Source organism: Pseudomonas sp. GW821-FHT11D10 (assembly GCF_058808435.1).
Genome location: NZ_JBXARR010000004.1, coordinates 535684 through 592748 on the forward strand (window position 1 = coordinate 535684; position 57065 = coordinate 592748).

50 protein-coding genes (2 of these 50 only partly in view) are annotated in these 57065 nt (G+C 60.7%); 19 read left to right on the forward strand and 31 right to left on the reverse strand.

Annotation, left to right across the window (positions count from 1 at the left end; all coding sequences use genetic code 11):
* Both rssB and AC1RT4_RS16140 read right to left on the reverse strand, forming a co-directional pair.
* A protein-coding gene (gene rssB / locus AC1RT4_RS16135; RefSeq protein ID WP_493086270.1) for a two-component system response regulator RssB crosses the window boundary here: on the reverse strand, positions 1-22 show its 5' portion. Its footprint begins 1160 nt before the window's first position; only the first 22 of its 1182 coding nucleotides appear in the window; its start codon is at positions 20-22; the stop codon falls past the left edge of the window.
* A gap of 322 nt (positions 23-344) precedes the next feature.
* Positions 345-1034: an MlaA family lipoprotein gene (locus tag AC1RT4_RS16140; protein ID WP_011335174.1), complete on the reverse strand. Its 690-nt coding sequence runs from the start codon at positions 1032-1034 to the stop codon at positions 345-347.
* Positions 1035-1219: 185 nt separating this feature from the next.
* Between AC1RT4_RS16140 and pcrP the strand changes: the two genes are divergently transcribed.
* Complete coding sequence (gene pcrP, locus AC1RT4_RS16145) at positions 1220-1840, forward strand: HAD superfamily inactivated hydrolase PcrP (RefSeq protein ID WP_127799026.1); 621 nt, start codon at positions 1220-1222, stop codon at positions 1838-1840.
* 108 nt (positions 1841-1948) lie between these two features.
* Positions 1949-2212 (forward strand): DUF4404 family protein, encoded by a 264-nt coding sequence (locus AC1RT4_RS16150; RefSeq protein ID WP_007951611.1) that lies wholly within the window; start codon positions 1949-1951, stop codon positions 2210-2212.
* A 63-nt stretch (positions 2213-2275) separates the two neighbouring features.
* Here the strand turns inward: AC1RT4_RS16150 and queF are convergent, their stop codons facing one another.
* Together queF and copI are read right to left on the reverse strand one after the other, a co-directional pair.
* The gene (gene queF / locus AC1RT4_RS16155) at positions 2276-3106 is read right to left on the reverse strand and encodes an NADPH-dependent 7-cyano-7-deazaguanine reductase QueF (RefSeq protein ID WP_493086273.1); all 831 of its coding nucleotides are present in this window, start codon (positions 3104-3106) and stop codon (positions 2276-2278) included.
* 61 nt (positions 3107-3167) lie between these two features.
* Positions 3168-3701, reverse strand: a complete 534-nt coding sequence (copI, locus tag AC1RT4_RS16160) for a copper-resistant cuproprotein CopI (RefSeq protein WP_493086275.1) — start codon at positions 3699-3701, stop codon at positions 3168-3170.
* A 154-nt stretch (positions 3702-3855) separates the two neighbouring features.
* On the opposite strand from copI, the gene AC1RT4_RS16165 reads away from it, so the two are divergent.
* Together AC1RT4_RS16165 and AC1RT4_RS16170 are read left to right on the forward strand one after the other, a co-directional pair.
* Positions 3856-4536 (forward strand): heavy metal response regulator transcription factor, encoded by a 681-nt coding sequence (locus AC1RT4_RS16165; RefSeq protein ID WP_011335179.1) that lies wholly within the window; start codon positions 3856-3858, stop codon positions 4534-4536.
* Positions 4536-5876 (forward strand): heavy metal sensor histidine kinase, encoded by a 1341-nt coding sequence (locus tag AC1RT4_RS16170; RefSeq protein WP_493086277.1) that lies wholly within the window; start codon positions 4536-4538, stop codon positions 5874-5876. The genes AC1RT4_RS16165 and AC1RT4_RS16170 overlap by 1 nt, the downstream gene beginning before the upstream one ends.
* A gap of 30 nt (positions 5877-5906) precedes the next feature.
* Here the strand turns inward: AC1RT4_RS16170 and AC1RT4_RS16175 are convergent, their stop codons facing one another.
* The 3 genes from AC1RT4_RS16175 to AC1RT4_RS16185 form a co-directional block, all read right to left on the reverse strand.
* Positions 5907-7151 (reverse strand): lipoprotein-releasing ABC transporter permease subunit, encoded by a 1245-nt coding sequence (locus AC1RT4_RS16175; protein WP_011335181.1) that lies wholly within the window; start codon positions 7149-7151, stop codon positions 5907-5909.
* A gap of 63 nt (positions 7152-7214) precedes the next feature.
* Positions 7215-7898, reverse strand: a complete 684-nt coding sequence (lolD, locus tag AC1RT4_RS16180) for a lipoprotein-releasing ABC transporter ATP-binding protein LolD (protein WP_162831788.1) — start codon at positions 7896-7898, stop codon at positions 7215-7217.
* Positions 7899-7905: 7 nt separating this feature from the next.
* Positions 7906-9156, reverse strand: a complete 1251-nt coding sequence (locus AC1RT4_RS16185; protein ID WP_011335182.1) for a lipoprotein-releasing ABC transporter permease subunit — start codon at positions 9154-9156, stop codon at positions 7906-7908.
* Between the two features lie 94 nt (positions 9157-9250).
* Here AC1RT4_RS16185 and AC1RT4_RS16190 point away from each other — a divergent pair, with 94 nt between their 5' ends.
* The gene (locus tag AC1RT4_RS16190) at positions 9251-9832 is read left to right on the forward strand and encodes a PilZ domain-containing protein (protein ID WP_207983433.1); all 582 of its coding nucleotides are present in this window, start codon (positions 9251-9253) and stop codon (positions 9830-9832) included.
* A gap of 14 nt (positions 9833-9846) precedes the next feature.
* A complete protein-coding gene (locus AC1RT4_RS16195) occupies positions 9847-10569 on the forward strand; it encodes a glycerophosphodiester phosphodiesterase (protein ID WP_007953017.1) in 723 nt (240 codons plus the stop codon).
* Positions 10570-10611: 42 nt separating this feature from the next.
* Here the strand turns inward: AC1RT4_RS16195 and sthA are convergent, their stop codons facing one another.
* Positions 10612-12006, reverse strand: coding sequence for a Si-specific NAD(P)(+) transhydrogenase (gene sthA / locus AC1RT4_RS16200; RefSeq protein ID WP_007953019.1), 1395 nt, complete (start codon positions 12004-12006; stop codon positions 10612-10614).
* Between the two features lie 197 nt (positions 12007-12203).
* Positions 12204-13253, reverse strand: coding sequence for an FAD:protein FMN transferase (locus tag AC1RT4_RS16205; RefSeq protein ID WP_493086281.1), 1050 nt, complete (start codon positions 13251-13253; stop codon positions 12204-12206).
* A gap of 53 nt (positions 13254-13306) precedes the next feature.
* On the opposite strand from AC1RT4_RS16205, the gene AC1RT4_RS16210 reads away from it, so the two are divergent.
* Positions 13307-14599, forward strand: a complete 1293-nt coding sequence (locus AC1RT4_RS16210) for an MFS transporter (RefSeq protein WP_493086283.1) — start codon at positions 13307-13309, stop codon at positions 14597-14599.
* 65 nt (positions 14600-14664) lie between these two features.
* On the opposite strand, the gene AC1RT4_RS16215 is transcribed toward AC1RT4_RS16210, so the two are convergent.
* Positions 14665-16128 carry a glyceraldehyde-3-phosphate dehydrogenase gene (locus tag AC1RT4_RS16215; RefSeq protein ID WP_007953026.1) on the reverse strand — a complete coding sequence of 488 codons (1464 nt, stop codon included), beginning with the start codon at positions 16126-16128 and terminating at the stop codon, positions 14665-14667.
* A gap of 354 nt (positions 16129-16482) precedes the next feature.
* On the opposite strand from AC1RT4_RS16215, the gene mfd reads away from it, so the two are divergent.
* Genes mfd through AC1RT4_RS16230 form a run of 3 tightly spaced genes read left to right on the forward strand, consistent with a single transcriptional unit; the run spans position 16483 to position 23211 of the window.
* Positions 16483-19932 carry a transcription-repair coupling factor gene (gene mfd / locus AC1RT4_RS16220; RefSeq protein ID WP_493086286.1) on the forward strand — a complete coding sequence of 1150 codons (3450 nt, stop codon included), beginning with the start codon at positions 16483-16485 and terminating at the stop codon, positions 19930-19932.
* A gap of 10 nt (positions 19933-19942) precedes the next feature.
* Entirely contained in the window at positions 19943-20509 is a 567-nt protein-coding gene (locus AC1RT4_RS16225) for a CsiV family protein (RefSeq protein WP_007953029.1), read from the forward strand.
* Between the two features lie 11 nt (positions 20510-20520).
* On the forward strand, positions 20521-23211 hold the full coding sequence (locus AC1RT4_RS16230; RefSeq protein ID WP_493086288.1) for an SNF2-related protein: 2691 nt from the start codon (positions 20521-20523) through the stop codon (positions 23209-23211).
* Between the two features lie 114 nt (positions 23212-23325).
* Here AC1RT4_RS16230 and AC1RT4_RS16235 read toward each other — a convergent pair whose 3' ends face one another.
* From AC1RT4_RS16235 to AC1RT4_RS16245, 3 genes are all read right to left on the reverse strand, one after another.
* On the reverse strand, positions 23326-24063 hold the full coding sequence (locus AC1RT4_RS16235; RefSeq protein WP_007953033.1) for an S-methyl-5'-thioinosine phosphorylase: 738 nt from the start codon (positions 24061-24063) through the stop codon (positions 23326-23328).
* A 12-nt stretch (positions 24064-24075) separates the two neighbouring features.
* Complete coding sequence (gene nagZ, locus AC1RT4_RS16240; protein ID WP_493086290.1) at positions 24076-25086, reverse strand: beta-N-acetylhexosaminidase; 1011 nt, start codon at positions 25084-25086, stop codon at positions 24076-24078.
* Positions 25087-25244: 158 nt separating this feature from the next.
* Complete coding sequence (locus AC1RT4_RS16245; protein ID WP_007953037.1) at positions 25245-25952, reverse strand: TetR/AcrR family transcriptional regulator; 708 nt, start codon at positions 25950-25952, stop codon at positions 25245-25247.
* A 230-nt stretch (positions 25953-26182) separates the two neighbouring features.
* Here AC1RT4_RS16245 and lexA point away from each other — a divergent pair, with 230 nt between their 5' ends.
* Complete coding sequence (gene lexA, locus AC1RT4_RS16250) at positions 26183-26791, forward strand: transcriptional repressor LexA (RefSeq protein ID WP_007953044.1); 609 nt, start codon at positions 26183-26185, stop codon at positions 26789-26791.
* Positions 26792-26801: 10 nt separating this feature from the next.
* Positions 26802-27275 (forward strand): SOS-induced cell division inhibitor SulA, encoded by a 474-nt coding sequence (gene sulA, locus AC1RT4_RS16255; RefSeq protein ID WP_493086293.1) that lies wholly within the window; start codon positions 26802-26804, stop codon positions 27273-27275.
* An 86-nt stretch (positions 27276-27361) separates the two neighbouring features.
* Here the strand turns inward: sulA and AC1RT4_RS16260 are convergent, their stop codons facing one another.
* From AC1RT4_RS16260 to AC1RT4_RS16290, 7 genes are all read right to left on the reverse strand, one after another.
* A complete protein-coding gene (locus tag AC1RT4_RS16260; RefSeq protein WP_007953047.1) occupies positions 27362-27595 on the reverse strand; it encodes a hypothetical protein in 234 nt (77 codons plus the stop codon).
* 106 nt (positions 27596-27701) lie between these two features.
* Entirely contained in the window at positions 27702-28226 is a 525-nt protein-coding gene (locus AC1RT4_RS16265) for a DUF6586 family protein (protein ID WP_493086295.1), read from the reverse strand.
* A 171-nt stretch (positions 28227-28397) separates the two neighbouring features.
* Complete coding sequence (gene topA, locus AC1RT4_RS16270) at positions 28398-31028, reverse strand: type I DNA topoisomerase (RefSeq protein WP_007953057.1); 2631 nt, start codon at positions 31026-31028, stop codon at positions 28398-28400.
* A 114-nt stretch (positions 31029-31142) separates the two neighbouring features.
* A complete protein-coding gene (locus AC1RT4_RS16275; protein ID WP_007953059.1) occupies positions 31143-31379 on the reverse strand; it encodes a DUF1653 domain-containing protein in 237 nt (78 codons plus the stop codon).
* A gap of 100 nt (positions 31380-31479) precedes the next feature.
* A complete protein-coding gene (gene fadA / locus AC1RT4_RS16280; RefSeq protein ID WP_493086297.1) occupies positions 31480-32655 on the reverse strand; it encodes an acetyl-CoA C-acyltransferase FadA in 1176 nt (391 codons plus the stop codon).
* 29 nt (positions 32656-32684) lie between these two features.
* Complete coding sequence (gene fadB / locus AC1RT4_RS16285; RefSeq protein ID WP_493086299.1) at positions 32685-34832, reverse strand: fatty acid oxidation complex subunit alpha FadB; 2148 nt, start codon at positions 34830-34832, stop codon at positions 32685-32687.
* Between the two features lie 540 nt (positions 34833-35372).
* The gene (locus AC1RT4_RS16290; RefSeq protein ID WP_493086301.1) at positions 35373-35810 is read right to left on the reverse strand and encodes a hypothetical protein; all 438 of its coding nucleotides are present in this window, start codon (positions 35808-35810) and stop codon (positions 35373-35375) included.
* Positions 35811-35913: 103 nt separating this feature from the next.
* Between AC1RT4_RS16290 and AC1RT4_RS16295 the strand changes: the two genes are divergently transcribed.
* The gene (locus AC1RT4_RS16295; RefSeq protein ID WP_007953063.1) at positions 35914-36351 is read left to right on the forward strand and encodes a universal stress protein; all 438 of its coding nucleotides are present in this window, start codon (positions 35914-35916) and stop codon (positions 36349-36351) included.
* 76 nt (positions 36352-36427) lie between these two features.
* Here AC1RT4_RS16295 and AC1RT4_RS16300 read toward each other — a convergent pair whose 3' ends face one another.
* Positions 36428-38350 carry an ATP-binding cassette domain-containing protein gene (locus tag AC1RT4_RS16300; protein WP_011335198.1) on the reverse strand — a complete coding sequence of 641 codons (1923 nt, stop codon included), beginning with the start codon at positions 38348-38350 and terminating at the stop codon, positions 36428-36430.
* 215 nt (positions 38351-38565) lie between these two features.
* Between AC1RT4_RS16300 and AC1RT4_RS16305 the strand changes: the two genes are divergently transcribed.
* The gene (locus AC1RT4_RS16305) at positions 38566-40494 is read left to right on the forward strand and encodes a transglycosylase SLT domain-containing protein (protein ID WP_007953066.1); all 1929 of its coding nucleotides are present in this window, start codon (positions 38566-38568) and stop codon (positions 40492-40494) included.
* Positions 40495-40599: 105 nt separating this feature from the next.
* Here the strand turns inward: AC1RT4_RS16305 and AC1RT4_RS16310 are convergent, their stop codons facing one another.
* Positions 40600-42381, reverse strand: a complete 1782-nt coding sequence (locus AC1RT4_RS16310) for an ABC transporter transmembrane domain-containing protein (protein WP_493086304.1) — start codon at positions 42379-42381, stop codon at positions 40600-40602.
* A 272-nt stretch (positions 42382-42653) separates the two neighbouring features.
* Between AC1RT4_RS16310 and AC1RT4_RS16315 the strand changes: the two genes are divergently transcribed.
* On the forward strand, positions 42654-42833 hold the full coding sequence (locus AC1RT4_RS16315; protein WP_493086306.1) for a PA1571 family protein: 180 nt from the start codon (positions 42654-42656) through the stop codon (positions 42831-42833).
* A 57-nt stretch (positions 42834-42890) separates the two neighbouring features.
* On the opposite strand, the gene pdxB is transcribed toward AC1RT4_RS16315, so the two are convergent.
* Positions 42891-44033 carry a 4-phosphoerythronate dehydrogenase PdxB gene (pdxB, locus tag AC1RT4_RS16320; protein WP_493086308.1) on the reverse strand — a complete coding sequence of 381 codons (1143 nt, stop codon included), beginning with the start codon at positions 44031-44033 and terminating at the stop codon, positions 42891-42893.
* A 178-nt stretch (positions 44034-44211) separates the two neighbouring features.
* Between pdxB and AC1RT4_RS16325 the strand changes: the two genes are divergently transcribed.
* Positions 44212-45621, forward strand: a complete 1410-nt coding sequence (locus AC1RT4_RS16325) for an MATE family efflux transporter (protein ID WP_493086310.1) — start codon at positions 44212-44214, stop codon at positions 45619-45621.
* Positions 45622-45671: 50 nt separating this feature from the next.
* Here AC1RT4_RS16325 and tusA read toward each other — a convergent pair whose 3' ends face one another.
* Both tusA and rlmM read right to left on the reverse strand, forming a co-directional pair.
* On the reverse strand, positions 45672-45923 hold the full coding sequence (gene tusA, locus AC1RT4_RS16330; RefSeq protein WP_007953079.1) for a sulfurtransferase TusA: 252 nt from the start codon (positions 45921-45923) through the stop codon (positions 45672-45674).
* A 65-nt stretch (positions 45924-45988) separates the two neighbouring features.
* Entirely contained in the window at positions 45989-47062 is a 1074-nt protein-coding gene (rlmM, locus tag AC1RT4_RS16335; protein ID WP_493086312.1) for a 23S rRNA (cytidine(2498)-2'-O)-methyltransferase RlmM, read from the reverse strand.
* A 222-nt stretch (positions 47063-47284) separates the two neighbouring features.
* Between rlmM and acnA the strand changes: the two genes are divergently transcribed.
* Positions 47285-50026 (forward strand): aconitate hydratase AcnA, encoded by a 2742-nt coding sequence (gene acnA, locus AC1RT4_RS16340; RefSeq protein ID WP_493086314.1) that lies wholly within the window; start codon positions 47285-47287, stop codon positions 50024-50026.
* Positions 50027-50315: 289 nt separating this feature from the next.
* Here the strand turns inward: acnA and AC1RT4_RS16345 are convergent, their stop codons facing one another.
* On the reverse strand, positions 50316-51131 hold the full coding sequence (locus AC1RT4_RS16345) for an aminoglycoside phosphotransferase family protein (protein ID WP_493086316.1): 816 nt from the start codon (positions 51129-51131) through the stop codon (positions 50316-50318).
* Positions 51124-51612 (reverse strand): SRPBCC family protein, encoded by a 489-nt coding sequence (locus AC1RT4_RS16350; protein WP_007953087.1) that lies wholly within the window; start codon positions 51610-51612, stop codon positions 51124-51126. The genes AC1RT4_RS16345 and AC1RT4_RS16350 overlap by 8 nt, the downstream gene beginning before the upstream one ends.
* Before the next feature lie 196 nt (positions 51613-51808).
* Between AC1RT4_RS16350 and AC1RT4_RS16355 the strand changes: the two genes are divergently transcribed.
* Both AC1RT4_RS16355 and AC1RT4_RS16360 read left to right on the forward strand, forming a co-directional pair.
* The gene (locus AC1RT4_RS16355) at positions 51809-52726 is read left to right on the forward strand and encodes an ADP-ribosylglycohydrolase family protein (protein WP_493086318.1); all 918 of its coding nucleotides are present in this window, start codon (positions 51809-51811) and stop codon (positions 52724-52726) included.
* Between the two features lie 58 nt (positions 52727-52784).
* On the forward strand, positions 52785-53189 hold the full coding sequence (locus tag AC1RT4_RS16360; RefSeq protein ID WP_493086320.1) for a lysozyme inhibitor LprI family protein: 405 nt from the start codon (positions 52785-52787) through the stop codon (positions 53187-53189).
* A gap of 48 nt (positions 53190-53237) precedes the next feature.
* Here the strand turns inward: AC1RT4_RS16360 and peaD are convergent, their stop codons facing one another.
* From peaD to peaA, 4 genes are all read right to left on the reverse strand, one after another.
* On the reverse strand, positions 53238-54359 hold the full coding sequence (peaD, locus tag AC1RT4_RS16365) for a quinohemoprotein amine dehydrogenase subunit beta (RefSeq protein WP_493086322.1): 1122 nt from the start codon (positions 54357-54359) through the stop codon (positions 53238-53240).
* A gap of 23 nt (positions 54360-54382) precedes the next feature.
* The gene (gene qhpC, locus AC1RT4_RS16370) at positions 54383-54706 is read right to left on the reverse strand and encodes a quinohemoprotein amine dehydrogenase subunit gamma (protein WP_008016081.1); all 324 of its coding nucleotides are present in this window, start codon (positions 54704-54706) and stop codon (positions 54383-54385) included.
* A gap of 1 nt (position 54707) precedes the next feature.
* On the reverse strand, positions 54708-56138 hold the full coding sequence (gene peaB / locus AC1RT4_RS16375; RefSeq protein WP_493086324.1) for a quinohemoprotein amine dehydrogenase maturation protein: 1431 nt from the start codon (positions 56136-56138) through the stop codon (positions 54708-54710).
* A gap of 94 nt (positions 56139-56232) precedes the next feature.
* Positions 56233-57065, reverse strand: the 3' portion of a protein-coding gene (gene peaA / locus AC1RT4_RS16380) for a quinohemoprotein amine dehydrogenase subunit alpha (RefSeq protein ID WP_493086326.1). It continues 748 nt past the right edge of the window; 833 of the gene's 1581 nt are visible here — the last part of the coding sequence; the start codon falls outside the window, past its right edge; it ends in the stop codon at positions 56233-56235.

The window sequence follows — 57065 nt, forward strand, 5'->3', positions numbered from 1 at the left end:
GCGTGGCACTGGTTTTTGGCATGTGGGCAAACGGCGCCAGAATTAGGTTGGCGTAGCAGGCGGGGCAATGGCCCGGCGCAGACTACTGGATTCGCTTTCTAGCCTCTCTGCTGCACCGCTTCGGAGCGTTTGCCCCGCACACGGTTGCACCAGAGGTGCCCTTCTAAGGCGCAGACGGTACTCCCATCCTTCGAGCGTTTCAAGCATGCGCCGATGGTCGCTTGGAGACTTTGTTTGTCAAATCACTCGCAGTTATAAGAACGGGTTCTTCGGTAACCCAATCATTGGACGCGGCCACAAAAAAGGCGACCTCGCGGTCGCCCTTTTCTGCCGATCAATCGCGATCAGAAATCGTCTTCGACCTGCCCGTCCTTGACCTTGAACTCGCGGTTCTGCAGGTAGGCGTTGCGGATGAAGGTGTACTTGTCGCCGCTGATCAGCTTCTCGCTCGACAGCAGGCTGGCGCGGGTGTCGACGATGTTCAGGCCGAAAATCGAGTTACGCACCGGCACATCGTTGATGTAGCGGTACGGGCCGGTGAAGCTGTCGACGTACTTGGACGGTGCGTCGCGCAGGGTGCTTGGGCCCATCAGCGGCAGCATCACGTAAGGACCGCTGCCGACGCCCCAGTAGCCGAGGGTCTGGCCGAAGTCTTCGTCGCTGCGGTTCAGGCCCATCTTGGTGCCGACGTCGAAGAAACCGAGCAGGCCGAAGGTGGTGTTGAAGATCAGCCGAGCGGTGTCGACGCCAGCGGCGGCCGGTTTGGCCTGAAGAATGTTGTTCGCCAGGTTGGTGACATCACCGACGTTGCGGAACATGTTGTGGATGCCGTCTTCCAGGAATTGCGGAGTAACAAATTCGTAGCCTTGCGCCAAAGGCTTCAGCGCATAGGTGTCGACGAAATCGTTGAACTGGAAGATCGGACGGTTGACGCTTTCCCAAGGGTCTTCTTCCGTTGCGGCCTGAGCGGCGAACGGCACCAGCATCACGCTGGCACATACACAAAGCTGAGCAAGAGGATGGCTCCAGCGCATAGAAAACTCCTTGGATAGTACGGACGCAGCACCTGGGCCGCGACGATAAGTGCGTCAGTATAAGACGGAAATGCTGCTTTAGGCAGTTCCCCGGTGAATCCCTCTGTAGGACGCTTCGTCATTGGCCTGTCATGCAACTGTCACCGATGTTGCCTAGCCTGATCGCTATTTCAGGGACGTTTTCCATGCCTCAAGCCGAAGCCTTGCCCCTCGCAGCACCGACGCTGACCGCCGTGCTGTTCGGACTCAGCGGCTGTCTGGTGGACTTCGGCGCCCGCGCCCGTCATCACACCAGCGTCGGCCCGGAACACGCCGACGTCACACCCGGCGCACTCGACAGCCTGCGCAGCCTGCAACGCCAGCAAATCCCCTGCGCCTGGCTCGATGAACTGTCCACGGCCTGCACTCAAGTCCTGTCATCGGCGCTGCCTGACTGGATCAAACCGTCGCAACATTCGGCAACAATCAATCCGTGGCCGGCGCCCAATGCCTGCTGGCAGGCGTTAATGGGCTTGAATGTCGATCGCCTCGACGGTTGCGTGCTGGTCAGCGGCGAACCGCGCCTGCTGCAATCGGGCCTGAATGCCGGGCTTTGGACCATTGGCCTGGCGTCCTGCGGTTCACTGTGCGGCCTGGCACCCAGCGAATGGCAAGCCCTGAGCCAGAAGGAGCGTGAACAACTGCGCGGCAAGGCGACGGTGCAACTGTTCGGCCTCGGCGTGCACTCGGTGATCGATCATCTGGGCGAGCTCGACACTTGTCTCGCGGACATCAGCCTGCGTCGCCTCAAAGGCGAAAAGCCCTGACCGGGATCATGCAGGTTGGCCAAGAGTGGATTAGTCTTAAGGAGAGCCATAGACCTTTGGCGCACGGCTGCGGTCTATGCCAGTGCCTCTCGATAAAAGGAAACAACCATGCCCGCTCAAGAACTGCAAAAACAGCTCAATGCCCTGCGCGAGCAACTGGATCAGACTCCGCCGCTCACCGAAGAAGAGCGCGAACATCTGCACGACCTGATGGCGCAGATCGAATCCGAGATAAAACTGGAACAGTCCACTCAGGAAAACAGTATCGCCGATGGTGTGAACCTGGCGGTCGAACGCTTTGAACTCGAACACCCGACCATCGCCGGTACTTTGCGCAACATTGCTACTACCCTGCACAGCATGGGCATCTGAAACCCGCGAATGCAAAAAAGCCCTGCCATCACTGGCAGGGCTTTTTCATGTCCGCGATGCGGGTTACTGACGAACCAGACGATGGTTCGGCAGTTGCACGCTTTCAGTGCTGCGGTACGGGTTGATATCGAGCCCGCCCCGGCGCACGTAACGCGCGAACACCGTGAGTTTTTCCGGTTTCAGCAGGCGCTGCAGGTCGAGGAAGATCCGCTCCACGCACTGCTCGTGGAAGTCCGAGTGCTGACGGAAGCTGACGATGTATTCCAGCAGGCTGGCGTGATCCAGCGCCGCGCCACGGTATTCCACCACCACGCTGCCCCAGTCCGGCTGGCTGGTCACCGGGCAGTTGGATTTGAGCAGATGACTGTGCACGCTCTCCTCCATCACGCGCGAATCGTCGCAGCGCAGCAGTTCAGGGCGCGGGTGTTCGTAGTTGCTGACGCTGATGTCCAGATCGTCGATGCACACACCCGGCAACGCCACGACGCCTTCGGCTTCGACGTCTTTCAGGCTGCGAACCCGCACGCCCACCGGTTTGCCGGCAGCAGCGGACAAGTCCTTGACCAGTGTCGCTTCGAGGCTCGCGATGTCGGCGAACGGCGTCTGGTTCAGCGAATTGAGGTACAGCTTGAACGACTTGGATTCGATGATGTTCGGCGAATCCGCCGGAATACTGAATTCACCGATCGCCACCACCGGCTTGCCCGACGGCAGCAGCCACGACAGCTCGAAGCAGTTCCAGAAATCCACGCCTTTATACGGCAGGGTTTCGGCGGTCAGGCCCAGCTCGGCCCATTTCGCGGTGCGCGGGATCGGGAACAGCAGGGACGGTGTGTACGTGGCGATGTATTCGCTGGATTTGCCCAGCGGCGAATGTTCGGCTGCGGGATGCATGGCGGAAACCTGACTGAAGAATCAGCGGATTCTACCAGCCTTTGCTCCCGCCTTTGAGTGCTTACTGACTGACAGTCAGTTTGCCGACCATTCCGGCCTGGTAATGCCCGGGAATGTTGCAGGCAAACTCCAGGTTCACCGCTTTGCTGAAGGTCCAGGTCAACTCGGCGGTTTTACCGGGCTCCACCAGCACACTGTTGGGATCGTCATGCTTCATGACATGCCCCATGGAGCCGTGATCCATGCCCGCCATGTCGTGGGACATTTCCTTCATGCCAGTCGGCGTAAGCATGCCGCTTTGCTGCATCTGCAACATTTCCTGCTGGTGTTTTGCATGCATCGTTGCGTCGCCGAGGTTGAATTCGTGCAGCAACTGGCCTTTATTCACCAGCACAAAACGAACGGTCTCACCGGCTTTGATCTCGATCGCCTTCGGATCGAAGCTCATGTCGCCCATCACCACTTCAATGCTGCGGGTGGCCTTGGCGGCCGGGGCCGGCTGGCCGAAGTCATAGGTGTGCGCCGGCGATGCCCACAGCGGCGAACTGAGCGCCAGCAGACACGCGGCAAGGGCCAGACGGTTGCGCAAAAACATAGTCGTACTCCAACAAATCAAGGTTCAGCCTGTGGGAAACTCTAGCCCGCCTGCGCTGGCAGCGACCTGACAGGCAGATTACAACTTTGTCAGGTTGGCGCTCACAGCGTTTGCCCACGGTATAACGTCCTCGTTCCCGCAACCCGAGCCGCCCATGAAACTGCTGATCGTCGAAGACCAACCCAAAACCGGCCAGTACCTGCGCCAGGGCCTGACCGAGGCCGGTTTCAACACCGAACTGGTGGCCGACGGCACCACCGGCCAGCAATTGGCGTTGAGCGGCGACTATGCGCTGCTGATCCTCGACGTGATGCTGCCCGGTCGCAATGGCTGGCAGATTCTGCAAGCGGTGCGCAGCGCCGGCCTGGAAACGCCGATCCTGTTTCTGACTGCCAAGGACACCGTTGAAGACCGGGTTCACGGCCTCGAACTGGGCGCCGACGATTATCTGGTCAAACCGTTCGCCTTCTCCGAATTGCTGGCCCGGGTGCGCAGCCTGTTGCGTCGCGGCAGTTCCACGCCCCAGGAAACCAGCCTGCGCCTGGCCGATCTGAGCCTGGACCTGATCCGCCGCCGGGTCGAACGCAGCGGTCAACGGATCGACCTCACCGCCAAGGAGTTCGCCCTGTTGGAAATGCTCCTGCGCCGCCAGGGCGAAGTACTGCCCAAATCGCTGATCGCCTCGCAGGTCTGGGACATGAACTTCGACAGCGACACCAACGTTATCGAAGTGGCGATTCGCCGACTGCGCCTGAAGATCGATGACGACTTCCCCAACAAACTGATTCACACCGTGCGCGGCATGGGTTACGTCCTTGAAGAGCGTGCCGACTGATGCGCCGACTGTCCTTGAGCGGTCGGTTGGCGCTGTTGTTTGCAGGCTGCACCGCAGTGGTTTCGCTGGTGGCCGGGGTCGTTTTCGATCGGGCCAGCGAGGGCCACTTCATCGAGCTCGACCAGCAACTGCTCGAAGGAAAACTGCTCAGCGTGCGTCAGACGCTGCTGAGTGGAAGCGACGCCGCGCACATCACCGATGAATTGAGCCAACAGGGCGATGTCTCGCTGCGCATCAGCAGCCCTGAGGGGCAGCGCTGGTTCGGTCGCTCGTTGCATGCCCCGGCAAACCTGCCGCAGCAACCCGGTCTGGCCACCATCAACGACAACGGCACCGACTATCGCCTGCTCAACGCCGCGCTTGAACCGGAAAAACCGGATTCCCCGCAATTGACCTTGCTGCTGGACATCACCCACCACCAGCACTTCCTGCAACGCATGCAGCATCTGATCTGGCTGACCGTCGGCCTGTCGGCGCTGGCTACTGCGTTGCTCGGCGCCTGGGCTGCTCGCAGCGGTCTTCGCCCGTTACGCCGTATGAGTGCGGTGGCCCGTGGGATTTCGGCGCAATCGCTGAATGCCCGACTGCCGGAAGCGCGGATGCCCGCAGAACTCGCGGAATTGGCTCACAGCTTCAACGCCATGCTCGGACGCCTCGATGACTCCTTTCAGCGACTGTCAGCGTTCTCTGCCGACATCGCCCATGAACTGCGCACCCCATTGTCGAACCTGCTGACCCACACTCAAGTCACCCTGACCCGCCCTCGCCCCCTCGAAGACTATCGCGAAGCGCTGCACAGCAACCTCGAAGAGCTGCAATGGATGGCACAGTTGGTGAACGACATGCTTTATCTGGCCAAGGCCGACCACGGTTTGCTGGTGCCCAAGCGTGAACCGCTGGAGCTGGCGGAAGAAGCCGATGCGTTGCTGGAGTTTTTTGCGCCGCTGGCCGAAGACGCTCAGGTCAGCCTGAGCCGTGACGGTGCGGGGCGGTTTGCGGGTGATCGCGCGATGTTGCGTCGGGCGCTGTCGAATCTGCTGGATAACGCGTTGCGCTTTACCCCTGCAAACGGCGAAGTACGCGTACAGGTGGCCGAGCAGGCGAAATCATTGAGCGTGACCGTGGAGAACAGTGGCGAGGGGATTTCTGCTGAATTGTTGCCGCGTTTGTTCGACCGGTTCTACCGGGCAGATCCGGCGCGCCAGGAAGGCAGCAGCGAGCATGCGGGATTGGGGCTGGCGATTACTCAGTCGATCATCCGGGCCCATGGCGGGCAGATTCATTGCGAATCGGCTCAGGGCTGGACGCGGTTTGTGATTGAGTTGCCGAAAAACGATTGAGGCCGGCAATGCCGGCCTCAATGGGGGAACTTACGAATAGCGCAACGCGTGCGCCGGTTCGATCTTCGCCGCTCGCCAGGCCGGGTAAACCGTGGCCAGGAAGCTGAGGATGAAGCCCGCCGAGCAGATCAGCAGCACGTCGCCGCCCTGCAACTCCGATGGCAGGTTGCTGACGAAGTACACATCCGAACTGAAGATGTGCTGCCCGGTCACTCGCTCGACCCAGCCCACCATTTCACTGACGTTTAGCGCGGCAATCACGCCCAACACACCTCCGATGATGGTGCCGACGATGCCGATCACCGTGCCCTGCACCATGAAGATCGCCATGATCTGCCGTGGTGTGGCGCCGATGGTACGCAGGATCGCAATGTCCGCGCCCTTGTCGTTCACCACCATGATCAGGGTCGCGATGATGTTGAACGCCGCCACCGCGACGATCATCAGCAGCAAGAGGCCGATCATGGTTTTTTCCATCTTCATCGCGCTGAACAGGCTACCCTGGGTGTGGGTCCAGTCGTCAGCCTTGAAGTCGGCGCCGAGGCCGCTGGCGATGTCCGACGAAACCTTCGGCGCTGCGTACAGATCCTTCACCGCCAGACGCACGCTCTGCACCTGATTCGGCTCCCAGTGCTGCATGGTCGCGGCGTCGGAGACGTGGATCAGGCCCATGGAACCGTCGAGCTCGGCACCAACCTTGAACACGCCGACCACGTTCAGACGCTGCATGCGCGGGGTGATACCGCCCGGTGCGGTGCTGACTTCAGGGACGATCAGGGTGATCTTGTCGCCGACATTGAGGCGGAAACGCCGGGCGGTGATTTCACCCAGCACTACGCCGAACTCACCCGGCTTCAAGGCATCGAGACGGCCCTGAACAATGTGCTGGGCAACGATCGACACCTTGCCTTCCTGGGCCGGGTCGACGCCGCTGATCTGGATCGGCTGCATCATGCCCTTGTAGGACAGCATGCCTTCCATCTCGGTGAATGGCACGGCGGCCGTCACTTCCGGGTTCTTCATCGCGGCGGCGGCCACTGGCTGCCAGTCGTCGATCGGCTTGACGCCAACGATGGTCGCGTGAGGCACCATGCCGAGAATGCGCGAGCTCATTTCGCGCTGGAAGCCGTTCATCACCGACAGCACCACGATCATCGCCAGCACGCCGAGGGCGAGGCCGATCATCGAGGTCATCGAGATGAACGAAACAAAGCGATTGCGGCGCTTGGCGCGGGTATAGCGCGTGCCGATAAAGATCGATAACGGTCTGAACATTCGCTGGGGCACCGTATAAAAATAAAAGACCCGATGCCTTTTCAGGCACCGGGTTTCAAGCCGTCAGATGGGGGTCAGGCAACCTTCCTGCAGCTGCAGGACGCGGTCCATCTGGCGAGCCAGGTTCATGTCGTGAGTCACCACCAGAAACGCCGTGCGCATCGAAGTGCTGAGTTCCAGCATCAGATCCTGAATGCCTTCGGCGGTGTGGGAGTCGAGGTTGCCGGTCGGCTCGTCGAGCATCACCAGCCCTGGATTGTTCACCAGCGCACGGGCGATGGCCACACGCTGGCGTTCGCCACCGGACAGTTCTGCCGGTTTGTGCTCCAGGCGATGGCCCAGACCGACCCGCTCCAGCAACGCCGTGGCGCGCTGACGGGCTTCCGGGATCGCGGTCTTGCCGATCAGCAGCGGCATGCAGACGTTTTCCAGCGCGGTGAATTCCGGCAGCAGGTGGTGGAACTGGTACACGAACCCGAGGGCGCGGTTACGCAGCAGGCCACGCTTCTTCTCGCTCAGCGCCGACAGCTCTTCACCGTCGAGCCAGACACCGCCCTTGGTTGGCGTGTCGAGACCGCCCAGCAGGTTGAGCAAGGTACTTTTGCCCGAACCGGATTTGCCGACGATCGCCACCCGCTCACCCGGATGCAGTTCCAGTTGCAGGTTGGCCAGCACTTCCACCGACTCCGGGCCTTCCTCGTAGGATTTGCCCAGGTTGCGGCAGCTCAAGATTGCTTTTTCACTCATGCCCGACTCACTCATAACGTAGCGCCTCCGCCGGCTGGGTGCGCGCGGCACGCCAGGCTGGATACAGGGTGGCGAGGAAACTCAGGACCAACGCAGCGGCGCAGACCATGACCACGTCCTGGCTCTGCACCTGCGACGGCAGGTAATCGATGAAATACACGTCGGCGTTGAGGAATTTGTGTCCGATCACGCCTTCGAGGGCCGAAATTGCGGCGCTGACGTTGAGCGCGGCGAAGATCCCGACCACGGCGCCGATGGCCGTGCCGACCACGCCGATCACCGTGCCCTGCACCATGAACGTGCGCATGATCGTGCCTGGCGTGGCGCCGAGTGTGCGCAGAATGGCGATGTCGCCCTTCTTGTCGTTCACCACCATCACCAGCGTGGAAATGATGTTGAACGCCGCCACTGCGACGATCAGCAGCAACAGCAGGCCGATCATGGCTTTTTCCATGCGGATCGCCTGATACAGGTTGCCGTGGGTACGGGTCCAGTCGCGGGCGTAGTAACGGTCTTCGCCGAGGCGCTGGGCGATGTTCCACGCCTCACGCGGCGCCTGGAACAGATCGTCGAACTTCAGACGCAGGCCCTGCACCTGATCAGGCTTCCAGCGGTGCATCTTGGCCAGATCCTGCAGGTTGGTGACGCCCAGGTAACCGTCGAGTTCACCGGCGCCGACATGGAAAATGCCGACCACGGTGAAGCGCTTCATGCGCGGGAACATCCCGGCCGGGGTCACGCTGACCTCCGGTGCGACGAAGGTGATCTTGTCACCGATGCCCACGCCGAGCTTGGTCGCGGCCTTGTCGCCGATCACGATGCCGAAGCTGCCCGGCGTCAGATCGTCGAGTTTGCCCTGCTTCATGAAGTTGTCGATGATCGAGACGTTGCGTTCCAGCGCCGGGTCGATGGCATTGAGCAACACCTTGGACACCTGGCCGTTGTTGGTCAGCAACCCCTGCATCTGGGTGAACGGCGCGACGGCCGCCACCTGCGGGTTCTGCTTGACCTTGGCGGCCAGGCTCGGCCAGTCGTTGATGGCTTCACCGGACTCGATGGTCGCGTGGGGCACCATGCCCAGCACGCGGGTGCGCATCTCATGATCGAAGCCGTTCATCACCGACAGCACCACGATCATCACGACCACGCCAAGGGCGAGCCCGATCATCGAAGTCAGGGAAATGAATGACACAAAATGATTGCGACGCTTTGCACGGGTATAACGCGTGCCGATAAATACGAAGAGAGGTCTGAACATGTCGGGGCTTGTTCGGAGGGAAAAGGAACGTCCTTGTGGCGGGGGTCGATAACCAGCTTTACACTCAGACCACCGCCGCTACCATGGGTTCGCCATGTCGACATTAGATGAAGAAGATCGCCGCGAATACTACCGTATCGAGGACACGATCGCACTGGAAATTCGGCCCCTGTCCGCTCCCGAAGCCGCAGGCCAGGAAGTGTTGCAGGATGCTTCTCCACTGTTCAACCTGCTCAGCGAATTGCACCTGAGCGAATTCGAGTCGCAACACCTGCTGCGCCAGATCAGTGAACGCGACCGCGCCATCTCGGCGTTCCTGAAATCCCAGAACAAACGCATCGACCTGCTCAGCCAGGTGATCGCCCTGACCGTGCTCGGCCATATCGGCGAGCCGCAGCCGGTGATCATTTCCGAGGGCGGCATCGACTTTCAGCACCCGACCCCGATCGCCACCGGCGCCCATCTATCGGTGAAACTGGTACTGATGCCCCAGGCGCTTGGCCTGTTGCTGCGCGCCCGCGTGACCCATTGCGACCGCAAGGGCGACGGCTACGACGTCGGCACCGAGTTCGAACACCTGACCGACGCCCAGCGCCAGTTGCTCGCCCGCTATATCTTGCAGAAGCAGGCCCAGGAACGACGTCTGGCCCGCGAACAGAACGAATCAGGCATCTAAATTAAGGAAGAACCGTGACCCTTATCTACGGCCACCGCGGCGCCAAGGGCGAAGCACCGGAAAACACCCTGAGCAGTTTTCAGGAATGCCTCAAGCACGGCGTACGCCGTTGCGAGCTGGACCTGCACCTGTCCAAGGACGGCGAGCTGATGGTCATCCACGACCCGACCCTCAAGCGCACCACCGACCGGCGCGGCAAGGTGGTCGAGCACACCGCCGCCGATCTGGTGACCTACGACGCGCGCAAGGGCGGCCCGGGCTGGATCAAGCCATGCCCGATTCCGACGCTGGAAGAACTGTTCGAAAAGTGCGACTTCGAGCACTGGCAGCTGGAAGTCAAAAGCGCTTCGCGCACCCGCGCCGCGACCACCGTGCTGGCGATCCGTGAAATGGCAGTCAGACACGGGCTGCTCGATAAGGTGACGATCACCTCGAGTTCGCGGGAAGTATTGAAGGCTGCACTGGATCTGGTGCCCGACGTATCGCGCGGCCTGGTGGCCGAATACGCCTGGCTCGACCCGTTGAAGGTCGCGCAAAGCTACGGCTGCGAGATTCTGGCGTTGAACTGGACGCTGTGTACGCCGGAACGCCTGCAAAAGGCGCAGCGTCAGGGGCTGCATGTGTCGGTGTGGACCGTCAACGAGCCTGCGCTGATGCGCAGACTCGCCGACTTCGGCGTTGACAGCCTGATTACAGACTTTCCCGGTTTGGCCACTGCCACCCTCGGGAATTGCTGAAATCGGTCTCCCCGGCCGGCTCAGGCCACCGGCCGGAGCCCGTCAAAAAAGCCGGTTGAGGCCGTCGTACGCCGCTACCCGATAGGCTTCGGCCATGGTCGGGTAGTTGAACGTGGTGTTGACGAAGTACTTCAGCGTGTTCAGTTCGCCCGGCTGGTTCATGATCGCCTGACCGATGTGCACGATCTCCGACGCTTGATAGCCGAAGCAGTGAACGCCCAGCACTTCCAGGGTTTCACGGTGGAACAGGATCTTCAGCATGCCTTGCGGCTCGCCGGCGATCTGTGCACGCGCCATGCTCTTGAAGAACGCCTTGCCCACTTCGTACGGCACTTTGGCCTGGGTCAGCTCCTGCTCGTTCTTGCCGATCGAGCTGATCTCCGGAATGGTGTAGATGCCGGTCGGCACGTCATTCACGAAACGCCAGCTGCCGTTGTCGACAATGCTGCCAGCGGCCGAACGACCCTGGTCGTGGGCGGCACTGGCCAGGCTCGGCCAGCCGATCACGTCACCGGCGCCATAGATGTTCTGCACGCAGGTGCGATAGTTCTCGTCGACTTCGATCTGGCCACGGCTGTTGACCTTGACCCCGATGTTTTCCAGACCCAACTGATCGGTGTTGCCGGTACGACCGTTGCACCAGAGCAAGGCGTCGGCCTTGATCTTCTTGCCGGACTTCAGGTGCAGGATCACACCGTTGTCCACGCCTTCGACCCGGTCATACTCTTCGTTGTGACGCACGGTGATGTTGTTGTTGCTGAAGTGGTAGCTCAACGCCTGGGAGATTTCCGAGTCGAGGAAGCTCAGCAGCTGACCGCGGTTGTCCACCAGTTCGACCAGCACGCCCAGACCGCTGAAGATCGAAGCGTATTCACAGCCGATCACGCCGGCGCCGTAAACGATCAGTTTGCGCGGGGTGTGGCCGAGGCTGAGGATGGTGTCGCTATCGTAGATACGCGGGTGGTGGAAATCGATGTCCGCCGGGCGATAAGGACGCGAACCGGTGGCGATGATGATGTGCTTGGCCACCAGTTTCTCGACCACGCCGTTGGCGCAGACCACTTCGATGGTTTGCTCGTCGGCGAAGCTGCCGGTACCGAAGAACACGTCGACGCGGTTACGGGCGTAGTAGCCGGTACGCGAAGCGACTTGCTTGGAGATGACTTTCTCGGCGCTTTTCAACACGTCCGGAAAGGAGAACCAGCGCGGCTCGCCGATCGCACGGAACATCGGGTTGGTGTTGAACTGCATGATCTGCCGCACCGAGTGACGCAGGGCCTTGGACGGGATGGTGCCCAGGTGGGTGCAGTTGCCGCCGACCTGGCGACGGCTGTCGACCATCGCCACCTTGCGCCCTGCTTTGGCGGCGTTCATTGCCGCGCCTTCTCCCGCCGGGCCGGAACCCAGCACCACCACGTCGTAGTTGTAGACAGCCATGCGTACTCCTCAGAACAGGCCGCGGTGCCAGCAGCACCGGCGGCTAAATCACGCCGAACGACGGCGCGAAGGAACAATTGGGGGCCAGTAGAAAACCCGGACACAGTCTATAGAAGCGTCAACGCCGCGCACATTAACCCTTGGTCGCGTCGTAGGCTACTTTTGCCTGCACTACAACGCCAGCTTTCGTACTGTTCTCAGTCAACTTTTGCGCCACTGAGCTGTTCGAAAGCGTGACTGGTGCGGGTGACGAAACCTGTATCGGCACGAATTACAAAGAATGCACCAATGTCGTGTTTTTCGGCATAGTCCCAGGCCCTTTCAGGCCCGAGAATCAGCAACAGCGTCGATAGTCCATCGGCCATCAGCGCTGAAGGATGAATTACCGTGACCGACGCCAGATCGTGTAGGACGGGCGCACCGGTCCGGGCATCGAAGGTGTGGGAATAGCGCCGGCCATCCTGCTGAAAATAGTTGCGGTAGTCACCCGAGGTGGAGAGACCGTAGCCATCGACATTAATGACACGCTCTGCCACTTGCTGATCGTCACGCGGTTCCTCCAGAGCGATACGCCATGGCGAACCATCAAGCTTTTTGCCGGACGCCTTGAGCTCGCCGGTGGCTTCGGCAAGGTAATCATGAATACCCAGGGCCTCGAGCCGCGCGGCAATGGTGTCGACCGCGTAACCGGCGGCGATGCTGTTGAAGTCCACCTCGACCGCCGCATCCTTGCACAAGCGATCGCCGTCGATGCGCAGGTGCTGATGACCGACTTTCTGCCGCACTTCGGCCAGCGCCGGGGCATCCGGGACTTTTTCTTCACGCCCCTGCGGGCCGAAACCCCATAGATTCATCAGCGGTTCTATCGTGAGGTCGTAGGAGCCTTCGCTTTGTTGCGACAACTGCTCGCCCACGCGGATCAATTCAAGGATCGGTGCGGGCATGACCTGACAGCGATCAGCCGGCAATGCATTGAAGCGCGAGATGTCGGAGTCTGCGCGGTAAGTCGACATCTGCCGGTCGACGTCCGCGAGGATTTTTTCCACTTCGACACGCACCTCCTGCGGGGCAGGTAGATTGGCGTGGCGCACGTACTTGATCGAATAGGTGCTGCCCATCGTCGGGCCGCCGAAAGTCTCGAGGGAATCGCCGTTGCCGCAACCGGCCAAAACCCAGCCCAGCAGCACGAGAATCCCCCACCGTCCAGTTAACAATTCTTCATCTCCCCGCAAAACCGCGCCGGCCATTATGGGCTACGAGCGCAACGCTTTCTTACAAGATTTAGAGTGAGTACCTACCCATGTCTTCCACGACCGGCAAAGGCAAGGCGATTTTTCGCGTTGTCAGCGGCAACTTTCTCGAGATGTTCGACTTCATGGTCTACGGCTTCTACGCCACAGCCATTGCCAAGACCTTCTTTCCCACCGACAGCGCCTTCGCTTCCCTGATGCTCGCCTTGGCCACGTTCGGCGCAGGTTTCCTGATGCGTCCGCTGGGGGCGATTTTTCTCGGCGCCTACATCGACCGTCACGGCCGACGCCAGGGCCTGATCATCACGTTGGCCCTGATGGCAGCCGGCACCGTGCTGATTGCCTGCGTGCCGGGCTACGCCACCCTTGGGGTCGCCGCGCCGTTGATCGTACTGTTCGGCCGATTGCTGCAAGGTTTCTCGGCCGGTGTGGAATTGGGCGGTGTGTCGGTGTATCTGGCGGAAATCGCCACGCCGGGCCGCAAGGGCTTTTTCGTCAGCTGGCAGTCCGCCAGCCAGCAGGCGGCCGTCGTATTCGCCGGCCTGCTCGGTGTCGGCCTCAACCACTGGCTGAGCCCGGAACAGATGGGCGAATGGGGCTGGCGCGTGCCGTTCCTGATCGGCTGCATGATCGTCCCGGTGATTTTCGTCATCCGCCGCTCGCTGGAGGAAACCCCGGAGTTCCAGGCGCGCAAACATCGCCCTACCCTGCAGGAAATCGTCCGCTCGATCGGTCAGAACTTTGGCATCGTCATCGCCGGCATGGCGCTGGTGGTCATGACGACGGTGTCGTTCTACCTGATCACCGCCTACACGCCGACGTTCGGCAAGGCGGAATTGCACCTGTCGGACTTCGATGCGTTGCTGGTGACCGTATGCATCGGTCTGTCGAACTTCTTCTGGCTGCCGGTGATGGGCGCGGTGTCGGACAAGGCCGGGCGTAAACCCCTGTTGTTGGCGGCGACGATTCTGGCAATCCTGACCGCTTATCCGGCGTTGTCGTGGCTGGTGGCGAATCCGAGTTTCAGTCACTTGCTGATCGTCGAGTTGTGGCTGTCGTTCCTGTACGGCTCGTACAACGGGGCGATGGTGGTGGCGCTCACCGAGATCATGCCGGTGGAAGTTCGTACGACCGGTTTCTCGTTGGCCTACAGCCTGGCGACCGCAACCTTCGGTGGCTTTACACCGGCGGCCTGCACTTATCTGATCCATGTGCTGGACAACAAAGCGGCACCGGGGATCTGGCTCAGCGGCGCAGCCGTATTGGGCCTGATCGCCACGCTGGTGCTGTTCCGTGGCAACAGGCACGAGCTGCGTACGGCACAAGCGGCTATCCCCCGCTAAGGCAAATCGCACACAAACAAAAACGCCCCGACCTAAGTCGGGGCGTTTTCATTTGCAGCTAAGGCTTAGCGCGGGAACGCTGGCGGGTTTACACCGGCCATGTCTTCCATCACGCGGATCACCTGGCAGCTGTAACCGAACTCGTTGTCGTACCAGACGTACAGAACAACGCGGTTGTCCTGAACGATGGTCGCTTCAGCGTCGACCACACCGGCGTGGCGCGAGCCCACGAAGTCGGTCGAAACCACTTCCTGCGAATTGACGAAGTCGATTTGCTTGTGCAGATCGGAGTGCAGCGCCATGTAGCGCAGGTACTCGTTCATCTCTTCACGGGAGGCGGCTTTCTCAAGGTTCAGGTTGAGAATGGCCATCGACACGTTCGGCGTCGGAACGCGGATCGCGTTACCGGTCAGCTTGCCGGCCAGCTCAGGCAGGGCCTTGGCAGCAGCAGTGGCAGCACCGGTCTCGGTGATTACCATGTTCAGCGCGGCGCTACGGCCACGGCGATCGCCCTTGTGGAAGTTGTCGATCAGGTTCTGGTCGTTGGTGTACGAGTGAACGGTTTCGACGTGACCGTTGATGATGCCGAACTTGTCATTCACGGCTTTCAGCACCGGCACGATGGCGTTGGTGGTGCAGGAAGCGGCGGACACGATCTTGTCGTCAGCAGTGATTTCGTTGTGGTTGATACCGTGAACGATGTTCTTCAGCTTGCCTTTGCCAGGCGCGGTCAGAACAACGCGGTCGATACCAGGGCACTGCAAGTGCTGACCCAGGCCATCGGCATCACGCCATACACCGGTGTTGTCCACCAGCAGCGCATCTTTGATGCCGTACTGGGTGTAATCCACTTCGGTAGGGTTCTTCGCGTAGATAACCTGGATCAGGTTGCCGTTGGCGGTGATGGTGTTGTTTTCTTCGTCGATGGTGATGGTGCCGTTGAACGAACCGTGTACCGAATCGCGACGCAGCAGGCTGGCGCGTTTGGTCAGGTCGTTTTCGGCGCCCTTGCGCACCACGATGGCACGCAGACGCAGGCCGTCGCCGCCACCGGTTTTCTCGATCAGGATACGCGCCAGCAGACGGCCGATACGACCGAAGCCGTACAGCACAACGTCGGTGCCTTTGCGTGCCGAAGCGTTTTGCTGGCCAACCACGTCGGCCATTTCTTCGCGAACGAACTGCTCGGCGGTGCGGCCGTTGCCTTCGTTGCGGAATTTGTACGCCAGCTTGCCCAGATCTACCGAGGCCGCGCCGAGCTTGAGCTCGCTCATGGCCTTGAGCAGCGGGAATGTTTCGTGGACGGAGAGTTCGCTGTCGTCGGCAGAACGGTGGCGAGCAAAGCGGTGAGCTTTGAGAATCGCGATGACAGACTGGTTGATCAGGCTGCGGCCATAGATCGAGCTCACCACGTTGTTGTTGCGGTAGAGCTGACCGATAAGCGGAATCATCGCTTCTGCGAGTGCTTCACGGTCGATCCATTCACCAAGACACTGGTCGGGCTTCTGAGTCACGGTAACCTTCCACATGTAGGGGCAGAAAAAAGGGGCTACATTATGCCGCCGAGAACCTCTTGTAGCAATGCGCGCTTGTCGCGCAATCGGTAACAAAAATCCGTCCAAAAAAATAACGCTCCCCGCCAGCCCAGTAAAACCGGGGCTTCCAGCGCAGCCAGTTTTTCGACGACTGTTAGACGATGTCTGTAACCCTCCGTAACACCACTGACATTTGGCACTACATAACCGTAAAAAAAGCGCTGGTTTTTATGGTTACCACTACATTTTTCCCAAACAGCGCAGATAGACGCATCCTGCAACTGACAGGCGGCACCGGACGCCGCTACAATTACCGACTTTGTCGCAACGCCTGGAGCTCAACCTTCCGTGCCTGTTCTGCGTCTACCGCTTCTCCCTGCCGCGGCAGGTAAACAGCACTGGGGCAACCTCCCCGGTGCCGCCCTGAGCCTGGCAATTGCCGAGGCTGCCAGCGCTGCCAAGCGCTTCACGCTGCTTTTGACCGCCGACAGCCAGAGTGCCGAACGGCTGGAGCAGGAGCTGAGCTTCTTCGCCCCGGATTTGCCGGTGCTGCATTTCCCCGACTGGGAAACCCTGCCCTACGATCTGTTTTCGCCGCACCAGGACATCATTTCCCAGCGCATCGCCAGCCTTTATAGACTGCCGGAGCTGGAACATGGCGTGCTGGTGGTGCCCATCACCACCGCCCTGCACCGTCTGGCGCCGACCAAGTTCCTGCTCGGCAGCAGCCTGGTGCTGGACGTCGGGCAGAAACTCGATGTCGAGCAAATGCGCTCGCGGCTCGAAGCCAGTGGCTATCGCTACGTCGACACGGTCTACGAGCACGGCGAGTTCACGGTGCGTGGCGCGTTGATCGACCTGTTCCCGATGGGCAGCAAACTGCCTTATCGCATCGACCTGTTCGACGACGAAATCGAAACCCTGCGTACCTTTGATCCGGAAAACCAGCGTTCCATCGACAAGGTCGATTCGGTCAAGCTGCTGCCGGCCAAGGAATTCCCGCTGCAGAAAGACGCGGTCACCCGCTTCAAGGCGCGTTTCCGCGAGCGTTTCGACGTCGACTTCCGTCGCTGCCCGATCTTTCAGGACCTGAGCAGCGGCATCACACCGGCCGGTATCGAGTACTACCTGCCGCTGTTCTTCGAAGAAACCTCGACCCTGTTCGATTACCTGCCACAGGACACGCAAGTGTTCTCGCTGCCGGGCATCGAGCAGGCGGCGGAAAACTTCTGGAACGATGTGCGCAACCGTTATGAAGAGCGTCGCGTCGATCCTTCGCGTCCTTTATTGCCACCGGCCGAACTGTTCCTGCCGGTGGAAGACTGTTTCGCCCGCCTGAAGAACTGGCCGCGCGTGGTCGCCAGTCAGCAGGACGTTGAATCCGGCGCCGGTCGTGAGCGCTTTCCGGCGCAGGCCTTGCCGAACCTGGCGATCGAAGCCAAGGCCACCCAGCCGCTGGCAGCGCTTTCGGCCTTCCTCGACGAGTTCCCGGGTCGCGTGCTGTTCACCGCCGAATCCGCGGGCCGTCGCGAAGTGCTGCTGGAGTTGCTGGATCGCCTGAAGCTGCGCCCGAAAACCGTCGACAGCTGGCCGGATTTCGTCGCGAGCAAGGATCGCCTGGCGATCACCATCGCCCCGCTCGACGAAGGCCTGATGCTGGATGACCCGGCGCTAGCACTGGTCGCGGAGAGTCCGCTGTTCGGCCAGCGCGTGATGCAGCGTCGTCGCCGCGAAAAACGCGCCGACGCCAACAACGATGCGGTGATCAAGAACCTCACCGAGCTGCGCGAAGGCGCGCCGGTGGTGCACATCGACCACGGCGTCGGTCGCTATCTCGGCCTGACGATTCTGGAAATCGACAATCAGGCCGCCGAATTCCTGACCCTCGAATACGCCGAGAACGCCAAGCTTTACGTGCCGGTGGCCAACCTGCATTTGATCGCCCGTTACACCGGCAGCGACGATGCGTTGGCTCCGCTGCACCGCCTCGGCTCCGAGACCTGGCAGAAAGCCAAGCGCAAGGCCGCCGAGCAAGTGCGCGACGTGGCTGCCGAACTGCTCGACATCTATGCCCGCCGCGCCGCCCGCGAAGGTTATGCGTTCGCCGATCCGAAGGCCGATTACGCGACCTTCAGCGCCGGTTTCCCGTTCGAAGAAACCCCGGACCAGCAATCCACCATCGAAGCCGTGCGCGAAGACATGCTCGCGCCGAAACCGATGGATCGACTGGTCTGCGGCGACGTCGGATTCGGCAAGACCGAAGTGGCCATGCGTGCCGCGTTCATCGCCGTACACGGCGGCAAGCAAGTCGCGATTCTGGTGCCGACCACCCTGCTCGCCCAGCAGCACTACAACAGCTTCCGCGACCGCTTCGCCGACTGGCCGGTGACCGTGGAAGTGATGAGCCGCTTCAAGTCGGCCAAGGAAGTGAACGCTGCGGTGGCCGAACTGGCCGAAGGCAATATCGACATCGTCATCGGCACCCACAAGTTGCTGCAGGATGACGTCAAGATCAAAAACCTCGGGCTGGTGATCATCGACGAAGAACACCGCTTCGGTGTCCGTCAAAAGGAACAGCTCAAAGCCCTGCGCAGCGAAGTCGACATTCTTACGCTGACCGCCACGCCGATTCCGCGCACGCTGAACATGGCGGTATCGGGCATGCGCGACCTGTCGATCATCGCCACGCCGCCGGCGCGACGCCTGTCGGTGCGCACCTTCGTCATGGAGCAGAACAAAAGCACGGTCAAAGAGGCCTTGCTGCGTGAGCTGCTGCGCGGTGGTCAGGTCTATTACCTGCACAACGACGTGAAAACCATCGAGAAATGCGCCGCCGAACTGGCCGAACTAGTGCCGGAAGCGCGGATCGGTATCGGCCACGGGCAGATGCGCGAACGTGAACTCGAACAAGTGATGAGCGACTTCTACCACAAGCGCTTCAACGTACTGATCGCCTCGACCATCATCGAGACCGGCATCGACGTGCCGAGCGCCAACACCATCATCATCGAGCGTGCCGACAAATTCGGTCTGGCGCAATTGCACCAGTTGCGCGGTCGCGTTGGTCGTAGCCACCACCAGGCTTACGCCTACCTGCTGACCCCGCCGCGCCAGCAAATCACCGGCGATGCGGAAAAACGCCTGGAGGCGATTGCCAATACTCAGGATCTGGGTGCGGGCTTCGTGCTGGCCACCAACGACCTGGAAATCCGTGGCGCTGGCGAACTGCTGGGCGACGGTCAGAGCGGTCAGATTCAGGCGGTCGGCTTCACGCTTTACATGGAGATGCTCGAGCGCGCGGTGAAGTCGATCCGCAAGGGCGAACAACCGAACCTCGACCAACCGCTCGGCGGTGGCCCGGAAGTCAATCTGCGGGTGCCGGCGCTGATTCCGGAAGATTATCTGCCGGACGTGCATGCACGCCTGATCCTGTACAAGCGCATCGCTTCGGCCACCGACGAGGAAGGCCTGAAGGATCTGCAAGTCGAGATGATCGACCGCTTCGGCCTGCTGCCGGAGCCGACCAAAAATCTGGTGCGCATCACGGCGCTGAAGTTGCAGGCCGAGCAGCTGGGCATCAAGAAAGTCGATGGTGGCCCGCAAGGTGGGCGTATCGAGTTCGCGGCGCAGACGCCGGTCGATCCGATGACCCTGATCAAACTGATCCAGAGCCAGCCAAAACGCTACAAATTCGAAGGCGCCACGATGTTCAAGTTCCAGGTGCCGATGGAGCGCCCGGAAGAGCGCTTTAATACTGTGGAGGCGCTGTTCGAGCGCCTCATCCCGAAAACTGCTTGAAGGACGCCGCATGCGCCTGTTTCGCTCATTGACCTTGCTACTGACTCTGGTAGCACCGACGGCGTTTGCCGATGACCTGTATCAGGTCGAAATGATTCTGGTACGCCAGAACGCCGTGCCGGCAATTGTCAGCCGCGCCGCACCGGAGGACTGGGCGGCCGGCGCCCAACGCTTGGGCGATGACAGCAAACGCACCCCGGCGCTGAACGATGTTGTGACCAAACTCACCGCCAGCGGCGAGTACAGCGTGCTGATGCACAAAGCCTGGCAGCAGACACTGGGCGAGACGCCAGCCAAAGTTGCGGTCAGCGAAGGTCAGGAGCAGTTCGGCCAGTTCCCGATCGAAGGCACGATTGAAATGAAGCTCGGGCGCTTCACCGACGTGAATGCCGACTTCTGGGTCAACCAGATTGACGCCAACGGCATGGTCACCGCCAGCGAGCGCCTGAAACAGGACAGCCACACCAAGAACGGCCAACTCAACTACCTCGATAACGGCCACCTGGCCCTGCTGATCAAGATCACTTCACTGACGGCGCCCGCGCCTCGGGAAGCGCCTGAAGTCGTTCCGGACTGATCGAAGTCCTTATGCCCCCGCCACTGAGTAAACCGCTGGCCTCCTCCTGGGTCAGCCGATTCAAGGAACAAAGCCTTGAGCGTGGCCGCCGCTACGCGCTGGAAAACCGGGTGCGATTCGTGCAGGTCGGCGACGCGACCATTACCGCCAGTTGCGAAGGCTCTGGCGGTAACGTCTACCGTCAGACGATTCACTTGCGCGAGTCAGCCAAAGGCACGCTGCTGATGGTCGACGCCACCTGCACCTGCCCGGTACACAGCAACTGCAAACATTGCGCGGCGGTGCTGCTGCAAGTGCAGGAAACCCTCGAATACCCCGCCGCCGCCAAAGACGCCGAACTGCTGGAAAAACTCCAGGCCGTGCTGGAAAACCGTAGTCCGAAGGCGCCGCCACAAGTATTGGTGGACAACGTGCAGCCGGTACCGCGCCTGTGGCTGGCGAGTGTCGAGTTCAGCGCCTTCGAACCGCGCAACGGCAAGATGCAGCGTTACATCCAGCACCGTGCGGCGCTGTCATTCAGCTACCTCGACGAATACGTCAGCGGCCAGAAGAACAGTGACATTCTGATTCGCCAGGAAGCCCAGACCCTGCGGGTCAAACGTCACCCGGACGTCGAACAGAGCTACCGCGAGCAGCTGCGAATTCTCGGTTTCCGCATCGCCACCCGCCAGAGTAAGGCCCTGCCGGAAAGCGCCGGCGAACTCTATGAGATGGTCAACGACAGCGCCTGGCTGACCTTCACCCTCAACGATCTGCCGAAGCTGCGCACTCAAGGCTGGGAGCTGCTGGTCGACGATGAGTTCGGTTTCGACCTGACCGCCGTCGACGACTGGTACGCCACCGTCGAGCAGACGCCGGAACGCGACTGGTTCGATCTGGAGCTGGGGATCATCGTCAACGGTGAGCGGCTGAGCCTGCTGCCGATCCTGCTCAATCTGATGCGCTCGCACACGGAAATCCTCAACCCGGAACGTCTCGCCCGCCGTCGCGACGATGAACTGATTCTGGTGAACATCCCGCAACGCAACAGCGAGCACGGGCCGTTGCAAGTCGCCCTGCCCCTCGGCCGGCTGAAACCGGTGCTGGCGACCCTTGGCGAGTTCTATCTACAAGAGCCGGGCGAAACCACCTTGCGCCTGAGCAAGGCCGACGCCACGCGCCTGAATTCGCTGGAAGGCATCCCGCTGCTGTGGGAGGGTGGCGAGCAGATTCGCAGCTTCGCCCAGCGCCTGCGTGATATCCGCGATTACAGCGCCAAAGCACCGAAGGGACTGAATGCGACGCTGCGTCCTTATCAGCTCGAAGGCTTGAGCTGGATGCAGTCGCTGCGGCAACTTGAGGTCGGCGGGATTCTCGCGGACGACATGGGCCTGGGCAAAACCTTACAGACACTGGCGCATATTCTCAGCGAGAAAAACGCCGGGCGTCTGGATCGGCCGTGCATGGTGGTGATGCCTACCAGCCTGATTCCCAACTGGCTCGACGAAGCGGCGCACTTTACGCCGCAGCTCAAGGTCGTCGCCCTGTACGGTGCCAGCCGTAAAAAACATTTCGAGCATCTGGCCGAATACGACCTGATCCTCACCACTTATGCGCTGCTGCCCAAGGATGTCGAGCGCCTGGCTCAGCAGCCGTTGCATGTATTGGTGCTGGATGAGGCGCAGTACATCAAGAACCCGAACAGCAAAGCCGCCCAGGCTGCCCGTGAGCTCAATGCTCGTCAGCGCCTGTGCCTGAGCGGCACGCCGATGGAAAATCACCTGGGCGAACTGTGGTCGCTGTTTCACTTCTTGCTACCCGGATGGCTCGGCGACGTCAAAAGCTTCAACGCCGATTACCGTGTGCCGATCGAAAAGCGCGCGAGCGAAGTCAGACTTCAGCACCTCAACGGCCGGATCAAACCGTTCCTGCTGCGCCGCACCAAGGAACAGGTTGCGACCGAGCTGCCGCCGAAAACCGAGATCATCCATTGGGTCGAACTCAACGAGGCCCAGCGCGACGTATACGAAACCATGCGCCTGGCCATGGATAAGAAGGTTCGCGACGAGATCACCCGCAAAGGCGTGGCGCGCAGTCAGATCATCATTCTCGAGGCGCTGCTCAAGCTGCGGCAAGTCTGCTGCGATTTGCGCCTGGTCAACGACGCCACCCTGCCCGCTCGCGGCAGCACCTCAGGCAAGCTCGACAGCCTGATGGAAATGCTCGAGGAGTTGTTTGAGGAAGGCCGACGGATTCTGCTGTTCTCGCAATTCACTTCGATGCTGACACTGATCGAGGACGAGCTGAAAAAACGCAATGTCGCGTATGCGCTGTTGACGGGACAGACCCGTGATCGGCGTACACCGGTGAAGGAATTCCAGAGCGGCAAGCGTCAGATCTTTCTCATCAGCCTGAAGGCTGGCGGCGTGGGTCTGAACCTGACGGAAGCGGACACGGTGATTCACTACGATCCGTGGTGGAACCCGGCGACCGAGAATCAGGCAACCGACCGCGCGTATCGCATTGGCCAGGAGAAGCCGGTGTTCGTCTACAAGATGATTGCCCGGGGCACGGTCGAGGAGAAGATTCAGCATCTGCAGAAGGAAAAGTCCGACCTGGCGGCCGGCGTGCTGGATGGGCGCAAGGCCGGGGACTGGAAATTGCAGAGTGATGATATCGAGGCGTTGTTTGCGCCGTTGCCGGACAAGTTTGAAAAGCGCTGAGATCTTCGTCGGCTATCAGATCGATTCGCGGGCAAGCCCGCTCCCACAGGTTTAGCGTGACCTCTGTGAGAGCGGGCTTGCCCGCGAAAGGTTCGACTCGGTTTCGAGCCAGACTCAGCCCTTGAGTACGCGCGCCAACGTCGACTTCACCTTGCCCATGCCGTCATGCAACGCCTGCTCGATCTCGGCCATGGTGATCACTTCAGTGGTCTTGCCCGCCGCCGGGTTCACCACCAGCGACAGACAGGCGTAATCCAGATCCAGCTCACGGGCCAGCGCCGCTTCCGGCATGCCGGTCATGCCGACGATGTCGCAACCGTCACGCTCCAGACGCACGATTTCGGCCACGGTTTCCAGACGCGGACCCTGGGTGCAGGCGTAAACGCCCTGATCGCTATACTCGCAACCTTCGGCGGCCAACGCAGCAATCAATTGCTGACGCAGCGGTTCGCTGTAGGGAAAGCTGAAGTCGATGTGTGTGACATGTTCCAGATCATCGGCGAAATAGGTGTGCTCGCGACCGCTGGTGTAGTCCACGATCTGATGCGGCACGCAGAAATGTCCGGTGCCCATTGCAGGATGAATCCCACCCACGGCGTTGACCGCGATGATCGCTTCGGCCCCGGCCTGCTTCAACGCCCACAGGTTGGCGCGGTAGTTGACCTTGTGCGGCGGGAAGCGATGCGGGTGACCGTGGCGAGCGAGGAACAGCACTTCCTTGCCGGCGTATTCGCCAATCTGAACCTCGGCCGATGGCGCGCCATAAGGCGTATCCACCGCCAGCGACTGACGAATGCTCAGGCCTTCCAGCTGGGTCAGGCCAGTGCCGCCGATGATTGCGTAAACCGTCATAGCGAAAAATCCTTAATCGATCAGTTGAGTGTCTTTGAGCGCGCCGACAGCGGTCAGCCAGCGCGGATCCTGACGGTATTCGGTGTTGGCGAACGCCTGACCGCGCATGCGCGCGATGCGTGGCGACGGCTTGACCTTCATGCGTTGCGCGGCGCTCAGGGCCAGTTCGGCGGCTGCTCGGTCGTTGCACACCAGGCCCATGTCACAACCGGCACTGAGTGCCGCTTCGATACGGCTGGCGGCGTCGCCAACCACGTGCGCGCCGGCCATCGACAGGTCATCGCTGAAAATCACACCATCGAACTGCAGCTCACCGCGCAGGATGTCCTGCAACCAGCGCCGGGAGAAACCGGCGGGCTGCGCATCAACTTGCGGATAGATCACGTGGGCCGGCATGACGGCGGCCAGTTGTTTGCAGAGTCTGGCGAACGGCACGAGGTCGTTGGCGCGGATCTCTTCGAGGCTGCGCTCGTCGTTGGGGATCGCGACGTGAGAGTCGGCTTCCGCCCAGCCGTGGCCGGGGAAATGCTTGCCGGTGGCGGCCATGCCGGCGCTGTTCATGCCTTTGATGAAAGCACCGGCGAGTAGCGCGGCGCGCTCCGGGTCACCTTCAAACGAGCGGGTGCCGACAACGGCGCTGCGCTGGTAATCCAGATCCAGCACCGGCGCGAAGCTCAGGTCGAGTCCGACCGCCAGCACTTCGGTGGCCATGATCCAGCCGCATTGCTCGGCCAGATACTCGGCGTTCGGGTTGTCAGCGATGGAGCGCATGGCTGGCAGACGCACGAAGCCCTGACGCAAACGCTGGACGCGACCACCCTCCTGGTCCACCGCCAGCAGCAGGTCCGGACGAATGGCACGGATCGCCGCGCTCAGCTCACGCACCTGGCGCGGATGCTCGATGTTACGGGCAAAGATGATCAGGCCGCCCACTTCGGGCTGGCGCAACAATTGGCGATCTTCGGCCGTCAGCCAGGTACCGGCGACGTCCACCATCAACGAGCCTTGCAGGCCAGCAGTCATAGAAATTCCTTGAAAACGAAAAACCCGTCGCCCACGGAATCACCGCCTGGGGTATTGCCCGGCGGGTCGGTGATTTCAATGAGAAACGGGTTCAGAACGAGAGTCGACATGGGCGGCTAGCTTAGCGGATGTCAGCTGCCGCGCCCACCCATGGACGGTTAAACCTTGGCAGGTGCCGGCGCGGATTTGCTGCGTGGTCGCAACTGCGCGGTGGCCATGGCCGTGTCGGTGACGCCGGTTTCGGCACGCATGCCGGCTGCCAGGAACGGCACCATCAGACGCATCACCTGCTCGATGGAGGTGTTGACGCCGAAGTCGGTCTCGGCAATCGCGCGCAGGGCCTTGATACCCGACATGCTGAATGCTGCGGCACCGAGCATGAAGTGCACGCGCCAGAACAGTTCGATCGGAGGAATGCGCGGGGCGGCTTCGTTCACCAAGAGCATGTAGCGACGGAAAACCTTGCCGTACATGTCTTCCAGATAACGGCGCAAGTGGCCCTGGCTCTGACTGAAGGCCAGACCGAGCAAGCGCATGAAGATCGACAGATCGTTGCCGCTGCGGGGTTGTACCACCAATGCTTGCTCGACGAGGATTTCCAGCAGCTCTTCAAGCGAAGGCTTGTTCTCTGGCTTGGCCTGGCGGCGCTCCAGCTCTTTGTCGAGGCTGATGCAGAACGGACCGAGGAAGCGCGAGAAAACCGCCTGGATCAGCGCCTTCTTCGAGCCGAAGTGATAGTTCACCGCAGCGAGGTTGACCCCTGCCTTGCTGGTGATCAGACGCAATGAGGTTTCAGCGAAACCTTTTTCCGCGAACAGCTGTTCTGCAGCATCAAGAATGCGTTCAACGGTTTCCGACTGGGCCATGGCTACTCCGCCTGACAAACACTTGTTTGAAACATACGTTTCAGCCTATGCCTTGTCAAGCCTGCCAGTTCGTTTTGGGAATGGTCGGTCAGTTATTTAACCACAACAAGGACGCCACATTAATCAGCGTCGTCACTGACCGTCCGGCGGCATGGCAAAAAACGATCATTGCCAAGACCGCTTCACTGTATATAATCCCAGTCACTGTATAAAAAGACAGAGCGATCAATATGCTTAAGCTGACGCCACGCCAAGCCGAGATTCTGGCCTTTATCAAACGCTGCCTCGAAGACAACGGCTACCCGCCGACCCGTGCGGAAATCGCTCAGGAACTGGGTTTCAAGTCGCCCAACGCGGCCGAAGAACACCTCAAGGCGCTCGCCCGCAAAGGCGCGATCGAAATGACTCCCGGTGCTTCTCGCGGCATTCGCATCCCTGGCTTCGAAGCCAAGGTCGACGAATCCACCCTGCCGATCATCGGTCGAGTGGCTGCCGGCGCGCCGATTCTCGCTCAGCAACACATCGAAGAGTCCTGCAACATCAATCCGGCCTTCTTTCATCCGCGCGCCGACTACCTGTTGCGCGTCCACGGCATGAGCATGAAGGACATCGGTATTTTCGACGGCGACTTGCTGGCGGTTCACACCACCCGCGAGGCACGCAACGGTCAGATCGTGGTTGCGCGGATTGGCGACGAAGTCACCGTCAAACGCTTCAAGCGTGACGGCAGCAAAGTCTGGCTGATTGCCGAAAACCCTGAGTTCGCCCCTATCGAAGTCAACCTGAAAGACCAGGAACTGGTCATCGAAGGCTTGAGTGTCGGCGTCATCCGCCGCTAAAGGAGGCTTTATGCAGTTCCCACACGTACCTCAGCAAACACAACTGCCGTTGTTCGAGGCATTTCTGGCGCAGCCCCTCGCCCCCATCCTCAAAGATGTCGTCGAGCGTCCGTGGAATACCGAACCTGAAGCGTTCAGCGAGCTGTCACTGCGCGGCGCGACCGGGAACTGCCTGAGCCTGCTCGCGCCGATTCTTCGCGAACTGAGCGAGGATCAGGACGCACGCTGGCTGACCCTGATTGCACCGCCTGCCAGCCTGACCCAGACCTGGCTGCGGGACGCAGGATTGAATCGCGAACGCATCCTGCTGTTACAACCGCGCGGCGCTCAAAGCGCTCAGCAACTGGCCTGCGAGGCATTACGGCTAGGTCGTAGCCACACGGTCGTCACGTGGCTGAACCCACTGAGCGCAGGGGCACGGCAACAGCTGGTCAGCGCCGCCCGCACCGGGGACGCTCAAAGCCTGAACATTCGTTTGGGGTGATTCAGCAACAATGCGCGCCATGTAAAGCGCAGGGCTTCTCCAGGGATAGAGAAGCCGATCTGGAGCAGTAACTGACAGACAGCGGATCAATGAAGAACCCGCGGCCCCTCATCCTTATCGAATTCGCCTTCAACCATACGCCCCGCCATTTGCACGCCGACGCTCAACATGGCTTTGGCAATTTCAACGTGCTGGCCCTGCAGAAACGCCTTGGCATCCTCGGAGAAATCCAGAGTCACCAGAGAACCCTCGTCCTCGGCCCTGCGCAGTTCGATTCGGCCGTCTGGTAGCTCGACAATTTCTAGAAAGGACGTTGGCATATAGGTCTGTTCTCCACGAAAGGCAGGGATTATATAGACATCATTCAGGCTTCGCTCGGGATCTTGACCAGCAGCACGCCTCTCGTCGCCGCCAGTCCAGAACTCCTCAGCACTCGTTCAAGCCTTCACGGAAACGGATCGCCAGGCCCTTGAGGTTCTGCCGCCAGCTCTCGAGTTCTTCGCGGCTCAACTCTTCGACCGTCTCTTCTTCATCCAGATTCACGGCCAGAATCAACGGCTGCGTCACATCGCCCTTCGGCTTGTGTGGCACCCGTGGTGGCTGAAACAGCGCCGAGTGCGCGGCCAGCAATTTAGCCAGCCATGTCTCAGGATTGCCTGCCAGCTCGATCATCTCCGCCAGCTCCGGAATGGCAATGGACTCCAGCACTTCGCGGGTCAGCAGGGTTTCCGCCCGCGACGCATTGGCCTGTGGCAGACGATAGAAGCCGGCGATTTCATGACACAGCCCCAACAACGCACCGTAGAGATGAAACAGTGCGGATTCGCGCCCGGCCTGAATCAGCGCCAGCGAGTTCATCGCCCGCCCCTCTTCGGCCCTGGCCAGCGCTTCCAGCGACAAACCCGCGAAATAGATCTTCTGATTGGTACGGGTATAGAGTTCGTGGGCCATGTCGGCACTCTCCACAACGAAATAATTGCTTCACACAGGCCGGACAGTGTCATGGATCAGCCGATCCGACCGCAAGCATTAAACAAAAAGGCCGCATGAAAACCCGAAGGTTGTCATGCGGCCTTTTGTGTTGAAGATGCCCAGTCAGGGCACCTTCAGATCAGCACTTTCTCAAGCCTTGGCTTTTGCCGGACGCTTGTCCTCAACTGTCCACTTACCACCGTCAAAGAACGCTTTCCAGCCAGTCGGCTTGCCGTCGACTTCGGTCTGAACGTATTGCTCCTTGGTCTTGCGGCTGTAGCGGATCACGGCTGGCAGGCCATCCGGATCCTTCTGCGGCGCTTCACACAGGAAGTGGTACTTCGGATCAATCTCGTCCTTGTGCGGCAGAATCTCGATCACCAGCGGAGCACGGGTCTCGCGGTTTTTCGGGAACTGGCTGGCGGCCAGGAACAGACCGGACGCACCGTCACGCAGGATGTAGGTGTCGTTGACCTTTTCGCATTTCAGCTCAGGCATCTTCACCGGATCCATCTTCGGCGGCGCCGCATCACCGCTCTTCAGCAGCTTGCGGGTGTTCTTGCACGTCGGGTTGGTGCAACCGAAGAACTTGCCGAAACGGCCGGTCTTGAGCTGCATCTCGCTGCCGCACTTGTCGCATTCCAGGCTCGGACCTTCGTAGCCCTTGATGCGATAGCTGCCTTCTTCGATTTCGTAGCCGGCGCAATCCGGGTTGTTACCGCAGATGTGCAGCTTGCGCTTCTCGTCGAGCAGGTAGGCGTCCATCGCCGTGCTGCAGATCGGGCAGCGATGCTTGCCACGCAGTACCAAGGATTCCGACTCACCCTCATCGTCCGCCGCGATTTCATCGCCCGGCACCAGATTGACGGTGGCCTTGCAGCGTTCTTTCGGCGGCAGGCTGTAGCCTGAGCAGCCGAGGAACACGCCGGTCGATGCAGTACGGATCTGCATTGGACGGCCGCAAGTGGTGCACGGAATATCGGTCATCACCGGCTGATTGGCACGCATGCCGGCCTCCGGATTCTCCGCCACTTCAAGTTTTTTCTTGAAGTCGCCGTAGAACTCGTCCAGCACGTTTTTCCAGTCGCGTTCGCCCTGGGCCACGTCATCGAGATTCTCTTCCATGCCGGCGGTGAAGCCGTAGTCCATGAGATTCGAGAAGCTTTCCGACAGACGCTCGGTAACGATGTCGCCCATCTTTTCCGAATAGAAACGACGGTTGTGCAGGGTCACGTAGCCGCGATCCTGAATGGTCGAGATAATTGCTGCGTAAGTCGAAGGACGACCGATGCCGCGCTTTTCCATTTCCTTCACCAGGCTGGCTTCCGAATAACGTGCCGGCGGCTTGGTGAAGTGCTGGGACGGATCGAGCTTGATCAGCTTCATCACGTCGCCCTGCGCCATGTCCGGCAAAACATCATCGTCGCCAGGCTTGGTGATTTGCGGCAGCACGCGGGTGTAACCGTCGAACTTCAGGATGCGGCCCTTGGCGCGCAGCTCGAAGTCGCCGGCAGCGACGCTGACAGTGGTCGACAGGTATTGCGCCGGCAGCATCTGGCAAGCCAGGAACTGGCGCCAGATCAGCTCGTAGAGGCGCTCAGCGTCGCGTTCCATGCCGGCCAGCTTGGCGGGCGTGGTGTTGGCGTCGGAAGGACGAATCGCTTCGTGAGCCTCTTGCGCGCCTTCTTTGCTGCTGTAGACGTTCGGCGATTCCGGCAGGTACTTCTTGCCGAACTCGGTTTCGATGTAATCGCGCGCCATCGCCACGGCATCAGCCGAGAGATTGGTCGAGTCGGTACGCATATAAGTGATGTAGCCAGCTTCGTAGAGACGCTGGGCCATCATCATGGTTTTCTTCACACCGAAGCCCAGGCGGTTACTCGCGGCCTGTTGCAGTGTGGAAGTGATGAACGGTGCCGACGGCTTACTGCTGGTCGGTTTGTCTTCACGCTTGACGATGCTGTAGCTGGAGGACTTGAGCTTCTCCAGGGCAGCCGTAGCCTGCGCTTCGTTCAGCGGCTTGAAAGCTTCGCCTTTCTCGCGAGCGACTTCGAAACGCACGGTCGAGCCTTTGGCGGTGCCGAGATCGGCGTGCACTTCCCAGTACTCTTCCGGGTTGAACGCGCGAATCTCACGCTCACGCTCGACCACCAGTTTCACGGCAACCGATTGCACGCGACCGGCGGACAGGCCACGGGCGATCTTCGCCCACAGCAGCGGCGAGACCATGTAGCCAACGACGCGATCGAGGAAACGACGGGCCTGCTGCGCGTTCACTCGATCGATGTCGAGTTCGCCAGGCTCCGAGAAGGCTTCCTGAATCGCCTTCTTGGTGATTTCGTTGAACACCACGCGCTTGTAGCGGCTGTCGTCACCACCGATGGCTTCGCGCAGGTGCCAGGCAATGGCTTCCCCCTCGCGATCCAAGTCGGTTGCGAGATAGATGGTGTCAGCATCCTTGGCGAGCCGGCGCAGCTCTTCGATGACCTTTTCCTTGCCCGGGAGGATCTCGTACTTGGCTTTCCAGCCATGTTCGGGATCGACACCCATGCGCGAGACCAGCTGCTTGCGCGCCTTCTCTTTCGGCGACAGCGCTGGCGCTTCGCCCGCAGCAGCCTTGCCGCGCTTGGCGGCAGGCTCCTTGCTGGCGCTAGCCGAACCGCTGGTGGGCAGGTCTCGGATATGGCCGATACTCGACTTCACCACGTATTGGTTGCCCAGATACTTGTTGATGGTCTTGGCCTTAGCCGGGGATTCCACAATGACCAGCGATTTGCCCATGGATCAGAAAATTCCTGAATTCTAGAAGTGAAAGGCGGTTGGCGCCTGACGCGGCACCGCTATATATAGTGGCTACAAGGTGAGGTCAAGCGCAGGGTTTTGCGCGCACTCGCCTTACGGCTTCGAAAAAAGGCTCGGTTCGGCTTGCACCAAAGCAAAGCGTGGGACCTGCTCCCCGTCAACCTCGACGGACTCCAGGAACATGCTCAAGGGACGTACCCAGAAGCCGTAATCGCCATACAGGGCTTGGTAAAAGACCACTTCTTCTTCGGTCTCGGAATGCCGCGCGACACTGAATACGCGGTACTGCGGACCTTTGTAATGTTGGTAGAGCCCAGGTTGTATCGGCATGCTTCGGCCCTCACTCAAATTTTTTCAAAATAAAAACAAAAATAAATCCGCAAAAAACAAAAACCGGGGCACTTGGCCCCGGCTTCCATCGACGAGACGCTTAAACGCGTTCGAAGACGGTGGAGATGCCTTGGCCGAGGCCAATGCACATGGTGGCCACCCCGAAGGTGCCGCCATTCTGCTTCATCACGTTCAGCAACGTGCCGGAAATACGGGCACCGGAGCAACCGAACGGGTGACCCAGGGCGATCGCGCCGCCGTGCAGGTTAACCTTCTCATTCATCTTGTCGAGCACTTTCAGGTCTTTCAGCACTGGCAGGGCCTGTGCGGCGAACGCTTCGTTGAGCTCGAAGAAGTCGATATCGTTGATACCCAGGCCGGCACGTTTCAGTGCTTTCTGAGTAGCCGGTACCGGACCATAGCCCATGATGGCCGGGTCCACACCCGCTACCGCCATCGAGCGAATCACCGCCAGAGGCTGGATGCCCAGGTCCTGTGCACGCTGCGCCGACATCACGATCATGCACGAAGCACCATCGGTGATCTGCGACGAAGTACCGGCTGTCACGGTGCCGCCCTTTGGATTGAACGCCGGCTTCAGAGCCGCCAGACTTTCCAGGGTGGTTTCCGGACGAATGGTTTCGTCGTAATCGAAGGTTTTCAGGAAACCGTTCTCGTCGTAACCCTGCATCGGGATGATTTCGTCCTTGAACTTGCCTTCCACAGTCGCCTTGTGGGCCAACTGGTGGGAACGCACGCCAAAGGCGTCCTGCTGTTCGCGAGTGATGCCGTGCATTTTGCCCAGCATTTCAGCGGTCAGGCCCATCATGCCCGAGGCTTTAGCCGCGTACAGGGACATGTGCGGGTTCGGATCGACACCGTGCATCATGCTTACGTGACCCATATGCTCGACGCCGCCAACCACGAACACGTCACCGTTACCGGTCATGATCGCTTGCGCAGCAGTGTGCAGCGCGCTCATCGACGAGCCACACAGACGGCTGACGGTCTGGCCGGCCGAGGTGTGCGGGATCTGGGTCATCAGCGACGCCATGCGCGCGATGTTCCAGCCTTGTTCGAGGGTCTGGTTCACACAGCCCCAGATCACGTCCTCGACTTCGGCAGGATCGACCTTGGTGTTGCGTTCCAGCAGTTTGCTGATCAGGTGCGCCGACATGTCTTCGGCGCGGGTGTTGCGGTGCATGCCGCCCTTGGAGCGGCCCATCGGAGTACGACCGAAGTCGACAATCACGACGTCTCTAGGATTCAAGTTCATAAGTTCACTCTCACTCTAGTTGGGGGCGCTTAACCGAAGAAGCTCTGGCCGTTCTTGGCCATTTCGCGCAGCTTCGCGGTCGGGTGGTACAGCGCGCCCAAATCAGCGTACTGGTCGGCCAGGGCAACGAACTCGGCAACACCGATCGAGTCGATGTAGCGCAGCGCACCGCCACGGAATGGAGGGAAACCAATACCGTAGACCAGACCCATGTCGGCTTCGGCGGCGGTTTCGACGATGCCGTCTTCCAGGCAACGCACGGTTTCCAGGCACAGCGGGATCATCATCCAGTTGATGATGTCTTCGTCAGTGACTTCGCGCTGCTCGTAGACGATCGGCTTGAGCACTTCCAGTACCGACGGGTCGGCAACTTTCTTCTGCTTGCCTTTCTTGTCGGCCTCGTAGGCATAGAAGCCCTTGCCGTTCTTCTGACCCAGACGCTTGGCTTCGTAAAGCACGTCGATGGCCGAACGACGGTCGTCCTTCATGCGGTCCGGGAAGCCTTCAGCCATCACTTCACGACCGTGGTGGCCGGTGTCGATGCCGACCACGTCCATCAGGTACGCCGGGCCCATCGGCCAGCCGAATTTTTCCATGATCTTGTCGATACGGACGAAGTCCACACCGGCGCTGACCAGCTTGGCGAATCCGCCGAAGTACGGGAACAGTACGCGGTTGACCAGGAAGCCCGGGCAGTCGTTGACGACGATCGGGTTCTTGCCCATTTTCTTGGCGTAAGCAACGGTGGTGGCGATGGCCAGCTCGCTGGACTTCTCGCCACGGATCACTTCCACCAGCGGCATCATGTGCACCGGGTTGAAGAAGTGCATGCCGACGAAGTTTTCCGGACGCTTGAGGGCCTTGGCCAGCAGGCTGATGGAAATGGTCGAGGTGTTGGACGCGAGGATGGTGTCCTCTTTGACCTTGTCTTCGACTTCCGCCAGAACGGCTTGCTTGACCTTCGGATTCTCGACCACGGCTTCAACGACCAGGTCGACGTGACCGAAATCGCCGTAGGACAGGGTCGGACGAATGCCGTTGAGCACTTCAGCCATTTTCGCGGCGGTCATGCGGCCTTTATCAACGCGGCCGACCAGCAGCTTGGCGGCTTCAGCCAGACCTTGCTCGATGCCGTGCTCGTTGATGTCCTTCATCAGGATCGGCGTACCTTTGGAGGCCGACTGATAGGCGATACCGCCACCCATGATGCCGGCGCCCAGTACGGCAGCCTGCTTCACATCTTTGGCGATTTCGTCGTAGGCCTTGGCCTTTTTCTTCAGTTCCTGATCGTTCAGGAACAGACCGATCAAGCTCTGCGCGGCAGAAGTCTTGGCCAGTTTCACGAAACCTGCGGCTTCGACTTCCAGCGCCTTGTCACGACCGAAGTTCGCGGCTTTCTGGATGGTCTTGATCGCTTCGACCGGGGCCGGGTAGTTCGGGCCAGCCTGGCCAGCCACGAAACCTTTGGCGGTTTCGAAAGCCATCATTTGTTCAATCGCGTTCAGCTTGAGCTTTTCCAGCTTCGGCTGGCGCTTGGCCTTGTAGTCGAACTCGCCGGAGACGGCGCGCTTGATCAGCTCAAGGGCGGCATCCTGCAATTTTTCAGGAGCAACCACGGCATCGACAGCGCCGACTTTCAGCGCGTCTTCAGGACGGTTTTCCTTGCCGGCGGCAATCCACTCGATGGCGTTGTCGGCACCGATCAGGCGCGGCAGACGCACGGTACCGCCGAAGCCCGGGTAGATGCCCAGTTTGACTTCCGGCAGACCGATCTTGGCCTTGGTCGACATGACGCGGTAGTCCGCTGCCAGGCACATTTCCAGGCCGCCACCCAGGGCGATGCCGTTGATCGCGGCGACGGTCGGAACGTTGAGGTCTTCGAAATCGCTGAAGATCTTGTTGGCTTCGAGATTGCCAGCAACCAGCTCGGCATCCGGCAGCTTGAAGTTGTCGACAAATTCGGTGATGTCGGCGCCGACGATGAAGACGTCCTTGCCACTGCTGACGATCACGCCCTTGATCGAAGCATCTGCCTTGATGGTGTCTACGGCCTGACGCAGTTCGTTCAGGGTAAGACGGTTGAACTTGTTGACGGACTCACCCTTGAGGTCGAATTTCAATTCGACGATGCCACTTTCAAGAGCTTTAACCGTGATGGCTTTACCTTCGTAAATCATCAACTGATCTCCACGATATGGAAGCTGAACAGTACACGTCGGACGCAGGCAAATGGCTCGGCAGGACGTTTTTTCGTCGATGCTGACACTCATCCACCCGGCACACCCGCCAACGCGATAGTCGGGATTCTGTAGGAGCAGTCTGCAATACAAACGCTCAATTCATACGCCCGTTTGATTTGGGTACGCCACCTTCACGGAATTTCCGACAATTGTCAATCGCCCTAAATACGGGTTGAAATGCGACTTTGCGGTCATTTCTGTAGGACGCAGCCCGGCCACACACGCTTGCATGTGAGGGCATTCATAAGATTAATAGTTAGAAAAGTCGCCCTAATTCACCGCAAGCCTTGTTTAACAGGCTACGCTGGCTGGACTACGAAGGAAAACAGGCGCAGATTTGCTGACCGGATGACTCCGGTTCAACGCCAAAAAGAATTTCCGGCCTGCCTGGCCAACCCCGCCCGATGAATCATGTCGGGCTTTTTATTGCGCGTCTGTCGGACGTTTCGCACCGTTGCGGCGCGAAGAGTCAGCGAGTCATGCGAGCGCTTTCAGCGTGGCATCAATCTCCAGCAAAACCGACGCATCACCCTTCTCGCCCCAATAGAGGGCGATCATCTGCTTGTCCGCCTCGACCTTGAAAACGTTGCCCGGCAATTTCTCGAAATGATTCAGCAGCAACGGATCTTCACAGACTTCCTGCCACTGATTCACCCAAACCCCCGGGGATTTCTGCCAATACGTCCAGCACGCCGGCTGCTTGCCACGGCGTGGCCGATGGTATTGCGCGCACGGGTTTGGCGGCTCCTGGCCCAGCCAGTGCGGCCACTCCTGGGGCGCCAGCTGCATGGCCAGCCCGATGCGCCGGGCCTCGGTGCGCAAGGCTATCCGGCCACTCTGTGCACGGGACGGGCGCAACCACGCCAAGGGGCTCAACACCACCAGCAGGATTGACACCACCAGCCAGACCGTCATATCTCTACTCCCGTTTTGTCATGAGCCCATTGCGTCACTTTGGAACCAATGCGCTTGAAACCAGCCATACTTAACAATATTGATCCCTCACGAGGAGCACCTCATGCCCTACCACCATATCCTGGTCGCCGTAGATCTGACCGAAGAGTGCGACCCTGTGATCCACCGCGCCCGAGAGCTGTCGGTGAGCAACGGCGCCAAGCTGTCGCTGGTGCATATCGTCGAACCGATGGCCATGGCTTTCGGCGGTGACGTACCTATGGATCTGTCACAACTGCAACAACAGCAGTTTGATCAGGCCAAGGAACGCCTGGAACGCCTGAAGCACAAGTACACCGAGCTCGAAGGCGCCAACTGCCACCTGACCTACGGCCAGCCGCGTCAGGAAATCCACCATTTCGCCAAGGAACAGGAATGCGACCTGATCGTGGTCGGCAGCCATGGCCGGCATGGTCTGGCGCTGTTGCTGGGCTCGACCGCCAATGACGTGCTGCACGGCGCACCTTGCGATGTGCTGGCAGTGCACCTGGTCAAACGCTGACCCCGAGCACTTGTGAAAAGCTAAAAAAGCCCGACGCCCATCACTGGACGCCGGGCTTTTTCATGCCTGGAAACAATCAGGCGTCCAGCTCGGCCCAACGTTCCACCAACGCATCCAGCTCAGCCTGCAACTGCTCAAGCGAAGCAATCACCTTGGCCGTCTCGGCTGGCGGACGCTGATAGAAGCCGGCCTCAGCCATTTCAGCCTCGACAGCAGCAATCTGCTGCTCTTTAGCGTCGATGTCGCCCGGCAGTGCTTCCAGCTCGCGCTGAAGCTTGTAGCTCAGTTTCTTCTTCGCAGCTGGAGCCGCAGCAACCGGAGCGGCAACCGGAGCCGGTTCGGCAGTGACCACCGCCGAGTTCAGGTCGGCCTTGCCGGATTTGCTTTCGGTCACGCCCAACAGACGCGGCGAGCCGCCCTGACGGATCCAGTCCTGATAGCCGCCAACATACTCGCGAACCTTGCCTTCACCTTCGAAGACCAGGGTGCTGGTAACCACGTTGTCGAGGAATGCCCGGTCGTGGCTGACCATCAGCACAGTGCCGTTGAAGGTCAGCAGCACTTCTTCGAGCAACTCGAGGGTTTCCACGTCGAGGTCGTTGGTCGGTTCGTCGAGTACCAGCAGGTTTGCCGGCTTGCTGAACAACTTGGCCAGCAACAGACGCGCACGCTCGCCGCCGGACAACGCCTTCACCGGCGTGCGGGCACGCTGCGGGCTGAACAGGAAGTCGCCGAGGTAGCTCAGCACATGGCGGCTCTGGCCGTCGATATCGATGAAGTCGCGACCTTCGGCGACGTTATCGATCACGGTCTTTTCCAGATCCAGCTGATGACGCAACTGGTCGAAGTAGGCCACGTCGATCTTTGTGCCCTCTTCCACTTTGCCGCTGGTCGGTTGCAGACCGCTGAGCATCAGTTTCAGCAGAGTGGTCTTGCCGGTACCGTTGGCGCCGAGCAGACCGATCCGGTCGCCGCGCTGCAGCACCATGGAGAAATCGCGGATCAGGAACGGACCGCCCGGATGCGCGAAGCTCACGTTATCCAGCACCATCACCTGCTTGCCGGACTTCTCCGCTGTTTCCAGCTGGATGTTGGCCTTGCCGGTGCGCTCGCGACGCTCGCTGCGCTCCACGCGCAATGCTTTCAGCGCACGTACGCGGCCTTCGTTACGGGTGCGGCGGGCCTTGATGCCCTGGCGGATCCACACTTCTTCCTGGGCCAGACGCTTGTCGAACAGCGCGTTGGCGGTTTCTTCGGCGGCCAGTGCGGCTTCTTTATGGACGAGGAAACTGGCGTAGTCGCCGTTCCAGTCGATCAGGCCACCGCGATCCAGTTCGAGGATGCGGGTGGCGAGGTTTTGCAGGAAGGAACGGTCGTGCGTGATGAACAGCACGGCGCCCTGGAAATCCTTCAGCGCCTCTTCAAGCCAGGCAATCGCACCGATGTCCAGGTGGTTGGTCGGCTCGTCGAGCAGCAGCAGATCCGGCTCGGACACCAGCGCCTGCGCCAGCAGGACGCGACGACGCCAGCCGCCGGACAGTTCGGCGAGGGTCTTGTCGGCCGGCAGTTGCAGGCGGCTCAGGGTGCTGTCGACCAGGGTCTGCAAGCGCCAGCCATCGCGAGCTTCGAGGTCGTGCTGGACGTGCATCAGCTTGTCCAGATCGGCATCGGTGACGATGTTCTGGCTCAGGTGATGGTATTCGGCGAGCAAGGCGCCAACGCCATCGAGGCCTTCGGCGACCACGTCGAACACTGTCCGCTCGTCGGCCACCGGCAATTCCTGCGGCAATTCACCGATTTTCAGACCGGGGGCACGCCACACCGAGCCGTCATCAGGCTTCTGGTCGCCCTTGACCAGTTTCATCATGCTGGATTTGCCAGTGCCGTTGCGGCCGATGATGCACACCCGCTCACCACGGGCGATCTGCCAGGACACCTTGTCCAACAACGGCATCGCGCCGAATGCAAGGGACACATCGCTGAATTTGAGCAGGGTCATGAGCTTCTCCAAAAACCGGGCGCGCATTCTACCTGAATCGGGGCCCGAGCAGGCCGGCAATTTCGCCGCTGACGCACTCTGCACAACAATTGTTGCGAACTTGTGCTGCAAGGCCGGCAAAGCTTTCGCCCCCTGCTGGCAAAAGGCTAAGCTACAGACAATTCAGTGCGGGTTTTGGGCCGGCACTTGTCATGATTTCTCTGCCCGGATGTCTCATGCGCAGTCGCCTCTTCAGTGTTTTGTCATGTTTGCTGCTTTCCGCCGCTGCCGTTCAATCCGCCCAGGCGGTGGACCTGTCCACCCAACGCCAGTATTACGATGAAGCCAAGCGCGCCCTGGCCAAGGGCGACACCGGCCCGTATTTCCGTTACAGCCAGGCCCTCGCCGATTATCCGCTGGAGCCGTACCTGGCTTATGACGAGCTGACCGCCCGGCTGAAAACCGCGAGCAACGCGGAAATCGAAAAATTCCTCGCCGAGCACGGTGACCTGCCCCAGGCCAACTGGATGAAGTTGCGCTGGCTGCGCTGGCTGGCCGATCGCGGCGACTGGGCGACGTTCGTCAAGTATTACGACCCCAAGCTGAATTTCACCGAACTCGACTGCCTGAACGCGCAGTACCAGATCAGCCACAACAAGAAGGCCGAGGGCTACGCCAACGCCGAGAAGCTGTGGCTGACCGGCAAATCCCAGCCCGCCGCCTGTGATGCGCTGTTCGGCATGTGGGCCGCCGAGGGTCAGTTGACCGAACAGAAACGCTGGGAACGCGCCAAACTCGCCGCCCAACACCGCAACTATCCGCTGGCCAACAGTCTGGTCAACGGCCTGACCACCCTCGCCCCGCGCGGTCGCCTGCTGGTGGACGTGGCGCAGAAACCGGAACTGCTCAACCAGCCTTCGCGCTTCACGCCGGCCGATGAACCGATGTCCGACGTGGTCAGCCTGGGCCTGCGCCGCCTCGCGCGTCAGGACCCGGACAAGGCCATGGCCCTGCTCGACGGTTATGCCAGCAGTATGCATTTCTCCCGGGATGAAAAAGTCGCGATCGCCCGGGAAATCGGCCTGACCCTCGCTCGGCGTTTCGACAGCCGCGCGCTGGACGTGATGACCAAGTACGACCCGGAACTGCGCGACAACACCGTGTCCGAATGGCGCCTGCGCCTGCTGTTGCGCCTGGCGCGCTGGGACGACGCCTACCAACTGACCCGCCGCCTGCCGCAGGATCTGGCCACCACCAACCGCTGGCGCTACTGGCAGGCCCGCAGTCTGGAACTGGCGCAACCGCAAAATCCGGAAGCGCAGACGCTGTACAAGAATCTGTCGCGGGAGCGTGACTTCTACGGCTTCCTCGCCGCCGACCGCTCGCAGTCGCCGTATTCGCTGAACAACAAGCCGCTGGTGCTCAGTCAGGCGCTGATCAACAAGGTGCGCAACACCCCTGGCGTGCGCCGTGCGCTGGAGTTCCACGCCCGTGGGCAGATCGTCGACGGTCGCCGCGAGTGGTATCACGTCAGCCGGCATTTCAGCCGCGACGAAATGGTCGCCCAGGCGAAACTGGCCTACGACCTGAAATGGTACTTCCCGGCCATCCGCACCATCAGCCAGGCGCAGTACTGGGACGATCTGGACATCCGTTTCCCGATGGCCCACCGCGACACTCTGGTGCGCGAAGCCAAGGTGCGTGGCCTGCATTCGAGCTGGGTGTTCGCCATCACCCGTCAGGAAAGTGCGTTCATGGACGACGCCCGTTCCAGCGTCGGCGCCAGCGGCCTGATGCAACTGATGCCCGGCACCGCCAAGGAAACCGCGCGCAAGTTCAGCATTCCATTGGCCTCGCCACAGCAGGTGCTTGATCCGGATAAAAACATCCAGCTCGGCGCCGCTTACCTGAGCCAGGTACACAGCCAGTTCAACGGCAACCGCGTGCTCGCCTCCGCCGCCTACAACGCCGGCCCCGGCCGTGTGCGCCAGTGGCTGCGCGGCGCCGACCACCTGAGCTTCGACGTCTGGGTGGAAAGCATCCCGTTCGACGAAACCCGCCAGTACGTGCAGAACGTGCTGTCCTACTCGGTGATCTACGGACAGAAACTCAACTCGCCGCAACCGCTGGTGGACTGGCATGAGCGGTATTTCGACGATCAGTGATCGGGGCGCGTATCGCCGATAGATCGACGTAAACAAAAATGCCCGCATCGAGAGATGCGGGCATTTTTTATGGCGTTCTACTAGGTCGGTTACTTAGTCGGTTACTTAGTCGGTCGAAGCCTGATGACCATCACTGAACTGCAACGCCGCCAACCGCGCATACAACGGATTACTCGCAATCAACTCCTGATGCGTGCCGATCGCGACCAGTTTGCCCTGATCCATCACCGCGATCCGGTCGGCGTTTTTCACCGTGGCCAACCGGTGGGCGATCACCAGCGTGGTGCGGTTCTGCATCAGGCTCGGCAGCGCTTGCTGGATCAGGTGTTCGCTTTGGGCGTCGAGGGCGCTGGTGGCTTCGTCGAGCAGCAGGATCGGCGCGTCGACCAGCAGCGCCCGGGCGATGGCCAAGCGCTGGCGTTGGCCGCCTGACAGGCCGAGACCGCCGTCGCCCAGATGGGTCTGGTAACCGTCGGGCATCTGTTCGATGAAATCATGGGCGTGAGCGATTTTCGCGGCTTCCCGCACCTGCTCCAGCGTGGCGGTCGGGCAACCGTAGCGAATGTTCTCTTCGACACTGCCGAAGAACAGCGCCGGGGTTTGCGAGACCAGCGCGAAGCAGCGACGCAGGTCCAGAGGATCGAGGCTCGTCAGCGGCACGCCGTCGATCAGGATCCGCCCTTCCCGGGGATCGTAGAAACGCAGCAGCAAGTCATACACCGTGGACTTGCCCGCGCCGGACGGGCCGACGAGCGCGAGGGTTTCGCCGGCGTTGATCGTCAGACTCAAGCCTTCGACGGCGAGGCTTTCAGGACGCGAAGGGTAGGAAAAACGCACATCCTGCAACTCCAGCTCGCCTTTGACCCGTTCCGGCAGCGTCACCAATCCCGTAGTCGGTGGCTGGATGATGTTCTCCGAGCGCAGCAATTCGGCGATGCGCTCGGCGGCGCCGGCTGCTCGCTGCAACTCGCCTATCACTTCGCTCAACGTGCCAAACGCACTGCCGACGATCAGGCTGTAGAACACGAACGCCGCCAGTTCGCCCGCAGAAATCCGCCCGGCAATCACGTCCATGCCGCCGACCCACAACATTACCGCGACGGCGCCGAGCACCAGCACGATCACCAGCGTGATCAGCCAGGCCCGCTGGAAAATCCGTTTGCGCGCAGTCTCGAATGCCTGCTCGACGGTGCTGGCGAAACGCTGCTCATCCTGCACCTGATGGTTGTAGGCCTGCACGGTCTTGATCTGGCCAAGGGTTTCCGAGACGTAGCTGCCAATGTCGGCGATCCGGTCCTGACTCAGCCGGGAAAGGTTACGGACGCGACGGCCGAAAATCAGGATCGGCGCAATCACTAGCGGCAGCGCAATCACCACGATGCTGGTGAGCTTGGGGTTGGTGATGAACAACAACACCACACCGCCAATGACCATCAGCAGATTACGCAGGAACAGCGACAGCGACGAGCCGATCACCGATTGCAGCAGCGTGGTGTCAGCGGTCAGCCGCGACTGGATTTCCGAGCTGCGGTTGTCCTCGTAAAACCCGGGATGCAGGTACACCAGATGGTTGAACACCTGCCGACGGATGTCCGCCACCACGCGCTCGCCGATCCAGGACACCAGATAAAACCGCGCAAAGGTGCCGACCGCAAGACCGAACACCAACAGCATGAACAGGCCGATGGATTGGTTGAGCAGGTGCGGGGATTGAGTCATGAACCCTTGATCGACCAGCAACTTGATGCCCTGCCCCATCGACAAGGTGATGCCCGCCGTGACGATCAGTGCAAGCAGTGCGCCGAAGGCCGGCCAGCGATAGGGAGCAAGGAAATGACTGGTCAGGCGCAAGGCCCGGCGGTGCCGCGAGGAAAGCATCGGGATCATTCAGGTTCACGTCGTGTGCTGATTAATGGGGCCAGCCTACAGACTCATATGGGGCGGAGCTCTTTAAATCAACACTGTAAATCACAATGAGTCAGGTTAAATATGACCGGCAAGACTACCCCCTAGATGCTATTGGTCTAAGGTCCGGGTTGAGACAGACGGTCATTTCTGTTTGAGTGGAGATGCCGTTCCGGACCGACCGCAGGGAGTTGTCACAGCCTGGTCACCTGACGGTTTTAATCTAGGCACACAACCTGATGAGGAGACAGGCCATGTCCTTGCAAAACAGCAGCGAAGACAAGATTGAAGTGATCCGCACCAAGCCCGGCCAACCTCTGGGTTGCTCGATCATCGATGAACACGGGCGTGAAATCGAGATCACTGAAGACATGATCCAGGACGCCTGCCGCGAACTGGAACAGCGATTGGTCAAGCCTGCCGAACAAAAGTGATATCGCCACCGTCTTCCTGACCCGGCCCATGCAGGCCGGGTTTTTTCTGCCCGCTGTTTATACGGCCACAGCGCCCAGCGCGGTCACGATCTGGCGCAAGGCCGGCGAGTCGCCCTCGATCCGCACTTTCAAACCTTCGATCTCGCGTCGCGACGGATACTGTTTGCGCAGCAGATCAAACGCGGCACGTTGCTCACCGACGCTGCCCAGCAGCGTGCGACGGAAATCCGCATCGTCCCGGCGCGGGTCGTACACGCCACGGCACAACATCGCCAGCGCCCAGGCCGGATCGCTGTCGGCATGCAGGGAAACTTCCGACAACCAAGGCGCCGGCAGCAGATCACCGAGCTGAATGCTGGCGGGCTCACCGATAAATTCGCAGTACGCCTGATAGATCTGCGCCGTGCCGCGCTGTTTGCCATCGAGGCTGTAACCGGCGATGTGTGGCGTTGCCAGTACGCAGAGTTCGGCCAGCGCCACATCGACTTGCGGTTCGGCCTCCCAGACATCGAGCACCGCTTGCAGGTCTTCACGCTCCAGCAGCACTTCGCGCAACGCGGCGTTATCCACCACCGGACCGCGAGCCGCGTTGATCAGCCAGGCGCCGGGCTTGAGCTGCTGCAAACGCTGCTCGTCGAACAAATGCCAAGTCGCACCGTCGCCGCTGCGGGTCAGCGGGGTGTGCAGGCTGATCACGTCGCACTGCGCGATGATCTGCTCCAGGCTGACATAGTCGCCGCCCTCGGTCGCCTGACGTGGCGGATCGCAGACTTTCACGTTCCAGCCCAGCCCTTTCAGCACCTTGATCAGGCGACCGCCGACTTCACCGGCACCGATTACACCGTAAGTGCGTTCACGCAAATCGACGCCTTCGATTTCGGCCAGGGTCATCAGGCTGCCAAGTACGTAATCGACCACGCCCCGGGCATTGCAGCCGGGCGCGCTGGACCAGGTGATCCCGGCCTCGTTGAAGTAATCGAGATCCAGATGATCGGTGCCGATGGTGCAGGTGCCGACAAAACGCACCTTGCTGCCTTCAAGCAGTGCGCGGTTGACGTTGGTCACCGAGCGCACCAGCAATACATCGGCCTGTTCGACCGTGGCCCGGTCGATGGAACGACCCGGCACCCGGCGGATCTCGCCGAAACCGGCAAAAAAGGCATCGAGCAGCGGGATATTTTCGTCGGCAACAATCAGCATGGCGGGGCTCCTTGGGCGGATCGGCAGTGTAGGCGCTGGGACTGCGATGAGCCAGCAGGCTTTGATTCTTGATAAGGCGCGGCGATTACAAATACGCAACAGAGGATTTTTCCTGACCATAACGTCAGCGGCGTAGAATGCCCGGCCTTGCGCATCAACCCCTGTGGACGCTTTGCCTGTGAATTCCGTGACTGACCGCCCTGCTGCCCTTTCCCTCAACCGCCCTGCCCGGGTTCGCCTGGAGCTGAAGAATCTGCTCGGCCTGGCCCTGCCGATCATGATCGCGCAACTGGCAACCACCGCCATGGGCTTCGTCGATGCGGTGATGGCCGGGCGCGTCGGGCCCAAGGATCTCGCGGCCGTGGCGCTGGGCAACTCGATCTGGGTGCCGGTGTTCCTGCTGATGACCGGCACCCTGCTGGCCACCACGCCGAAAGTCGCCCAGCGCTTCGGCGCCGGCACCCACAGCGAAATCGGCCCGATCGTGCGTCAGGCCCTGTGGCTGGCTCTGGTAGTCGGACTGATGGCGACCGGCATGCTGTTCAGCGCCGAACCAATCCTGCACCTGATGAAAGTCGATCCGGAACTGATCGGCCCGTGCATGCAGTACCTGCACGGTATCGCCAGCGGCCTGCCAGCGGTGGCCTTCTACCATGTGCTGCGCTGCACCAGTGACGGCCTCGGTCGCACCCGCCCGGCGATGGTGCTGGGCCTGTGCGGTCTGGCGCTGAACATCCCGCTGAACTACGTGTTCATTTATGGCCACTTCGGCGTGCCGGCCATGGGCGGCGTCGGCTGCGGCTGGGCTACAGCCATCGTGATGTGGGTGATGGCACTGGGTCTGGCCGGTTATGAGCGCTGGGCGCCGGCCTACAAGTCGAGCGAACTGTTCAGCCGTTTCGACTGGCCACAATGGGCGGTGATCAAGCGCTTGTTGGCCATCGGTCTGCCGATCGGTGTTGCGGTGTTCGCCGAGTCGAGCATCTTCGCGGTGATCGCGCTGCTGATCGGCAGCCTCGGCGCCACCGTGGTGGCCGGGCACCAGATCGCGCTGAACGTCAGCTCGCTGGTGTTCATGATTCCGTACTCGCTGGGCATGGCCGTGACCGTGCGGGTCGGCCAGGCTCTGGGCCGTGAAGAACCTCGCGAAGCGCGTTTCGCTGCCGGTGTCGGCATGGGCACTGCGCTGGCCTACGCCTGCCTGTCGGCGAGCATGATGCTGTTGATGCGCGAGCACATTGCAGCGATTTACACCTCCGATCCGATGGTGATTCACATCGCGGCGATGCTGATCGTGTACTCGGCGCTGTTCCAGTTCTCAGACGCGATCCAAGTCACCGCCGCCGGCGCCCTGCGCGGTTATCAGGACACCCGGGTGACGATGATCCTGACCCTGTTCGCCTATTGGGGCATCGGCCTGCCGGTGGGTTACGCCCTCGGCCTGACCGACTGGCTCGGCGAGCCACGCGGCCCGAGCGGCCTGTGGGAAGGCCTGATCGTCGGCCTGAGCTGCGCGGCGCTGATGCTGTCGATCCGCCTGACGCGCAGTGCGCGCAAACGTATTCGCATCAGCCGCTCGATGGGCTGATCGGCCATAAAAAAAGACCTGCACATGCAGGTCTTTTTTTTGCCTTCCAATCAACCGGACTTCTTGCGAATCCAGTACAGATAGGTCCCGGCTTCTTCGTGCTGCCCCACCAGTTCATGGTCGAGAAACACGCAAAACTTGGGGATGTCGCGGCGGGTCGACGGGTCGGTGGCGATCACCTTGAGCAGGCCGCCAGGCACCAGGTCACGGATGTGCTGGTGCAGCATCATCACCGGCTCCGGGCAATTGAGACCCGTAGCGTCGAGGGTGCCGTCGACCGGCGTATCAATCATTTCACTCATGATTCACTCCTGAAACTGGCCGGCATTGTCGCCCAATGCCGGGTGTTCGGTCACCTGTCGCGCGCTCAGCGGGCTTTGGTTTTCTTCACGTCATGGCGGCGCAAATGGCAGGTCACTTCCTCACGGTCGTGGTACAGCTGTTTGCAGCCGATGTCGACCTTGATTCCACGGGCCTTGAAACCGTCGGCGATGCGTTCGAGCAGGCGCTTCACTTCGGCGTAACGCTGCTTCATCGGCAACTTGAGGTTGACCACCGCTTCCCGGCAATGACCCTCGCCGATCCACTCTTCGAGCATCGCGGCGTTGCGCGCCGGTTTCTCGACGATGTCGCAGACCATCCAGTCCACCGGTTGCTTCGGTTTGAAAGTGAAGCCGTCAGCCATCAAGTGCTGCACCAGACCGGTGTCCATCAGGCTTTCGGCCATCGGGCCGTTGTCGATGGCGGTCACCAGCATGCCGCGATTGACCAGTTGCCAGGTCCAGCCGCCCGGCGCCGCGCCGAGGTCGACGCCGGTCATGTCGCTGTGCAGGCGATCTTCCCACTGATCGCGGGGGATGAAGTGGTGCCAGGCCTCTTCCAGCTTCAGGGTCGAACGGCTCGGCGCCTCGCGCGGGAACTTCAGGCGCGGAATGCCCATCGGCCACATCGCCGAGTTACCGGCGTCGGCCAGACCGAGGAATACCTCACGGCCGCTCTTGAAGGTCAGCAGCAGGCGCGGCTTGCTGGCGTCCTCCACCAGTTTGCCGGCACCGGTCAGGGCCTTGCGCAGCGGGCCTTCGAACTTCTTGCAGAAGTTCGACAGTTCCTTGCCGTCGTTGGTGTCGACGACTTCCAGCCACAGGCTGCCACAGACCGGGAATTCAGCCATGTGCGCGAGAATCACGCTGATGCGGTCGGCTTCCGGCAGATCGATGAAAAACCCGCGCGCCCACTGGCGCGGGAAGATCAGCTCGGCGAAACGCTGACCGCGCATCAGGCGTTCGGCGCCGTCTTCTTCGGTGCAGACGAACTCGGCGCAAGCGGTCGCCGGTTTGGCCTTGGCGTAGCCGGCCACGTTGAGTTGGGCGGCGAGGTCGGAAATCTCCGAGCAGACTTCGCCTTCGAAGCCTGGCCGGCAATGCATGAATAGGGTGTTCATTCTTACTCCTGGGCAGAGGGCGATCATTCATCCCCTGCGCGATGCCCAGACCCTGCGTTGAAGCAAAGCCTGTCACGAAAACCGGCGCATGATAGCCCATGTCGGAACCTTGGTTCTGTCCATAGAGTCCAGTTATTAGCCAGCTACCTAAAACAGGGCTAGGTTTAAAGCTCTATTCGTCCCCTCTATCCGTAGCCGTGCGGATTCAAAGGAGTGATCGTAATGCCGTCCCTCGATAGTCTGAAGTCTCTTAAAACACTTAAAGTCGATGACAAGACTTACCACTATTTCAGCCTGCCGGATGCCGCCAAGACCTTGGGCGATCTCGACAAGCTGCCGATGTCGCTGAAAGTCCTGCTGGAAAACCTGCTGCGCTGGGAAGATGAAAAAACCGTCACCGGCGCCGACCTCAAGGCCATTGCCGCGTGGCTCAAGGAGCGCCGCTCTGACCGGGAAATCCAGTACCGCCCTGCCCGCGTGCTGATGCAGGACTTTACCGGCGTACCGGCCGTGGTCGATCTGGCCGCGATGCGCGCCGCCATGGCCAAGGCCGGCGGTGATCCGCAACGAATCAACCCGCTGTCGCCGGTGGATCTGGTGATCGACCACTCGGTGATGGTCGACAAATTCGCCAGCGCCAGCGCCTTCGAACAGAACGTCGACATCGAAATGCAGCGCAACGGCGAACGCTACGCCTTCCTGCGCTGGGGCCAGAGTGCCTTCGACAATTTCAGCGTGGTGCCGCCGGGCACCGGGATCTGTCACCAGGTCAACCTCGAATACCTCGGCCGCACCGTGTGGACCAAGGATGAAGACGGCCGCACCTATGCCTTCCCCGACACGCTGGTCGGCACCGACTCCCACACCACCATGATCAATGGCCTCGGCGTACTCGGCTGGGGCGTCGGCGGAATCGAGGCGGAAGCCGCGATGCTCGGGCAACCGGTGTCGATGCTGATTCCGGAAGTGATCGGTTTCAAACTCACCGGCAAGCTCAAGGAAGGCATCACCGCCACCGATCTGGTGCTGACCGTGACCCAGATGCTGCGCAAGAAAGGCGTGGTCGGCAAATTCGTCGAGTTCTATGGCGACGGCCTCGCCGACCTACCGCTGGCCGACCGCGCGACCATCGCCAACATGGCCCCGGAATATGGCGCGACCTGCGGCTTCTTCCCGGTGGATGACGTGACCCTCGACTACCTGCGCCTGTCCGGCCGTCCGCCTGAAGTGGTGAAATTGGTCGAGGCCTACACCAAGGCTCAGGGCCTGTGGCGCCTGCCCGGTCAGGAACCGGTGTTCACCGACAGCCTGGCGCTGGACATGGGCAGCGTCGAAGCCAGCCTGGCCGGGCCGAAACGCCCACAGGATCGCGTCTCGCTGCCGAATGTCGGCCAGGCGTTCAGCGACTTCCTCGACTTGCAGTTCAAACCCGTCAGCAAGGATGAAGGGCGTCTGGAAAGCGAAGGCGGCGGTGGCGTGGCGGTGGGCAATGCCGATCTGGTCGGCGAAACCGACTACGAGTACGACGGCCACACCTATCGCCTGAAAAACGGTGCCGTGGTGATTGCCGCAATCACCTCCTGCACCAACACCTCCAACCCGAGCGTGATGATGGCTGCCGGCCTGCTGGCGAAAAAAGCCGTTGAAAAGGGCCTGACCCGCAAGCCGTGGGTAAAGAGTTCGCTGGCACCGGGTTCGAAAGTCGTCACCGATTACTACAAGGCCGCCGGGTTGACGCAGTATCTCGACCAGCTCGGTTTTTCGCTGGTCGGTTACGGCTGCACCACTTGCATCGGCAACTCCGGCCCGCTGCCTGAACCGATCGAAAAAGCCATCCAGAAAGCCGATCTGACCGTGGCCTCAGTCTTGTCCGGCAACCGCAATTTCGAAGGCCGAGTGCATCCATTGGTAAAAACCAACTGGCTGGCCTCGCCGCCGCTGGTGGTCGCCTATGCCCTGGCCGGCAGTGTGCGCACCGACATCAGCAGCGAACCACTGGGCAACGACCAGCAGGGCAATCCGGTTTACCTGCGTGACATCTGGCCGAGCAGCAAGGAAATCGCCGACGCGGTGAATCAGGTCAACACGGCGATGTTCCACAAGGAATACGCCGAGGTGTTCGCCGGTGACGAACAGTGGCAAGCCATCGAAGTGCCGCAAGCCGCGACCTACGTCTGGCAGGCGGATTCGACTTACATCCAGCATCCGCCGTTCTTCGATGACATTGCCGGGCCATTGCCGGTGATCGCTGATGTGAAAGGTGCGCGAGTGCTGGCTTTGCTGGGTGATTCGGTGACCACTGACCACATCTCCCCCGCCGGCAACATCAAGGCCGACAGCCCGGCCGGGCGTTACCTGCGCGAGCAAGGCGTCGAGCCACGGGACTTCAACTCCTACGGCTCGCGCCGGGGTAACCACGAAGTGATGATGCGCGGCACTTTCGCCAACATCCGTATCCGCAACGAAATGCTCGGCGGCGAGGAAGGTGGCAACACGATCTACATTCCGACCGGCGAAAAGCTGGCGATCTACGACGCGGCCATGCGTTATCAGGCCTCGGGCACGCCGCTGGTGGTGATTGCCGGGCAAGAATACGGCACCGGTTCCAGCCGCGACTGGGCCGCCAAGGGCACCAACCTGCTCGGAGTAAAAGCGGTGATCGCCGAAAGCTTCGAGCGCATCCACCGTTCCAATCTGGTGGGCATGGGCGTACTGCCGTTGCAGTTCAAGCTGGATCAGAACCGCAAGAGCCTGAACCTCACCGGCAAGGAAACCCTGGATATTCAGGGCCTGAGCGGTGTCGAGCTGACGCCACGGATGAACCTGACCCTGGTCATCACCCGTGAAAACGGGCGTCAGGAGAAAATTGAAGTGCTGTGCCGCATCGACACCTTGAACGAGGTGGAGTACTTCAAGTCCGGCGGGATCCTGCATTACGTGTTGCGCCAGTTGATCGCCTCGTAAAACCTGCAGATGCAGAAACACCGCCAATCGGCGGTGTTTCTGTTTGAGCACGGCACTTTTATGCAGACGAAAAAAAACCCGCCGAAGCGGGTTTTTCCCAAGACCATTATCGACTCCCTGTCGGCAGCGATCCTTGCTAATGGTCGATCATCCGTGATCCTGAAACACTCCCTGTGCTTCAGTTGATGAGGCTAGATTACGCTGTGGATCCAATCGGCAATAGTCGAAATAGCTACCATCGCGTGTAAGACATTCGCCATAGCGGGCCTTCCGAAAATCCTTAGACTTGTCAGGCATCGAGCGCAGAAGCCGCCAGTTGCGCGACTTTCAGCTGTCCTTTTGCCGCAGTTTGCTCGTCATCCTCCATGAACCACGCGGCAGACAGTCCGGCGAACGCCAGTACCCATTGCAGCAGGCGTTTTCGCTCGATTGCCGCTGCCTCGCAGATCACGTCGACTTGGCGCCGAAAGCGCTCGGGATCGGTGGCCGTCGGCAATTCCGGGTTGCAGATCAGGTTGGCGTAGTCGTAACCGCGCTCGCCCCGCACCCGCTTGGGGTCGATGGCCAGCCAGCCTCGTGGGCCGAAATCGAGGACGTTGTCGTGGTGCATGTCGCCGTGCAGCACCACTACGTCCTGCGGCTCGGCGAGCAAGGCCTGGGCGGTTTGCAGGCATTCGGCGTATTGGCCGCCGTATCGGGTCGTGGCCATTCTTAATGATGCAAACCACGGTGCCAGTTCCACCAACGGCGGTGGCGGCGTCGGTCGCGGTGCGTGCAGCCGCGCCAGCGCTCGGCACATGATCCGCGTGGCCTCGTCGTCTTCGCCGTTGAGCGCCATGTGCATCAGGGAACGCTGGCCCATCGCCCGCTCCAGCAACAGGCCTTCCTCGTGATGAGCGAGCACCCGGGCGGCGCCGTCACCGTCCCACCAGGTCATCAACAGGTTGCCGTACTTTTCCTCGTCATCCACCGCGACTTTCAGCATTGCCGGCACATCGCCCTGACGCACCGGCATCAGGCGGCTGCCCGGGGTGATGATCGGCTCGCCGTCCGACGCCAGCGCCCAGCGTTCCAGCCACGGCGTGAACAGGTCACGATCAGCCACCCTCACGCTCGCGGGCCCGGTCGCTCTCCGTGAGGAAGTGTTCAAGTCGACTCAACTGTTCCTCCCAGCCCCGGCTGTCCATGTAGTAGGCCTCTTTCTGGCGCACGTCGGGAATGTGTGCGAAACCTGACTCGGAGACTTTCAGCAACGTGCCGTTCTCGTAGTCCTGCAGTTCGAATTTGACCAGGGTGGTCGGCTCCTGGGAATAGTCGATTTTCGGGTTCACCGCATACGGATGCCAGCGGAAGGAGAACAGTTGCTGCGGCTCGACCCGCTCCACCAACACGTTCCAGAGCACATGTTCATAACCGGGGTACGTCACCTGCCCCTGCGTCCATTCGCCCGCGATAAACCGCCGGCCCTCCAGCGCAACGCCGAACCACTGGCCGAACGCCTCGGCATCGACCAAGGCGCGCCAGACATGGGAGCGCGGCGACCTGAGCATGATCTTACGTTCAAAGCTGTTGGGTACTGGTTTCATACGTCACCTCCTGTTTTGAACAGTAGGCTTGTATGACCACATGTCCAATCCGAAGTTGTATCAATCCAGTGCAACGGTCGGATCTGATTGAAATATCCGGCAGTATTTCAGGGCGCCGGTTCGTCAGAATGCGCACGGATCAGCGCGGCGAAACTGATAACGTTCGCAGCGAACTGAACGACACAAGGACGTCATCATGCAGCCCTCCCTCCCCGAACGTTACCGTGGCGCCCTGCTCGGCCTGGCCTGCGGCGATGCCGTGGGAACCACCGTCGAATTCCAGCCGCGCGGCAGCTTCCAGCCCCTGACCGACATGGTCGGTGGCGGGCCGTTTCGCCTGAAGCCCGGACAATGGACCGACGACACCTCGATGGCGTTGTGCCTGGCAGAAAGTCTGCTGAACAAAAACGGCTTCGATGCCGCTGACCAGATGGGCCGCTATCTGAACTGGTGGCAATGGGGTTATCTGAGTTCAACCGGCGAATGTTTCGATATCGGCATGACCGTGAGTCAGGCGCTGGATCGCTATCAACACACCGGAGAGCCGTTTGCCGGCTCCACTGACCCCTACAGCGCCGGCAATGGCTCATTGATGCGCCTGGTGCCCGTGGTTCTGTTTTATTTTCCCGATGCCCGGCAAATCAGGCGATTTGCCGCCGACAGTTCACGTACCACGCACGCGGCGCCCGAAGCCGTTGAATGTTGCCAGCTGTTTGCCCAACTGCTCGGCAAGGCCCTGGAAGGCGCATCGAAATCGGAACTGCGCACCCTGCCGCCAACAGCCTTCAGCCAGCCCAAGGTGGCGGCGATTGCCCGGGGCGAGTACCTGCACAAGACCGAACGCGACATTCGCGGCAGTGGCTATTGCGTCGAATCCCTGGAAGCGGCGTTATGGTGCTTCCAGCACACCGACAGTTATGCCGCGGCCGTCCTGCAAGCGGCGAATCTGGGCGATGACGCGGACACCACGGCTGCCATCGTCGGCCAGTTGGCCGGCGCCCATTATGGTGTGCAGGGAATCCCGTTCGGGTGGTTGGAAAAACTACATGACGGAGAAGAAATTGCCGCGACAGCGGAGCGGTTGCTCAACGCATCGAGGCAGCATAAATCCTGATGGCGCCACGAAGTCGCTAAACTGCCCGGCACGTTCATTCATCAAAGCGAGATGACTCATGTCCCCACGCCTGCTTCTGGCCCTGACACCTTTTCTTTTTATCTCCGTTGCTCACGCTGCCGTGGACTGCGCCAATGCCAGCGATCAGGCGACGATGAATCAGTGCGCCGCGCAGGAAAACAAGGCGGCGGACAAGGAGTTGAATGCCGTTTATCAACAGATCACTGCTCGGTTGAAGGACAACCCTGATGGCAAGAAACTGCTGGTGAGCGCGCAACGGGCGTGGATTGGCTTTCGTGATGCCGAGTGCAAGTTTTCGGCATCCGGCGTGGCAGGCGGGAGTGTTTATCCGTTGATCTACAACAATTGCATCGCATCGGTGACGAAGACGCGAACCGAGGCGCTCAAGCAGTATTTGAAATGTGAGGAAGGTGACATGAGCTGCCCGGTGCCCGGGGCCTGATTTTCAGTACCTGAGCTGCCACCGCAGCGGCAGCTCAGGCACTGTCCGTTACCGGACGAAGATCTGCGCCGTGGTAATCGCCATATCCCCACCCGGCAATTTGATGCTGCCGGTCTGTTTCATGGTCTCGGCATCAAAGATCGCCACATCGTTGAAGGTCCCGGCCAGATAGATCTTGCTGCCGTCCTTGTTGAACGAAATGCAGTAGTAGGAATGATCCAGTGTCGCCGCCTGAATCAGCTTTTTCTGCTTGATGTCGTACTTGGCCAGACGATTGAGCACACCGAACATCAGGTTCGGATCCTTCGGCGAGCGCATGCCGCTGAAGTAGATCTCGGTCAAAGGCCCGAAATCGGTGGTCTCGGTCTTGCCGGTTTTCAGATCGACGCTGAACAAGCCGTACAGGTATTCGGCCGTGGCCGGATCCTGCTTCTTGTCCTTGAACTTGGCGGCGGTGTACAGCAGCGAAAAGTCATGGCGGTAAGTCTGCTGATTCCACACGTAAAGCACGTCCGGCGCGCTGTAGTTCGGGCGTTTCCAGTGACGACTGGGGATCAGCACGTCGAACTTGCCGCTTTTCACATCGACCTTGTACACATCAGCGCCGGCGACGTAGAGCGTGCCGTCATCGCCGCTCTGCATGATCGTCAACTGCCGTGGCGCCGGGAAGCTGCGCACTGGTTTGGCGTCCATCCCGGCGTCGGTGGCGTACACGTCCAGACGCGGCTGTTTGACCTCGTAGCGGTCGTTGAGCATTTGGGTCGGGTTGGCGATGGTGTACAGCTCCTTGCCGTCATGGCTGACGGTGAAAGCGAACATCGACCGTGCCTTCTCCCCCGGTTGCTGGGTGATGCTGGCGTGGAACACCTGCTTGCAGCTGTCCAGTTCGACACCGTAGACATCGGCGTAATGGTTGTTCAGCACGTACGCGGTCTTGCGATCCGGCGAAAGCTGCACGGTGCCCGGGCCAAAAGCGTCGGGCATCTTGCAGGTCTTGTACAGGCTGTCGGTCGCCAGATCGATGACGTGCAGGTTGTTCGGGTAGTTGGTGGTCAACATGTACTCGTGACCGTCTTGCAGCGCGGTGTTTTCATCGGCCAGAACCGGGAGCGAACAGGCGCTCAGGACCGCGAGTGCGGCAAGGCCGCAGGCTTTGTTGAGGCTAGGCATGCTGGAATCCTTCTTCTTAGGGATCACTTGTCTTTCGGGAAGACAGTGCCGAGGTTGCGCCAGTTGTCGTTGGACGCCTGGGCATCCTTGTTCCAGTCCGGGTAGGTGCTCATCATGTCCGGCACCTGGGCCGGCCACCAGCACGGATCGGAGCAGCCGTAGAGGTCAGCTTCCATCGGCTGGCACAGCGACGATACCCCGCCGAACGCATCGATTTCCCAGCCTGGGTCGGTGGTCGAGGCGCAGCCGGCAACGGAGCTCATCGCCACCACCTCTTCGATGCGGTTCTCGTCCGCGGCCTGATCCAGCTTCAACGCTTTGTTATTGATTGCCTTGAGATGTTTCATATCAGTGAGCCTTGCGCGGAGTGATGTAGCTGCTGATGAACGCAGGGTTGTGGGCCATGATCCGGGTGTAGACCTCGATGCCGAAGTCGACCCAGTCACGCATCAGTTCGCAGTAGTGATAAGTCGGGTGGGCCGGATCGCCGTAGCGGGCATAGCTCTCGTGGTAGCAGCCGCCGGAACAGAGGTTGCGGATCTGACAGTCATGGCAACCGGTGTTGGTGCGATCCAGGCGCTGGGACAGGAAGTCGTTCAACTCGACCTGTTTAACGCCACTGTGGACGTTGCCGAAGGTCGGCAGCGACGAGCCGGTGAAGCGATGGCACAGGTTCAGTTCGCCCTTGTGATCCACCGCCAGCATCTTCAATCCGGCGCCGCACGGCAGGGCCTTTTTGTGGCCTTCGTGGATGTCGGTGATCAACTGATGCAGGTTGGAGAAACCGATATTGCGGTGTTCCAGCGCAGCCTCCAGATAACGCCGGCCGAGGCGTTTCATGCTGGCGAACACTTCGATCAATTCGTCAGTGGTCAGGTTGAAGCTGCTGATATCGCCGGACGTCACCGGAGCAAATCCGACCTCGGCAAACCCCAACTCGTTGAACAGGTGATCCCAAATGGTTTCAACGTCGGTAACGCCGGTGGTCAGGGTCACCCGCGCACCGACCGGACGGCTGTTGTAGCGCGACAGCAGCATTTCGGCCTTGCGCCGCACCACGTCATAGGTGCCCTGCCCGCCCACGGTGATGCGGTTGCGGTCGTGCACGGTTTTCGGCCCGTCGATGCTCACTGACAGCCCGAAACGGTGGGCATTGAGATAGTCCACGGTTTCTTCGGTGAGCAGCGTGGCGTTGGTGGTCATTACGAATTCGACGAACTTGCCGGCCTCGGCAAACCGCTTCTCGCAGTAATCGACCATATACTCGATCAGCTTGCGATTGCTCAGCGGTTCGCCGCCGAAAAATACCACGGTGAACCGTTCTTCGTCGGGAGACTCACGCAGCAGCATTTCCACCGACGCGATGGCGGTTTCGACATCCATCTTCTTGCCGGCGGACGGCTTGTCGAGGTCTTCCTTGTAGCAGTAGGTGCAGCTCAGGTTGCAGCCGGTGTTGACGTTGAGCACCACGGTGTTGATCGCCGTGCGCTCGACGCGTTTAACCGCGATGTCCGGGGTCAGCGGCGAGCCGTCGCTGACCAGTTCCAGCGAGATCAGCTCGCGCAGGGTCTCGTTGATTTCCTCGCCGTTGAACCGCGCGCCGAGGCGCTGGATCAGGTCCTCCGAGGAGCAGCCCGGGCCGCGCAACGCATCGATGATGGTGCCGGTCAGTTCATCGCTGGCGAACAGCGAACTGCTGGGGATGTGGAACAGCATGCGGTCGGCGTCGACGTGCACTTCGTGCAGATTACGTTCGACCAGATTCAAGATAGCGCCCATTGCAAACCTCCTGTGCAAGCCCCGTTTGGGGGACTTGCTGTCATTCCGAAAAGTGTCTGAATCGCTGTCGCTCAGCTCAACTCACGTTTCAACATCAGGGAATGGGTGGATTGTTCCAGCGTTGCACGGTGACGATCAGGTGGCCTTCGCCGGTCAGGGATTTCCCTGCGTCGTCGACGGCGGCGATCACCTTGAGGTTGCCGGCATTGTTGGTGGACATCTTGCGTGCCGGATTCGGCCCGGCATCGCCCGGAGTGAACACGCCCGCGTCAGCCTGCATGGTGCCGGCGAACTTGACGTCCTCGTCCTCTTTGGCGCGCTCGTCGAAGGCTTCGACTTTCCATTGCGCCGGGAACACGCCGATGCGATACGGCTTGCCGTCGGCACCCTTGCCCCAGGCTTCGGCATCGAAGCGGCCCTGGACTTTCGGCGTCGAACCGCCGCCCTCGCCGATCCGTGCCACCGAGAATTCCGGCACCACTTTGACCGAGGCAATCTTGCTGTACACCGACAGGCTCGGGCCTTTCAGGCTGCCGACGCTGACCGCGCGCAGGCCCGGCTGGGCATTGACTGCCGCTTTGACTTTGACCTTGATCCGGTCGGCGTTCTGCTCGACCACTTCGACTACGTCCACGCCTTTGCCGAAGTTCGGCTTGCCGCTCAGACCGCTGCCGATCAGGGTCACTTCGGATTCGCTGCCGGCCTTCACATAACCTGGCTGCACCGCCAGCAAGCGCTGCGAACCCTGTTTGGCAGCGACGAAGTCCAGGCCACGCTCATCGTGCTCGGCCTCGAACATCCGGCCCTGCATGGCGTTGCCTTGTGCGGCGAACACCTGACGCATGGTCACGCCATCGACGGTCACGTTACCGCGCCATTCGTAACCGCTGTAGAGGATCGCGCTGCCGTCGCCGTTGAACGGTCTGC

What these genes read in the sequence shown, in the direction of transcription:
- AC1RT4_RS16140 (WP_011335174.1), bottom strand. Translation starts at nt 1,034, where the DNA reads ATGCGCTGGAGCCATCCTCTTGCTCAGCTTTGTGTATGTGCCAGCGTG.
- pcrP (WP_127799026.1), top strand. Translation starts at nt 1,220, where the DNA reads ATGCCTCAAGCCGAAGCCTTGCCCCTCGCAGCACCGACGCTGACCGCC.
- AC1RT4_RS16150 (WP_007951611.1), top strand. Translation starts at nt 1,949, where the DNA reads ATGCCCGCTCAAGAACTGCAAAAACAGCTCAATGCCCTGCGCGAGCAA.
- queF (WP_493086273.1), bottom strand. Translation starts at nt 3,106, where the DNA reads ATGCATCCCGCAGCCGAACATTCGCCGCTGGGCAAATCCAGCGAATAC.
- copI (WP_493086275.1), bottom strand. Translation starts at nt 3,701, where the DNA reads ATGTTTTTGCGCAACCGTCTGGCCCTTGCCGCGTGTCTGCTGGCGCTC.
- AC1RT4_RS16165 (WP_011335179.1), top strand. Translation starts at nt 3,856, where the DNA reads ATGAAACTGCTGATCGTCGAAGACCAACCCAAAACCGGCCAGTACCTG.
- AC1RT4_RS16170 (WP_493086277.1), top strand. Translation starts at nt 4,536, where the DNA reads ATGCGCCGACTGTCCTTGAGCGGTCGGTTGGCGCTGTTGTTTGCAGGC.
- AC1RT4_RS16175 (WP_011335181.1), bottom strand. Translation starts at nt 7,151, where the DNA reads ATGTTCAGACCGTTATCGATCTTTATCGGCACGCGCTATACCCGCGCC.
- lolD (WP_162831788.1), bottom strand. Translation starts at nt 7,898, where the DNA reads ATGAGTGAAAAAGCAATCTTGAGCTGCCGCAACCTGGGCAAATCCTAC.
- AC1RT4_RS16185 (WP_011335182.1), bottom strand. Translation starts at nt 9,156, where the DNA reads ATGTTCAGACCTCTCTTCGTATTTATCGGCACGCGTTATACCCGTGCA.
- AC1RT4_RS16190 (WP_207983433.1), top strand. Translation starts at nt 9,251, where the DNA reads ATGTCGACATTAGATGAAGAAGATCGCCGCGAATACTACCGTATCGAG.
- sthA (WP_007953019.1), bottom strand. Translation starts at nt 12,006, where the DNA reads ATGGCTGTCTACAACTACGACGTGGTGGTGCTGGGTTCCGGCCCGGCG.
- AC1RT4_RS16205 (WP_493086281.1), bottom strand. Translation starts at nt 13,253, where the DNA reads ATGGCCGGCGCGGTTTTGCGGGGAGATGAAGAATTGTTAACTGGACGG.
- AC1RT4_RS16210 (WP_493086283.1), top strand. Translation starts at nt 13,307, where the DNA reads ATGTCTTCCACGACCGGCAAAGGCAAGGCGATTTTTCGCGTTGTCAGC.
- AC1RT4_RS16215 (WP_007953026.1), bottom strand. Translation starts at nt 16,128, where the DNA reads ATGTGGAAGGTTACCGTGACTCAGAAGCCCGACCAGTGTCTTGGTGAA.
- AC1RT4_RS16225 (WP_007953029.1), top strand. Translation starts at nt 19,943, where the DNA reads ATGCGCCTGTTTCGCTCATTGACCTTGCTACTGACTCTGGTAGCACCG.
- AC1RT4_RS16230 (WP_493086288.1), top strand. Translation starts at nt 20,521, where the DNA reads ATGCCCCCGCCACTGAGTAAACCGCTGGCCTCCTCCTGGGTCAGCCGA.
- AC1RT4_RS16235 (WP_007953033.1), bottom strand. Translation starts at nt 24,063, where the DNA reads ATGACGGTTTACGCAATCATCGGCGGCACTGGCCTGACCCAGCTGGAA.
- nagZ (WP_493086290.1), bottom strand. Translation starts at nt 25,086, where the DNA reads ATGACTGCTGGCCTGCAAGGCTCGTTGATGGTGGACGTCGCCGGTACC.
- AC1RT4_RS16245 (WP_007953037.1), bottom strand. Translation starts at nt 25,952, where the DNA reads ATGGCCCAGTCGGAAACCGTTGAACGCATTCTTGATGCTGCAGAACAG.
- lexA (WP_007953044.1), top strand. Translation starts at nt 26,183, where the DNA reads ATGCTTAAGCTGACGCCACGCCAAGCCGAGATTCTGGCCTTTATCAAA.
- sulA (WP_493086293.1), top strand. Translation starts at nt 26,802, where the DNA reads ATGCAGTTCCCACACGTACCTCAGCAAACACAACTGCCGTTGTTCGAG.
- AC1RT4_RS16260 (WP_007953047.1), bottom strand. Translation starts at nt 27,595, where the DNA reads ATGCCAACGTCCTTTCTAGAAATTGTCGAGCTACCAGACGGCCGAATC.
- AC1RT4_RS16265 (WP_493086295.1), bottom strand. Translation starts at nt 28,226, where the DNA reads ATGGCCCACGAACTCTATACCCGTACCAATCAGAAGATCTATTTCGCG.
- topA (WP_007953057.1), bottom strand. Translation starts at nt 31,028, where the DNA reads ATGGGCAAATCGCTGGTCATTGTGGAATCCCCGGCTAAGGCCAAGACC.
- AC1RT4_RS16275 (WP_007953059.1), bottom strand. Translation starts at nt 31,379, where the DNA reads ATGCCGATACAACCTGGGCTCTACCAACATTACAAAGGTCCGCAGTAC.
- fadA (WP_493086297.1), bottom strand. Translation starts at nt 32,655, where the DNA reads ATGAACTTGAATCCTAGAGACGTCGTGATTGTCGACTTCGGTCGTACT.
- fadB (WP_493086299.1), bottom strand. Translation starts at nt 34,832, where the DNA reads ATGATTTACGAAGGTAAAGCCATCACGGTTAAAGCTCTTGAAAGTGGC.
- AC1RT4_RS16290 (WP_493086301.1), bottom strand. Translation starts at nt 35,810, where the DNA reads ATGACGGTCTGGCTGGTGGTGTCAATCCTGCTGGTGGTGTTGAGCCCC.
- AC1RT4_RS16295 (WP_007953063.1), top strand. Translation starts at nt 35,914, where the DNA reads ATGCCCTACCACCATATCCTGGTCGCCGTAGATCTGACCGAAGAGTGC.
- AC1RT4_RS16300 (WP_011335198.1), bottom strand. Translation starts at nt 38,350, where the DNA reads ATGACCCTGCTCAAATTCAGCGATGTGTCCCTTGCATTCGGCGCGATG.
- AC1RT4_RS16305 (WP_007953066.1), top strand. Translation starts at nt 38,566, where the DNA reads ATGCGCAGTCGCCTCTTCAGTGTTTTGTCATGTTTGCTGCTTTCCGCC.
- AC1RT4_RS16310 (WP_493086304.1), bottom strand. Translation starts at nt 42,381, where the DNA reads ATGATCCCGATGCTTTCCTCGCGGCACCGCCGGGCCTTGCGCCTGACC.
- AC1RT4_RS16315 (WP_493086306.1), top strand. Translation starts at nt 42,654, where the DNA reads ATGTCCTTGCAAAACAGCAGCGAAGACAAGATTGAAGTGATCCGCACC.
- pdxB (WP_493086308.1), bottom strand. Translation starts at nt 44,033, where the DNA reads ATGCTGATTGTTGCCGACGAAAATATCCCGCTGCTCGATGCCTTTTTT.
- tusA (WP_007953079.1), bottom strand. Translation starts at nt 45,923, where the DNA reads ATGAGTGAAATGATTGATACGCCGGTCGACGGCACCCTCGACGCTACG.
- rlmM (WP_493086312.1), bottom strand. Translation starts at nt 47,062, where the DNA reads ATGAACACCCTATTCATGCATTGCCGGCCAGGCTTCGAAGGCGAAGTC.
- acnA (WP_493086314.1), top strand. Translation starts at nt 47,285, where the DNA reads ATGCCGTCCCTCGATAGTCTGAAGTCTCTTAAAACACTTAAAGTCGAT.
- AC1RT4_RS16350 (WP_007953087.1), bottom strand. Translation starts at nt 51,612, where the DNA reads ATGAAACCAGTACCCAACAGCTTTGAACGTAAGATCATGCTCAGGTCG.
- AC1RT4_RS16355 (WP_493086318.1), top strand. Translation starts at nt 51,809, where the DNA reads ATGCAGCCCTCCCTCCCCGAACGTTACCGTGGCGCCCTGCTCGGCCTG.
- AC1RT4_RS16360 (WP_493086320.1), top strand. Translation starts at nt 52,785, where the DNA reads ATGTCCCCACGCCTGCTTCTGGCCCTGACACCTTTTCTTTTTATCTCC.
- peaD (WP_493086322.1), bottom strand. Translation starts at nt 54,359, where the DNA reads ATGCCTAGCCTCAACAAAGCCTGCGGCCTTGCCGCACTCGCGGTCCTG.
- qhpC (WP_008016081.1), bottom strand. Translation starts at nt 54,706, where the DNA reads ATGAAACATCTCAAGGCAATCAATAACAAAGCGTTGAAGCTGGATCAG.
- peaB (WP_493086324.1), bottom strand. Translation starts at nt 56,138, where the DNA reads ATGGGCGCTATCTTGAATCTGGTCGAACGTAATCTGCACGAAGTGCAC.